43 protein-coding genes, 1 rRNA gene and 1 pseudogene (1 of these 45 running past the window's edge) are annotated in these 57,671 nt (G+C 55.5%); 36 read left to right on the forward strand and 9 right to left on the reverse strand.

Annotated features, from left to right (window positions below; all coding sequences use genetic code 11):
* From rrf to FHS18_RS24265, 9 genes are all read left to right on the forward strand, one after another.
* Positions 1-95, forward strand: a 5S ribosomal RNA gene (gene rrf / locus FHS18_RS24225); the annotation flags it as partial.
* A 426-nt stretch (positions 96-521) separates the two neighbouring features.
* On the forward strand, positions 522-5,051 hold the full coding sequence (locus FHS18_RS24230) for a LamG-like jellyroll fold domain-containing protein (RefSeq protein ID WP_183602970.1): 4,530 nt from the start codon (positions 522-524) through the stop codon (positions 5,049-5,051).
* Between the two features lie 112 nt (positions 5,052-5,163).
* Positions 5,164-5,829 carry a hypothetical protein gene (locus FHS18_RS24235; protein WP_183602971.1) on the forward strand — a complete coding sequence of 222 codons (666 nt, stop codon included), beginning with the start codon at positions 5,164-5,166 and terminating at the stop codon, positions 5,827-5,829.
* 373 nt (positions 5,830-6,202) lie between these two features.
* Entirely contained in the window at positions 6,203-10,756 is a 4,554-nt protein-coding gene (locus FHS18_RS24240; protein ID WP_183602972.1) for a beta-L-arabinofuranosidase domain-containing protein, read from the forward strand.
* A 119-nt stretch (positions 10,757-10,875) separates the two neighbouring features.
* Positions 10,876-11,664, forward strand: a complete 789-nt coding sequence (locus FHS18_RS24245; RefSeq protein WP_183602973.1) for a GNAT family N-acetyltransferase — start codon at positions 10,876-10,878, stop codon at positions 11,662-11,664.
* 159 nt (positions 11,665-11,823) lie between these two features.
* Positions 11,824-12,399, forward strand: a complete 576-nt coding sequence (locus FHS18_RS24250) for a LysE family translocator (protein ID WP_183602974.1) — start codon at positions 11,824-11,826, stop codon at positions 12,397-12,399.
* Positions 12,400-12,424: 25 nt separating this feature from the next.
* A complete protein-coding gene (locus FHS18_RS24255; protein ID WP_183602975.1) occupies positions 12,425-13,201 on the forward strand; it encodes an AraC family transcriptional regulator in 777 nt (258 codons plus the stop codon).
* A 65-nt stretch (positions 13,202-13,266) separates the two neighbouring features.
* Positions 13,267-14,187 carry a S41 family peptidase gene (locus tag FHS18_RS24260; RefSeq protein ID WP_183602976.1) on the forward strand — a complete coding sequence of 307 codons (921 nt, stop codon included), beginning with the start codon at positions 13,267-13,269 and terminating at the stop codon, positions 14,185-14,187.
* A 325-nt stretch (positions 14,188-14,512) separates the two neighbouring features.
* Complete coding sequence (locus FHS18_RS24265; protein WP_183602977.1) at positions 14,513-15,049, forward strand: hypothetical protein; 537 nt, start codon at positions 14,513-14,515, stop codon at positions 15,047-15,049.
* Positions 15,050-15,115: 66 nt separating this feature from the next.
* On the opposite strand, the gene FHS18_RS24270 is transcribed toward FHS18_RS24265, so the two are convergent.
* On the reverse strand, positions 15,116-16,174 hold the full coding sequence (locus tag FHS18_RS24270; protein WP_183602978.1) for a threonine aldolase family protein: 1,059 nt from the start codon (positions 16,172-16,174) through the stop codon (positions 15,116-15,118).
* A gap of 288 nt (positions 16,175-16,462) precedes the next feature.
* Between FHS18_RS24270 and FHS18_RS24275 the strand changes: the two genes are divergently transcribed.
* A complete protein-coding gene (locus tag FHS18_RS24275; RefSeq protein ID WP_183602979.1) occupies positions 16,463-16,873 on the forward strand; it encodes an NUDIX hydrolase in 411 nt (136 codons plus the stop codon).
* Between the two features lie 52 nt (positions 16,874-16,925).
* Here the strand turns inward: FHS18_RS24275 and FHS18_RS24280 are convergent, their stop codons facing one another.
* Entirely contained in the window at positions 16,926-18,143 is a 1,218-nt protein-coding gene (locus tag FHS18_RS24280; protein ID WP_183602980.1) for a copper amine oxidase N-terminal domain-containing protein, read from the reverse strand.
* A gap of 167 nt (positions 18,144-18,310) precedes the next feature.
* On the opposite strand from FHS18_RS24280, the gene FHS18_RS24285 reads away from it, so the two are divergent.
* The 4 genes and pseudogenes from FHS18_RS24285 (at position 18,311) to FHS18_RS24295 (ending at position 22,045) form a co-directional block, all read left to right on the forward strand.
* Positions 18,311-19,099 (forward strand): class I SAM-dependent methyltransferase, encoded by a 789-nt coding sequence (locus FHS18_RS24285; protein WP_183602981.1) that lies wholly within the window; start codon positions 18,311-18,313, stop codon positions 19,097-19,099.
* Between the two features lie 807 nt (positions 19,100-19,906).
* Positions 19,907-20,185, forward strand: a pseudogene (locus tag FHS18_RS35530) (winged helix-turn-helix domain-containing protein); the annotation flags it as partial.
* 36 nt (positions 20,186-20,221) lie between these two features.
* Positions 20,222-21,325, forward strand: coding sequence for a response regulator transcription factor (locus FHS18_RS35535; RefSeq protein WP_484549401.1), 1,104 nt, complete (start codon positions 20,222-20,224; stop codon positions 21,323-21,325).
* An 84-nt stretch (positions 21,326-21,409) separates the two neighbouring features.
* Positions 21,410-22,045 (forward strand): DUF4386 domain-containing protein, encoded by a 636-nt coding sequence (locus tag FHS18_RS24295; RefSeq protein WP_246427887.1) that lies wholly within the window; start codon positions 21,410-21,412, stop codon positions 22,043-22,045.
* 13 nt (positions 22,046-22,058) lie between these two features.
* On the opposite strand, the gene FHS18_RS24300 is transcribed toward FHS18_RS24295, so the two are convergent.
* A complete protein-coding gene (locus FHS18_RS24300; protein ID WP_183602984.1) occupies positions 22,059-22,481 on the reverse strand; it encodes a DUF4275 family protein in 423 nt (140 codons plus the stop codon).
* 538 nt (positions 22,482-23,019) lie between these two features.
* On the opposite strand from FHS18_RS24300, the gene FHS18_RS24305 reads away from it, so the two are divergent.
* The 4 genes from FHS18_RS24305 to FHS18_RS24320 all read left to right on the forward strand — a co-directional run bounded on the left by FHS18_RS24305 (position 23,020) and on the right by FHS18_RS24320 (position 25,831).
* A complete protein-coding gene (locus tag FHS18_RS24305; protein ID WP_183602985.1) occupies positions 23,020-23,448 on the forward strand; it encodes a GNAT family N-acetyltransferase in 429 nt (142 codons plus the stop codon).
* A gap of 27 nt (positions 23,449-23,475) precedes the next feature.
* Complete coding sequence (locus tag FHS18_RS24310) at positions 23,476-24,459, forward strand: sigma-70 family RNA polymerase sigma factor (protein ID WP_183602986.1); 984 nt, start codon at positions 23,476-23,478, stop codon at positions 24,457-24,459.
* Positions 24,460-24,534: 75 nt separating this feature from the next.
* Entirely contained in the window at positions 24,535-24,963 is a 429-nt protein-coding gene (locus FHS18_RS24315) for a VOC family protein (protein ID WP_246427881.1), read from the forward strand.
* A 175-nt stretch (positions 24,964-25,138) separates the two neighbouring features.
* Positions 25,139-25,831, forward strand: coding sequence for a GDSL-type esterase/lipase family protein (locus FHS18_RS24320; RefSeq protein WP_343060661.1), 693 nt, complete (start codon positions 25,139-25,141; stop codon positions 25,829-25,831).
* A gap of 78 nt (positions 25,832-25,909) precedes the next feature.
* Here FHS18_RS24320 and FHS18_RS24325 read toward each other — a convergent pair whose 3' ends face one another.
* A complete protein-coding gene (locus FHS18_RS24325) occupies positions 25,910-27,298 on the reverse strand; it encodes an MFS transporter (protein WP_183602988.1) in 1,389 nt (462 codons plus the stop codon).
* A 119-nt stretch (positions 27,299-27,417) separates the two neighbouring features.
* Here FHS18_RS24325 and FHS18_RS24330 point away from each other — a divergent pair, with 119 nt between their 5' ends.
* Both FHS18_RS24330 and FHS18_RS24335 read left to right on the forward strand, forming a co-directional pair.
* Positions 27,418-28,317, forward strand: coding sequence for a LysR family transcriptional regulator (locus FHS18_RS24330; protein WP_183602989.1), 900 nt, complete (start codon positions 27,418-27,420; stop codon positions 28,315-28,317).
* 100 nt (positions 28,318-28,417) lie between these two features.
* The gene (locus FHS18_RS24335) at positions 28,418-28,858 is read left to right on the forward strand and encodes a MarR family winged helix-turn-helix transcriptional regulator (RefSeq protein WP_183602990.1); all 441 of its coding nucleotides are present in this window, start codon (positions 28,418-28,420) and stop codon (positions 28,856-28,858) included.
* Positions 28,859-29,315: 457 nt separating this feature from the next.
* Here the strand turns inward: FHS18_RS24335 and FHS18_RS24340 are convergent, their stop codons facing one another.
* Positions 29,316-30,146: a sugar phosphate isomerase/epimerase family protein gene (locus FHS18_RS24340; RefSeq protein ID WP_183602991.1), complete on the reverse strand. Its 831-nt coding sequence runs from the start codon at positions 30,144-30,146 to the stop codon at positions 29,316-29,318.
* A gap of 230 nt (positions 30,147-30,376) precedes the next feature.
* Between FHS18_RS24340 and FHS18_RS24345 the strand changes: the two genes are divergently transcribed.
* Entirely contained in the window at positions 30,377-31,132 is a 756-nt protein-coding gene (locus FHS18_RS24345) for an SDR family NAD(P)-dependent oxidoreductase (RefSeq protein ID WP_183602992.1), read from the forward strand.
* 104 nt (positions 31,133-31,236) lie between these two features.
* Here FHS18_RS24345 and FHS18_RS24350 read toward each other — a convergent pair whose 3' ends face one another.
* The 3 genes from FHS18_RS24350 to FHS18_RS24360 are packed head-to-tail and all read right to left on the reverse strand — an operon-like array spanning position 31,237 to position 35,700.
* Positions 31,237-32,268 carry a substrate-binding domain-containing protein gene (locus FHS18_RS24350; RefSeq protein ID WP_183602993.1) on the reverse strand — a complete coding sequence of 344 codons (1,032 nt, stop codon included), beginning with the start codon at positions 32,266-32,268 and terminating at the stop codon, positions 31,237-31,239.
* The gene (locus tag FHS18_RS24355; protein WP_183602994.1) at positions 32,265-33,884 is read right to left on the reverse strand and encodes a response regulator; all 1,620 of its coding nucleotides are present in this window, start codon (positions 33,882-33,884) and stop codon (positions 32,265-32,267) included. The genes FHS18_RS24350 and FHS18_RS24355 overlap by 4 nt, the downstream gene beginning before the upstream one ends.
* A gap of 16 nt (positions 33,885-33,900) precedes the next feature.
* A complete protein-coding gene (locus tag FHS18_RS24360) occupies positions 33,901-35,700 on the reverse strand; it encodes a cache domain-containing sensor histidine kinase (protein ID WP_183602995.1) in 1,800 nt (599 codons plus the stop codon).
* A 254-nt stretch (positions 35,701-35,954) separates the two neighbouring features.
* Here FHS18_RS24360 and FHS18_RS24365 point away from each other — a divergent pair, with 254 nt between their 5' ends.
* The 7 genes from FHS18_RS24365 to FHS18_RS24395 all read left to right on the forward strand — a co-directional run bounded on the left by FHS18_RS24365 (position 35,955) and on the right by FHS18_RS24395 (position 43,547).
* A complete protein-coding gene (locus FHS18_RS24365; protein WP_221401443.1) occupies positions 35,955-37,010 on the forward strand; it encodes an ABC transporter substrate-binding protein in 1,056 nt (351 codons plus the stop codon).
* Positions 37,011-37,121: 111 nt separating this feature from the next.
* On the forward strand, positions 37,122-38,633 hold the full coding sequence (locus tag FHS18_RS24370; RefSeq protein ID WP_183602996.1) for a sugar ABC transporter ATP-binding protein: 1,512 nt from the start codon (positions 37,122-37,124) through the stop codon (positions 38,631-38,633).
* Between the two features lie 4 nt (positions 38,634-38,637).
* Entirely contained in the window at positions 38,638-39,681 is a 1,044-nt protein-coding gene (locus FHS18_RS24375) for an ABC transporter permease (RefSeq protein WP_183602997.1), read from the forward strand.
* Positions 39,671-40,642: a galactofuranose ABC transporter, permease protein YjfF gene (gene yjfF / locus FHS18_RS24380; RefSeq protein WP_183602998.1), complete on the forward strand. Its 972-nt coding sequence runs from the start codon at positions 39,671-39,673 to the stop codon at positions 40,640-40,642. Before FHS18_RS24375 ends, yjfF begins: the two co-directional genes overlap by 11 nt.
* A 127-nt stretch (positions 40,643-40,769) precedes the next feature.
* On the forward strand, positions 40,770-41,813 hold the full coding sequence (locus FHS18_RS24385; protein ID WP_183602999.1) for an ABC transporter substrate-binding protein: 1,044 nt from the start codon (positions 40,770-40,772) through the stop codon (positions 41,811-41,813).
* A 102-nt stretch (positions 41,814-41,915) separates the two neighbouring features.
* Complete coding sequence (locus FHS18_RS24390; RefSeq protein ID WP_343060662.1) at positions 41,916-42,962, forward strand: ABC transporter substrate-binding protein; 1,047 nt, start codon at positions 41,916-41,918, stop codon at positions 42,960-42,962.
* Between the two features lie 24 nt (positions 42,963-42,986).
* A complete protein-coding gene (locus FHS18_RS24395; RefSeq protein ID WP_183603000.1) occupies positions 42,987-43,547 on the forward strand; it encodes a hypothetical protein in 561 nt (186 codons plus the stop codon).
* Between the two features lie 112 nt (positions 43,548-43,659).
* On the opposite strand, the gene FHS18_RS24400 is transcribed toward FHS18_RS24395, so the two are convergent.
* Positions 43,660-44,580, reverse strand: coding sequence for a MerR family transcriptional regulator (locus FHS18_RS24400; RefSeq protein WP_183603001.1), 921 nt, complete (start codon positions 44,578-44,580; stop codon positions 43,660-43,662).
* A 277-nt stretch (positions 44,581-44,857) separates the two neighbouring features.
* On the opposite strand from FHS18_RS24400, the gene FHS18_RS24405 reads away from it, so the two are divergent.
* The 8 genes from FHS18_RS24405 to FHS18_RS24440 all read left to right on the forward strand — a co-directional run.
* Positions 44,858-46,396, forward strand: coding sequence for a phytoene desaturase family protein (locus tag FHS18_RS24405; RefSeq protein WP_183603002.1), 1,539 nt, complete (start codon positions 44,858-44,860; stop codon positions 46,394-46,396).
* Between the two features lies 1 nt (position 46,397).
* The gene (locus FHS18_RS24410) at positions 46,398-47,849 is read left to right on the forward strand and encodes a phytoene desaturase family protein (RefSeq protein ID WP_183603003.1); all 1,452 of its coding nucleotides are present in this window, start codon (positions 46,398-46,400) and stop codon (positions 47,847-47,849) included.
* Positions 47,846-48,718 (forward strand): phytoene/squalene synthase family protein, encoded by an 873-nt coding sequence (locus FHS18_RS24415; protein ID WP_183603004.1) that lies wholly within the window; start codon positions 47,846-47,848, stop codon positions 48,716-48,718. The genes FHS18_RS24410 and FHS18_RS24415 overlap by 4 nt, the downstream gene beginning before the upstream one ends.
* A complete protein-coding gene (locus FHS18_RS24420; protein ID WP_183603005.1) occupies positions 48,718-49,449 on the forward strand; it encodes a carotenoid biosynthesis protein in 732 nt (243 codons plus the stop codon). The genes FHS18_RS24415 and FHS18_RS24420 overlap by 1 nt, the downstream gene beginning before the upstream one ends.
* The gene (locus tag FHS18_RS24425; RefSeq protein ID WP_183603006.1) at positions 49,418-50,173 is read left to right on the forward strand and encodes a lysophospholipid acyltransferase family protein; all 756 of its coding nucleotides are present in this window, start codon (positions 49,418-49,420) and stop codon (positions 50,171-50,173) included. Before FHS18_RS24420 ends, FHS18_RS24425 begins: the two co-directional genes overlap by 32 nt.
* Positions 50,149-51,357, forward strand: coding sequence for a glycosyltransferase family 2 protein (locus FHS18_RS24430; protein ID WP_183603007.1), 1,209 nt, complete (start codon positions 50,149-50,151; stop codon positions 51,355-51,357). The genes FHS18_RS24425 and FHS18_RS24430 overlap by 25 nt, the downstream gene beginning before the upstream one ends.
* Complete coding sequence (locus tag FHS18_RS24435; RefSeq protein ID WP_183603008.1) at positions 51,354-52,832, forward strand: phytoene desaturase family protein; 1,479 nt, start codon at positions 51,354-51,356, stop codon at positions 52,830-52,832. Before FHS18_RS24430 ends, FHS18_RS24435 begins: the two co-directional genes overlap by 4 nt.
* 457 nt (positions 52,833-53,289) lie before the next feature.
* A protein-coding gene (locus tag FHS18_RS24440) for an immunoglobulin-like domain-containing protein (RefSeq protein ID WP_183603009.1) crosses the window boundary here: on the forward strand, positions 53,290-57,671 show its 5' portion. It continues 2,104 nt past the right edge of the window; the window shows 4,382 of its 6,486 coding nt (coding positions 1-4,382); its start codon is at positions 53,290-53,292; the stop codon falls past the right edge of the window.

Here is a 57,671-nt window from a genome sequence, read left to right on the forward strand (position 1 = left end):
AACCACGCGTACCCATCCCGAACACGACCGTTAAGCCTTCCAGCGCCGATGGTACTTGGACCGCAGGGTCCTGGGAGAGTAGGACGTCGCCAAGCACGAATGACCGACCACGGTATGTGGTCGGTTTTTTGTTGTTTACGTCATTTGTTAGGTTCCACCTCAGTGGCGTAGTGTCCGAAGAGGTAGTATTATCATCTATGTTGTATCTCAAGTGCATGTTAGACGACTCAGAAGGAATTCAGTAAGAGCGTGAGATGAAGCCGAAGTCCTGCGTATTACTATTGCCATCCGGCTATGTCGTCTACGACTAACAGGACGGAAGCCCTTGTCGCCTCTTCGACACGGTCATTCAGTCCTTTTTTATTTCCATCACTAGCATCCTCACTAAACAAAAAATCACACCAAACGAAAAAACGAGTTTATTCCAATGTAATTGGAAGCGCTTTAGTATGAGGATACACGACGGGGAGCGCAGATGAGCATGGGGAGAACGTTGGCGACTATGAAGGAGGGCAATTGGGTTGAAGAGATGGTGGAAGAAGAAATCGGTGCGGGGAGCGGCCGTAGCAGGCATGATCGCGGCAATGTGCGTGACTAGCTTAACGCCGATTTATGCGGAGGTAGAGCAAGGAGATGCATCGGCCGCTCATCTGGCGGCTGCGGACGACAGTTTGTTGCTGCATTACACATTCGATCAAGGATCGGGAACGACGGCGTCAGATGCATCAGGCCATGAGTTACATGCGTCGTTGCAGGGTGGCGCCGCTTGGAGCACGGCGGGCAAGACGGGTGGCGCGATCGATCTGAACGGCACGAACGGGTATTTGAAGCTGCCGAATGGGCTGATGGTGTCGCAGCATGACGTGACGATTTCATCCTGGGTGTATGCGGATACGCTGTCGACCTGGGCACGCGTATTCGATTTTGGCTCAAGCGCAACGAACTATATGTTCTTGACGTTGAAGAATGGCGACGGGAATGTCCGGTTCGGCCTCCGGCCGGAAGGCAGCGGCGAGACAGGGCTAGCGGGACCTCCATTCCCGACATCGAAGGCGTGGCAGCATATCGCCTTTGTCATCTCGGGCAATACGTATACGCTCTACATTAACGGTATTCAGGTCGGTAGCGTGAGCAATATGCAGCTGGATCCATCCGATCTGGGAAGTACGGCGAACAATTATATCGGCCGATCGCAGTTCAGCGCAGATCCCTATTTCGATGGCAAATTGGATGACTTCCGCATCTACAGCAGAGCGCTGTCAGGTCAGGAACTCGTCAATCTGATGACTGACGATATGAGCGATTCGGAGATGCTTGCGTACGACAAGAACGCACTCGATCTGGGCGATACCTCGCAACAAACGGCTGACCTCACTTTTCCAGTGCTGGGCAAAGCTGGTTCTACGATTGCGTGGAGTTCGTCCGACCCTGCGGTCGTAAGCGCTGATGGGAAGGTTACGCGTCCAGCAGCCGGACAAGGCGACAAGAAGGTGACGTTAACGGCCAAGATCACGAACGGGACTGCACAGGATACGAAAACATTCACGGTGATCGTATGGGAAGAAGGCTCAACGGCGTTCACGATGAACATTGACGGCAAAGACGCTGTCCATGAAGTCAGCCCGACGCTCTACGGCATTTTCTATGAGGACATCAACTATGCGGCAGACGGCGGCTTGTACGGCGATCTGATCCAGAATCGCTCGTTCGAATTCGGAACTCCGCTCTACAGTTGGACGAAGAAGGCGGACGGAGGCGGTACAGGTACGCTCACGACCGAGACGGCCAATGCGCTTAATACCAAGAATCCTCGTTATGCGCGGATCGCCGTGACGACTCCTGGGGATGGCGTCGGTATCTCCAATGCGGGTTACAGCGGCGGCATTGCCGTGCAGGCTGGTGAAAAATACAACTTCACCGCTTACGCACGCAGCGGCTCGGCGCTGACACAGCCGCTTGCGGCAATGCTTCGCGCAGCTGATGGCACCGTGATCGGCGCATGTGAAGCAAGCGGCGTCACGGCCGAGTGGAGCCAGCTTGGCTGCTCGCTGCAGGCCAGCCAGACGGTAACGAATGCAAGCTTCGCCGTGACGCTGGCGGAAGCGGCCACGATTGATCTCGATATGGTATCGCTGTTCCCGGAGAAAACTTGGAACAACCGCGCGAACGGGCTGCGATATGATCTGGCGGAGATGCTGGATGATTTGAACCCGGGCTTCCTTCGCTTCCCCGGCGGCTGCATCGTCGAGGGCGGTTCGATCGAGAACCGGTACCAGTGGAAGAATACGATCGGCGATGTTGCCGAACGCAAAGTACAGCCTAACCAATGGGCGTCGAACTATTATCAATCGTTCGGCCTCGGTTTCCAGGAATATTTCCAGCTGGCCGAAGATATCGGGGCTGAGCCGCTGCCGATCATCTTCGTCGGCCAGGTATCCTGCAACTCGAATCCGCCGAAAATCCCGATGGATCAGCTGCAGCCTTACATCCAGGATGCGCTTGATCTGATCGAGTACGCGAACGGTGACGTGACGACGGAATGGGGGGCTAAGCGGGCGACGAACGGTCATCCAGAGCCGTTCAACATGAAGTATCTCGGCGTCGGCAACGAGCTGTGGGGCGCGGATTACCTCGCACGCTACAATGCTTTCTATGAGGCAATCAAGGCGAAGTACCCCGACATCAAGTTGGTCTTAAGCGCTGGCTATGCGCCGAATGATACGTATTTCCACCAAACTTACGACTGGCTGGAGAGCAACGGGAATAAGGCCGATCTGGTCGACGAGCATATGTACCAATCGCCGGACTGGTTCTATAACAATGTGGCACGCTACGATAATTACGACCGCAGCGGTCCGCAAGTATTCGTCGGCGAATACGCGGCCCACGGCACAGGCAAACGCAACAATATGGAGAGCGCGCTCGCCGAAGCGGCATTCATGACGGGCCTTGAACGCAACTCGGATGTTGTCGGCATGGCGTCCTTCGCGCCATTGTTCGCCCGCCAAGATAACACGCAGTGGACGACGGACCTGATCTGGTTCAATAACAATCAGTCCTACGCGACGCCGAACTACCATGTCCAGAGCATGTTCAGCAATCATGTCGGCCAGCAGCTGATGAACACGGAGCTTAAGAAGAACAAGCCATCCTTGAACGACATCGCCGGCTCGATCGCACTGGGATCATGGAATACGGCGGTGGAGTATGACGATGTGAAAGTGACGAAGCACGACGGTTCGGTCTTGCTCAACGAGAGTTTCAGCAATGCGGACGCACTAACGGGTTGGACGAATTTCAAAGGCACATGGACGGTCCAGAACGAGACGTTGAAGCAGACGTCGGCGACGACGACGGACGCGAGACTGCTGCTCAATACAGGCGCGGACTGGTCGAATTACACCGTCACGCTGAAGGCGCGGAAGACGAGCGGATCCGAAGGCTTCTTGATCGGTTTCGGCAGCAAAGACACGAACAACTACTATTGGTATAATCTCGGCGGCTGGAATAACACGCAGACGGTCGTAGAGAAAGCGGTGGGCGGTACCAAATCGACGATCAGCAACATCGTCACCAAAGGCGTCGAGACCAACCGTTGGTACGATATTAAGGTGGAAGTGAACGGCTCAGGCATTCGTACCTATCTCGATGGCCAGCTGGTCAATGAAGTGGCACCGACGCTCGGACCGCTCTACAGCGTGACGACGAAGGACGAGGCAACGGGCGATCTGATCGTCAAAGTGGTCAACTCCTCCGGCAATACGCAGCTGACGGACGTGAATGTCGATGCGGAATACATCGATGCGAAAGCAACCGTCATCGAGTTGAAATCAGCTACAGCCGCAGCGGAGAACTCTTTCAGCGAGCCGGATCATGTCGCGCCGGTCACGTCGCAGAAGTCAGGATTCGGCCCATCGTTCACGTATGAGTTCCCGGCCTACTCGGTCACGGTGCTGAGGCTCAGAACAACGAACGATCCTGTCGTAACGGCGATCGATCCGGTCAGCGCTACAACCTCCATCGGCCAAATGCCGCAGCTTCCGTCATCCGTGCACGTGACTCTGAGCGATGGCAGTAAGGCTAGCAAATCCGTTGCGTGGAGCAAGCTCGACAACGAGCAAATCGCCAAGACGGGCATGTTCAGCGTGAAGGGAACAGTCGCCGGCACCTACGTGCCTGCGGAAGCGAGCGTCCGGGTGCAGGAGACGCAGGACGGCGCGCAATTAAGCGGTCCGGTTTCGGCAAAAGCCGGTGAGACAGTCGAGGTGACGTACAGCCTTTCCGGCCTTGACTCAGACATCTACGCCAACGACGTTACGGTAAATTATGATCCTGAGCAGCTCGAATTCGTGTCCGCCGAAGCAGCCATTGACGGCTTCGCTGTCGTGGGGCAATCCGAACCGGATGAGTCGGGCGCTATACGGTTCTTGCTGGCTGCAGACCAGGCCGGTTCAGGCGTAAGCCGCACGCAAGGCTTGCTGAAGCTGACATTCATCGTGCGGTCCTTAAGCGAATCCACGACAACCGAGTTAACGCTGAATGATGTCATCACAGCGGATGCCCAAGGGGTGGAGACCAATCAACCTGTTGGCCAGCCGCTGCAGATCGAGTTGTCGAAGGCCGACACATCGGTGGATAAAGCCGAGCTGAGCGCATTGATTACGCAGGCGGATACGCTGCATGACCAGTCGATCGAAGGCACGAAGCCGGGCGAATATAAGGCCGGTTCCAAAACAGCCTTGAAGTCGGCAATCACGGCTGCGCAAGCCGTCCTCGACGACAACGCAGCTACGCAGCAGCAAGTGAATGCGGCGGTAACCGAACTGAATGCGGCCATCCAGACCTTCCAGGCAGCGATCAACGTGCCGAAACAGGGAGATTTCAACAACGATGGCAGATACAGCATCGGCGACCTGGGCATCATCGCATCTCATTATGGCGCGACAAGCGAAGATGCGGATTGGAATACGATTAAGCAAGCGGATATCAACAACGACGGCAAGATCGATATCGTCGACATTTCTGCTGTCGCCAAATTGATCTTGCAATAGAACGTCAGGAAGCGAGCATAGCTTGAGCTGTGCTGGCAACGGCTGGCGAGGAACATTCCCGCACGAATAGAGGGCCGCTCCTTGTTGATGAGGGGGCGGCTCTTTTTCGACTATGGAGTTAGCCTTGACGGATGGCACGAACGGCCGTTTTTTTACAAAAGGAAGCGGGTACCGGTATAATGACAAAAAAGCGCTTAGCCGTGCCCGCTATCTGTACGGTCTCAGGGCAAAGGCGATAACGACGGAGGTAAGGATGACGCGAGCTCAGCAATTGTTCAACACCTATCTAGGCCACAAGCTTCAGATGCACCGAGAAGGCCTGCTGAAAGAATATCAGTCCTATGCAGTATCCCCGGAGCAGGAGGAGGCGTGGAAACGGGAATTGGCAGCAGCCAAGATCAGTTCGCTGTCCATCCGCGATTGGGAGGCCGTAGCGGCTTTACGGCAACTGGCGGTCGTCCATCCCGATCCGGCGATTCTGTCTGAGATTACGGCATTTGCGGCTCGGCACGTGAAGAGCAGCGATAGCCTGGTCAAGTTGAGTTATGCCGAGAACATGATCGATATCCTCAAAACATTGAGGAAAGGCGGTGCGCTCGATAAGTCGACGATGCTCGAGGCGGCCCGGACGGCCGCGGGACTGCTAGAGGCGGTCATCGCGCAGCCGCTCATTGCGGATCCCGGACATGAGTTGGAGGCATTCGGTCTGAAGGATAAGCGCTCGCTCAACCTGCGGGCGAAGCAAGGGCGGGATGAATTGGACGAGCTGATCCAGTAGGCGAGGTGACGTACCGTCAAGCGGTCGTGATAGAGAGGGAGACGAGCTTGGGAGATGATCCGCACGATGCGGGTTATTGCCCGGGCTTTTTTTGACGTAAGACGAAAGTAATAGCCAGAAGACAGCTGATAGGCATTCATTATAGCGGCTTCTCTTGCAAAAGCATTGCTCATTTATTACCAGATTCCATTCTATGTGCATTTTCAAGTTGCCTCGGACTTGCAGTTAGCCGCAACCAAGCCAATCATGCTGGTGATGCGTCTGTGCCAAAATTTTTACACCTTATGCATATCAGATTCCATTTCCATCGATAGAGCCGCATTGTACATTATGAATACGGTTACATAGTGACGATGTAGGGGGACGAACGTGTATGAAGAACCAGCGCAAAATCGCATTAGTGGCTTTATCCGTCGCGATGCTGTCGGGCGATCTGCTGTCCGGGCAAGCGGTATTCGCAGCCGAGAACGATACCCACTCACTCACAGACGCTTCGAAGGTACTGTCGCTTGAATTCGAGGACAATGTGCAGGACAGCTCCGGCAAAGGCAACAATGGCACGGTGCAAGGGGTCAACTATTCGTATGTGCCGGGCGTGAACGGCGGCAAGGCGCTGAAGCTCAACGGCAATACGTACGTCAACTTAGGTAAGAGCGGCACGCTGCAGCCCTCCGACCTGACGGTCTCCTTCTGGTTCAAACCGAACGAACGAATGACCGGCGAACAGATGCTCATGTGGAACAAAACGGTCTGGTATAGCGACGGTTGGTACTTGAGCTCGGAGAACGACAGCAAGCCGCTGGCGATCTCGCTAGGCTCCTCGGATGCGAATAAGCAGCCGTACAAAGTAAGCGTGAACGGCTCGAGGGCGGACTTCTTCCCGGTCGATCAATGGACGCATGTAGCGATCACCTATGACAGCAAGACGAAGTCGGTGAACATTTATCGCAACGGCATCAAGCAGGCGACGACGATCGATTTTGGCATCGGAACGGATGGCGCGGACGGCGTGATTACGGCGGATGAAACGACGCAGAAGTCGCTCGGCTTCAACGGTCCGCAATATAACGGCGCTTATGGCAAATATGCGCTCGACGACTACGAGATCTACAATACGGCGGCGAACTATACCGATATTATCGCGCTCTATGAAGAACAGTCCGGAACCGCCTTCGATTATGGCAAAATCGCGCAGGCCGATGCGGATGCCCTCACGCTTCCGGCGCAGACGCTGGGCAATCTGACGCTCCCGTCTGTTGGTCCGTCGGAATCGTCGATCACGTGGACCTCGAGCAACGAAGCCGTCATCGATTCGCGGGGCAAGGTCACCCGTCCATCCGAGGGAGATACTACCGTTACGCTCACCGCAGCGGTTACTTTCGGAACGAAGAGCGTCACGCGGACATTCCAGGTCGTGGTCCCTGCGAAGAAGGTATCGGAATCGCTGCAAAATGTTCCGATGGAGAACGTGACGCTGACCGACAGCTATTACGTCAATGCGTTCAACAAAGACGTCGAGTATCTGTTATCGCTCGAAGCCGACCGTCTGCTTAGCGCCTTCCGCACGACGAGCGGTCTGACGCCCAAAGCTGCCGTCTACGAGGGGTGGGAGAATACCGAAATTCGCGGCCATACGCTCGGCCACTATCTGAACGCGATCTCGATGGCGTACGTGAACGCGAAAGGCGAGACCAAGGCGAAGCTGAAGGAGCGGATCGATTATATCATCGACGAGCTGGCGGCGTGCCAAGAGGCGAACGGCAACGGTTACGTCTCCGCGTTCCCGACTTCGTTCCTCGACCGGGTGGAGAACGGCCAGGCGGTGTGGGTGCCTTGGTACACGATGCACAAGATTCTCGGCGGTCTCGTCAGCGCGGCCGAATACACCGACAACGAGAAAGCGCTCGAAGTGGCGGAGAAGCTCGGCGAATACGTCTACAATCGCACGTCCAAGTGGACGGAAGCGACGAAGTCCCGGGTGCTCAGCGTGGAATACGGCGGCATGAACGATGCGCTCTATGACCTGTATGCCCTTACGGGGAATGACCATTTCGTTGCAGCGGCCGAGAAATTCGACGAGATGACGCTGTTCGATCAGCTGTACAACAACGTGGACGTGCTGAACGGCAAGCATGCGAACACGACGATCCCGAAGGTGATCGGCGCGCTGAAGCGGTACCAGGTGCTGGAAGAGTCGGAGGACAACGAGTATTACCTGCAAGTGGCCAAAAACTTTTTCGATATGGTGGTCGAGCACCATTCGTACATCACCGGCGGCAACAGCGAGAACGAACATTTCGGCCCGGCGGATTCCCTCGATGCCGAACGCACGAACGTCAATAACGAGACGTGCAACGTCTATAACATGCTGAAGCTCTCCCGTGAGCTGTTCAAGATTACGAAGGATCGCAAATACGCCGACTATTACGAGAATGCCTTCACCAATGCGATTATGGCCTCACAGAACCCGGAGACGGGCATGACGATGTACTTCCAGCCGATGGACACCGGGTACTTCAAGGTGTTCAGCAGCGAGTTCTTCCACTTCTGGTGCTGTACCGGTACGGGAATGGAGAATTTCGCCAAGCTGAACGACAGCGTCTACTTCACGGGCAATCACAGCGTCTATGTCAATACGTACCTGTCCTCGGTCCTCGACTTGGCTGATCAGAATATCAAATTGACGCAGGAATCTCATCTGCCAAATGTTGGAGCGGGCGATGACGCATCAGGACTGGTCACCTTCACGGTGAACACGACAGGCGAGACCGATACGGCACTTAAGTTCCGGATCCCGGACTGGGCGAAGACTAATCCTTCCGTGAAGGTCAACGGTTCCCTGGTGACCGATTATGCCGTTGAAGACGGGTATCTCGTGTTGGCGCAGCAATGGACGGATGGCACGACGATTGAACTGGACTTCCCGATGGAGGTCGTCGCTTATGGGCTGCCGGACAATCCGGACGTAATCGCGTTCAAATATGGTCCTGTCGTGCTTAGCGCGGGACTCGGTACGAACAATATGACGACCAGCCCGCATGGGATCAACGTGCTGAAGCCGAATCCGGACAATGCGGCCCGCGATTTCATTACCGTGACCGAGGGCAGTTTGGACGAATGGCGGACTAACATTGCGCAGCATCTGGTAAAGACGGAGGGCAAGCTCGAATTTACGCTGAAGGGAACCGACGCGGATGGAGGCGTACTGACGTTCACGCCGCATTTTGAACGCTATGAGGATCGTTACGGCATTTATTTCGAACTGATCACGACGGATTCGGCGGGTTATCAGCAATCGATTCTCGAGGCCAAAGAGGCCGGTCGGACCGAGGATGCCACCGTCAGCTTCGTCATCGTGGCCAACGATCAATATGAGCTGGCGGCCAATCGCCAGACGGCCAATTCCACGGTCGGCGTCTACAATGGCAAGTCGTACCGGGATGCGACGGCGAACGGCTGGTTCAGCTACGATATGGAAGTCACGCCTGGCGTGGCGAACTATCTGCTCAGCACGTATTACAGCGGCGACGCGGGACGAAGCTTCGATCTCTATGTCGATAATACAAAGCTTGCGACCGAGACGATCGAGAACCGGAACCCGGGCAACTTCTACAATCAGCGGCGTCTTATCACGCAGTCGCTGGTCGACAACAGCCGGACCAAAGTGGTGACCGAGACGGACAGCGGCGGCAATCAGGTCGAGCGTACCGTTCACTATGTCACCGTCAAGTTCCAGAGCACGGGCGGATTCGTCGGCGGGCTGTTCGATATCTTCCGCGTCATCACCGATTACAAGGCAAATGCGAATCTGAAGCAGCTTGCTTTTGATAACGGCGCGCTGTCCGAAGCCTTCGATCCGGAAGTGAGCGAGTATACGCTGAAGGTGCCGGCCTCCGCTACATCGGTCAACATGACGGTTGCCCCAACGGACGAATACGGGCTCGTGTACGACGGCGACATCCTCATTAATGACGCCATCAGCCGCAAGATCGCGCTGACCGGCGACACGACAGAGCTGGTCTTAACGTCCAAGGCGGAGGATCATACGACGTCGAAGCAGTATAAAGTCCATATCGTGAAGAGCGACGAGGTTGAGGTTAGCCCGATTCTTCTGACAGGGCCCGCGAGCGTGGCAGCCAATCAGATCTTCGATGTGAAGCTGAGCTCGACGGATGAATCCGCTTCTTCGCTCGCCCAAGACTTCACCGTCCATTACGATCCGGACAAAGTCGAGTTCGTGGCCGCCGAGTCGCTGCGTGACGGATTCAAGATCGTGGAGTCGGCGCAGACGCCTGGCGCGATCCGGTTCTTGACGGTTAATCTGGGGCAAGGCGACGCCGGCGCTGGCCCGCTAGATCTGAAGCTTCAATTCAAGGCCAAAGATACAGGAGCGAACGAGACGGGCAGCATCTCGGTATCGGATATCCTGTTCGCTGACAGTACCGGCGCAGAGACCGTCATCGCTAGTCCGCTACCGTATAGCTTTGCGATTACGGCCGCCGTGACGCGCGATGCATTGAGCGAAGCGATCGCCGATGCACAGTCGCTGCATGAGGCAGCGGTAGAAGGGACGAAAGCGGGTCAATACCCTGCAGGTTCGAAGGCCGCGCTGCAATCCGCGATCCAGGCAGCGAATGCGGTGCTCGGCAACGCCTCCGCTACGCAGACGCAGATCAATGAGGCGCTGGAGCAGTTGACCGCCGCCGTTCAGACGTTCCGCGCGCTCGTCATCAAGCAATCGGCCGGCGACATCAACGGCGACAGCCGGATTCGCGTCAGCGACCTGGCGATCGCGGCCGCCCACTACGGCATGACGAACGAGGATCCGAACTGGAATACGTACCGATCCGCCGACCTGAACAACGACGGCGTCATCGACATCATCGACCTTGCCGCGTTGGCGAGACTGATTCTGGCGGAAGGCTAAAGGCTTATCGAACGGTTCTAAGAGCTGTCCCATGCTTCGGCGTGGGGCGGTTTTTTTTTCGCAACCTTCGGCATGCAAGACTGTGCTACGATAGAGTCAAAAAAAGGAAGGTGAGCGGCATGATCGTTAAAGCGTGCACGATCGATGAGATTGGCCCTTTGATGACGGAGTATCTGGAAGGGCTGTCTTCCCCATTCGACTCTTTCTTGGAGGCGCATATTCTGGAGTCCGAATTCTACCTGTTCCGCAACGATTCGAACGATATCGGCTACATGGCGGTTCATCAGCGGGAACGGCTGACGCAGTTCTATGTCCGCCGCGCCTATCTGAAGCATGCGCAGCCGTTGTTCCGGCAGGTGATCGATCAGTATGCGATCCAATCGCTGTTCGTTCCGACCTGTGACGAGTTGCTGCTCAGTTTGGCGATTGATCAAGATTATGCGATCCGCAAGCAAGCCTACTTTTTCCAAGACAGCCAGGTCGACGTTCCGGAAGTTAGGGATAACGAAGGTGACCGCTTCCGCCTTGCAACGCCAGACGATCTGCCTGCGATTCAGCACGTATGCGGCGATTTTCTCGATAATTATGCACGGTGGATCGAGACGGGAGAGCTCCTCGTCTATTACAGGAATGAAGAGTTGCTGGGGATTGGGTTGGCGGAAAGTTCCCGGTTGTTCACGGGCTTGGCCAGCATCGGGATGTTCACGAACGAAGCCTATCGGAATCAAGGCGTTGGGAAAGCGATGATCGTGCGATTGCGGGACTGGTGCAGGAAGCGGGACATTCGGCCGATTGGCGGCTGCTGGTACTATAACGAAGCTTCCAAGCGAACGCTGGAGAGCGGGGGCATGGTGACGAGGACGAGGCTGCTGCATGTGGAGGTGAAGAAGACAGGCGCGGAGGCGTGAGTCATGAATACCATTCCACGAATGAGACGTGGGTGGAGTTCCCATCTGCAATTGACAATCGCCTCCATGGCGGGAGAAACTGAATCTCTGCAATAATATACTATAGGGCATTTCGGGTTCAGATGTAGGATAGGAGAAGCGCTTGAAAGGAGCCTTCTCATGGATCTTACATCTTTTTTGATTTACTGTATCATTGCAACCTTTACGCCGGGGCCGACTAATCTCATCCTATTGTCCACCGTGAATCATAGCGGGGCCAAACAGGCCATGAACTATGCCTATGGGGCGACGATCGGTTTTGGCTTATTGCTTGCGACTTCTGCTGCGTTGAACACGATGCTTGTCGCGATCATACCGAAGATCGTCATCGGCATGCAGATCATCGGGAGTTTGTATATGAGTTATCTCATCTATCAAATTTATATACCAAAACCGTCAAAACCGATTACCGATCGAACGGCTACCTTTATAGCCGGTTTCCTGATGCAATTCTTGAATCCCAAGGTCGTGCTATTCGCGCTGACCGTCGTTCCGACTTACATTATGCCGTACTCTAGCGCGATTTTTGCGGTGTCGATAGGGATCGTGGCCGTAACGGTCATCGGGTTTTTAGCTTTTACGACGTGGGTGCTCTTCGGTACGATCTTCAAAACGTTCTTGCAGGAGCACACGCAGACCGTCAATGTTATTATGGCTTTATTGCTAGCTTCTGCTGCCATCATGATCTGGATCTAGGCAAGCTTATGTAGAGGTGTGGGGAATGGACAAATTCGTCTACAAAAAATCGGCAGGCATCACTGCGCTGTCAGCGAGTATGACCGAATTCAAATATAAAAAGCACGCGCATGAGGAGTATGCGGTCGGTGTCACGTTGCGGGGCATCCAGCACTATAACTTGGATGGAAGTTTACACTTGTCCTACGAGAACGGCGTGATGTTGTTCAATCCGGAGCAGGCGCATGACGGGATGGCGCATGACCGGAATGGGCTTGATTATGTCATGCTGTATATTAAGCCGCACATGCTATTGGAGGCTATCGAGAAAAAGGATATCGTGCGTTTCTCCTCGCCTATCGTCTACGATCGGAGACTTGAGCAACGAATCTTACGATTATCTCAAGCCATACTGAGCGATCAAGATGAGGCGTTATGCAGTGAGCTGCTGTTATCGCTCACGGATTGCCTTATGCCTACCCATCTTTTGAGCGGCGAGAAGAAAGATAATGCGCGGATTCGCAAAGCGAAGGATATGATCCAAGCCAACTTCGAGCATGTGCTGAAGCTGGATGAGATCTGTAACGAGCTTCATTTGTCGAAATTTCAATTGATCCGGTTGTTCAAGGCTCATACCGGCATTTCTCCTTACCAATACTTCCTGAATTGCAAGATTGAACATGCCAAACAGCTAATCGAGCAAAGCGGAGATATTTATGCGGCCGTAGCGGCATGCGGTTTTGTGGATCTGACCCATTTGAACAAACACTTTAAGAGCGTGTATGGGACGACCGCTTTTGAATATCGATCAACGATGAAATGAGTGGATGGGTTTATAATGGAGGGGATGAGCAAGCCATATCGCCATGTGCGTAAAAGGAGGCTTACATGAACATATTCATTCGGAACGGAGAAGGAATAACGGATACGGTTCAGTCCATTACTGCTCTGCTGCGAGACCACTATGTTTGTCCGGACACTGCGGCAACGCTTAGTGCGACCCTGACAGAGAAACTGAGGGAAGGCGAGTTTGATCAGGCGGATAGCGGGGCGGATCTTGCCAAGAAGATGAATGGAGTTCTGAAGGAAATAAGTCGCGATTCCCATCTGGGTTTGGTCTACAGTGAACAGCCTTTGCCTATGCAATTGCCCGATCCTGTCCGGGATGAAGAGATCAATCTGCGCGACCAAGCCAACAACTACGGCTTCGCTAAGGTCGAACGATTGCCGGGCAATATCGGTTATCTCGTTATTAACGAATTCGTATATCCCGAGTTTGCAGGAGACACGGCCGCATCTGCGATGAATTTTATCGGACCTACGGACGGATTAATGATCGATCTGCGTAACAACTCGGGCGGATCATCCTTTATGGTCGCGTTAGTCGCCAGTTACTTGTTGGAGGCGATTCCGCCGACGCATCTGAACGATATTTATTGGCGTTCTCATGATGTAACCCAGTCCTTCTGGACGTTGCCTTACTTGCCTGGAAAACGGTACGGTTCCGGTAAACCCGTGTATCTCTTGACGAGTCGGAGAACGTGGTCAGGCGCCGAGGAGTTCGCCTACAGCCTACAAGCGATCGGGAGAGTCACGATTGTGGGCGAAACGACAGGCGGCGGAGCCAATCCGGGCGGCAGCCACCGGATTAACGATCATTTTCAGATTTTCATCCCGAATGGCCGTGTCATCAACCCGACCACCAAAGGAAACTGGGAAGGCAAGGGAGTCGTGCCAGATATCGAAGCAGACAGCGAGCAGGCTTTTGAGATGGCGTATGAGTTGCTGCTTAAAGATGTGAAGGTTTAAGGATATTAAAGGCTAACCGGATCGAGATTCGTTGTCAGACTTTCAAGGCGCATTTGCGACTATCAAGGCACTGAATAACCCATAGATAAGGGGAAGCGTAATGGAACAAGTTGACGTATGCCAAAAGTGTGGCGGGACCTCATTCGGTACGGGAGAAACCTCGGGGCAAGGATGTGCATTCCCGACAAGTAAATCTCTGTTTGCCACAGGATCGCCGATCATTCTAACCATTTGTACAAGCTGCGGAGAAATACATTCCATGCGCGTACAGCATCCGGAGAAATTTAAGTAGAACGATAAGACAAATTATCGAGAGGGGTCAGGCATGAGCGGATTTAGCGAGAGCTTTCATCTTAAGACTTGGGATCCAAACAAAGCAGCGACTCTATTAATGGATGTCGAAATGTCGGGCTATGTTTGCAGTGAGCGGAATGGGTGGGTAACATTCGTCGTTGATTATAGAGGGAGGGATGTTGACAAGATACTTAGTGAATTCAATCCCGGATTGCTTGTCTATTATGTCTATCTCGAAGATCATATGTGGATATTCAAAATCTACAACAAAGATGAACTTGTGTTCGATTATGAAGCTAACTGGGCAGGAGAAAGTCTGCTTATCGAGAAGAGGCTGTTTGATCTTGATTTATTGCAAGAAATGATTAGGCTGCAAGGTAACCTCACCGACGATCTTGAGCAAGTCTTCGACTTTACGGACAATAAGATAAGCAACGAGAATCCGCCAGCCTATCTAATTGCTCAGAAACTAGGTTTAGATCATTACGAATGGATTTCTTTGGATCGAGTAAGCGATTTAAACCAGAATCAACTGAAAGAATTAGGAATCATCGAAGTTGAGTCTTAAAAAGTGCAGGGAGCAGATACCGCATCCGGCGGTTCCTGCTCCCTGTTTCACTTTCATCGAAACATGCTAGACCTGACCTACTAGTGCGCATTCCCGAATGTCTGCTGCCAGTACATCGACTCGCTCCAAGCTGGCGTCCCATGAAAACATAAAGCGGGCGCCGCCGCCGATGAAGGTGTAGAAGTTCCAGCCTTTCTCGCGAAGATGGCTTAAGACAGCTTCAGGCGCTTCGAGGAAAACGGCGTTGGCGTTGACCGGAAACATCAGCGCGACGTTCGGCAAGTCTTCGATTTGGCTCGCCAGACGGCGTGCGGCGCTATTGGCGTGATTGGCGTTCTTCAGCCAGGTGCCGCTCTCCAGCATGCCGATCCATGGAGCGGAGAGGAAGCGCATTTTGGAAGCCAACTGGCCAGCCTGTTTGCACCGATAGTCGAAATCCTCCGCTAGCTCGCGGTTGAAGAAAATAATGGCCTCGCCAACTGCCATGCCGTTCTTCGTGCCGCCGAAGCATAACACGTCTACGCCTGCCTTCCATGTCATATCGGCCGGTTCGCAGCCCAGGGACGCGCAAGCATTCGCGAAACGCGCTCCGTCCATATGCAAGCGCAGATTCAGCTCCCGGCATGCCTCGGAGATGGCTTTGATTTCATCGACGGTATAGACGAGTCCGGTTTCGGTCGGCTGGGTTATCGTCACCACGCGGGGTTTCGGGAAGTGAATGTCCTTCCGTTTGTTCGCGATTTCCCGAATCGCGGCAGGCGTGAGCTTGCCGTCTCGCGTATTGGCGACTAGTAGTTTCGAGCCATTCGAGAAAAATTCCGGAGCGCCGCATTCGTCCGTCTCGATATGAGCAAAATCCGAACAGATGACGCTATGATAGGATTGGCACAGCGATGCCAGCGCAAGCGAGTTGGCCGCCGTACCGTTGAATACGAAGAATACTTCACAATCCTCTTTGTTGAACAACGTCCGGAAACAATCCGACGAACGCTGCGTCCAATAATCATTCCCGTAAGCTGCCGCATGGCCGCTGTTGGCCATCTCCATGGCGCTCCACGCCTCCGGACAGATTCCCGCATAATTGTCGCTAGCGAATTGCTGATCGCTGACGGAGACTAATTTCATAACTAAGTACCTCCCAAACATGTTCCGTCCGCGATTCTTAAGCTATGACAGGTCAGTAACAATCGAATCTCGTACAAGACGATTCACCTTCCCATCTCGCGGACATTCCATATCATACTACCGAGACTTGATAGGGTCTAGGTCCTCATTGAATCAATTGTGTGTCTAGTTGATCGGTAAATATTGCCGGTTTGGTATCGAAGATGATGTTGGGAGGAATTCCGGAGTTAAAAGAGAACGCTTATGGTAAAATCAAGGAAATCCGGAATTGTTGCAGGAGGGAGTTCCTTGAACGAGTGGATCGGTGCCGCAGGGGTATGCATGAATGCCGAAGGTCAGCTATTGATGATCTTGCAAGGTAAGCCGGATGAGGAGAAGCGATGGTCGGTTCCTTCCGGTGGACAAGAACAAGGTGAAACGTTAGCGGATTGTTGCATCCGAGAGGTTTTTGAAGAGACAGGTTATCGGTGCAAAGTCATTCAAGAATTACAGGGGAAAGCGGGGGCGTTCGGCCCCATCGCGTACTATGTCACGTATTTCGAGGTTGAGATTGTAGGCGGGGAGCCAACCCTTCAAGACCCGGATGGACTTATCCATGAAATCGCTTGGAAAACCGCTACGCAGTTAGAAGAGCTTCCGCTTGCCTTTCCGGAGGACAGAGCGTTCTTGCTGCGGTACATCGCTCAGAAGGAATCGTGAAGGCAAGTCAGCCGCGGACATAGATTCCGCCTGCAGCTGACTTCCCAACTGCTTATTGAGTTGCGAAGATCCCGCTGTCGTCATAATCATCATCGAGGCTGATGTCCTCATAGTAAGTCCAATGGCCATTCGAGTAATCTAGCGTAATGAGTACGTCAAATACGTAATCGCCTTCGGCTATGCCTTCCGTCGTATCGCTCCAATCCATCGTCGCATGAATAACCGCTTCCTTCTCACCGAGGAAGAGGACCCGCTCGCCAGACAGCTTGTAACGCGTCTCGGTGAGGTCGAAAAGCCCTTCGTGCATCTCTTCCCACGTCATGTCGCCGACTACCTCATCGTTCCATTCTTGGATCAACTTCGGCGAGGTATATTCCAACACCCGCTCATAATCTTCCGTGTTCAACGCTTCGTAATAAGCGTGAAGGTCATCTAGCACCGCCTGCTGCTTATCCTTCTGATTTGTTAGGATCGTTGCTGCCAATTGATCAGCATTGGCCGGCAGCTCGGTTTGATAGAAGTACCAGTTGGTTCGGGCGATCTTCCACTGCCCGTTTTCTTTGCGAATGTGAAGCGTGCATTTGCTCTCCACTTCCAGAACGTCCGTAATATTCGTGTACGTCACCCATATGACGGCTTCATCGAATGACATCCATTTCCTTTTGGTGATGTCTGCCTTGAACTGCCGGGTCGGGACCTCGCTTACCCGCTGGTTCGCCTCATAATCGTAAGAGAGATTGTAGTAGGCTAGCTCCATATTATCGGACGTCAAATATTTGGGGCTAAACGAACCGTAATAGTTCGTCATAAGCGCCTGAATCGCCCCCTCTTGACCGAGACCATAGTATGTCATACGCAAGGTTGAAGATGGCTTATCGTAATAGACCGAATAACCGGCAAGCTCTCCGACGGTTCGGACCGGCAGATAAGTCTGACCGTTAATGACGGGAATCGGACCATCTAGATAATGAAGCTTACCGTCGAATTCCAACAGGTAGCTGCCGGCGGAGAAAGAGAGCTTGGATTCTCCTAGCGTTCCCGACATCACCTTGGTTTGCGCGTCGTACCCGACTTTGAAGCCTACTGCTTCGAACAGGAGGCGATAAGGTGCATACATGACGCCAGACCGCAGAATCGGGTTTGCCCCTTCGATTCGCTTTCCGTTGACAATCAGCTGAATCGGCTTCTCCGCGGCTGCCGCAGCCGTGATATCAGTCAGCGTAAATACCAAACAGAGACTAAGCAGAAGACTTGTAAGTTTTGCCCTCATATGACACTTCCTTTTCGTTACTTGAATCCGATATACGGCGCTCTATGATTGCTTAATATTATCATAACTTCCTTATATAGGGCTCTTGTTTGTTGGTTACTAGATATTTACAATTAAAATCCGGGCTAATTAACGCCGCAATCAACCATCCAAGTAGGAGGTAGAGGATGCAAGAGGAATTGGCAAGGGTGAACAAGGCTGCATGGGAAACGAAGGCTTATGATGCGTGGGTACAAGCGTACGGGGAACCAAGCGAACTGGCTGCAACATTAAAGCTCACCCACAAGCATCATTTGCGTTATTGGCTGAAATATATAGGCGATCCGAAGGGAATTAAAGTCCTTAATCTTCTTGGCTCGCATGGACGTAAGGCGATTTCCTTGGCAATGCTGGGCGCGGATGTCACCGTGGTCGACATCTCCGAGGACAACCGGTTATATGCGACGCAGGTAGCTCAAGCGGCATGTATCGAGCTCCGCTATATTTGCTCTGATGTTCTGGCAATACCGAACGAGGAGTCGCTAGGCGAATTCGATATCGTGCTCATGGAGTTCGGCGTCCTGCATTATTTTACGGACTTGAATGCGATCTTCTCGGTGGTTCGCCGCAGATTGGCCCCTCGCGGCCGGTTTATTCTGACGGACTTTCATCCTTTCGCCCGCGCTTGGCTCCGGACCGATCATCTGAAGCAGCCGACAGGCGATTATTTCGATACTGACCTGCGGGAAGGCGAAGTCGCTTTTGCGAAGTTATTGCCGGAAGATGAGCGTTCCCAGACAGGCAAGGTATTGGTGCGAAGCTGGACGGTTGGCGACATTATAGGCGCAATCGCGTCAGCAGCCCTTGTGATACGGACATTCGAAGAAATCCCCAGCTCCGCGAACCCGATGCTTCCGGAATTCTATACGCTTGTCGCCGATCGAATCGATACAGACCTAAATCCGCTCCTTCGATGAGTTGAAGGGGGGATTGGGGCAAGAGGCCGTTAACCACAGCGCCTTCCCGTTGATGATGGAAACTTCTGGTGGTAAGATGAGATTATGTCTACGCCCATCTTAGCAACCAAAATCAATGTACCGCCGCGTCGGCCCAACACCGTTCTCCGACAACGGTTAATCGATAAGCTTCGAAATGGTTTGTATCGTAAATTAACCCTTATCTCTGCCCCCGCCGGTTATGGCAAAACAACTCTGGTTGGCGAATGGATTGCCAACTGCGGACGGCCTGCTGCATGGCTATCACTCGAGGAAGGAGACACCGAACTTACGCGCTTCCTGTCCTGTCTCATATCTTCCCTGCAGACACTTGACGAGAAGATCGGAGAGGGCGTTCTCACGGTCCTTCAATCGCCCGGGCCGCCGAATACGGAGTCGATGCTAGCGGCGCTTCTTCAGGAGGCCGCCGATTTGGCACCTTTCATACTCGTCCTGGACGATTATCACACCGCACATTCGAAGCCCATCGAAGAGGCTGTTACCTTCCTGCTCGACCATCTTCCCGCATCCATTCACCTGGCGATGATTACCCGTGAGGATCCGCTTATTCCCTTGGCCCGGTTAAGGGCTCGTGACCAGTTAACCGAGTTGCGCGCAGCCGACTTAAGATTTAGCTCTTCCGAGATCGTAGGATTCCTAAACGGGGTCATGGGACTTGATCTCCCCACGGACCAAATAGTCGCGCTCGCTTCTCGTACGGAAGGCTGGATTGCCGGCTTGCAATTGGCCGCGCTCTCGATACAGGGCGATCATGGGACGGATCGGTTCATGCAGTCCATCGCTGGCAGTCACCATTTCGTCCTGGATTATTTGGTGGAAGAGGTCCTGCTTCGGCAACCGGAATCCGTTCAATCGTTCTTGATGCAGACTTCGATTCTCGACCGCCTGAGCGATTCCCTTGTCGATGCTGTCGTTCCCGATCCCGCGACGTCGGGCAAGCAACGGCTGCTTGATCTGGAACGTCAGAACTTGTTCGTCATTCCCTTGGATCATGAACGGCGGTGGTATCGCTACCATCACTTGTTTGCCGAATCCTTGCAGAGGCGGTTGCAGGATCATCTCGATAGAGGCGGTATCGCGGAATTGCATGGAAGGGCAAGTACGTGGTACGAAAGCCACGGCTTCGAGATCGAAGCTTTTCGTCATGCGACAGAATCGGTTGATCTGGCACGTGCCGCGCGTCTGCTTGAAGGCGATGGGATGCCGCTGCATCTTCGAGGGGCAGCGGAGCTTTCGCTGAAATGGCTGGAATCGCTGCCTGTCGCGGAACTGGATGCCAGACCCTCGTTGTGGGTGATGTACGGCTCCGTATTGCTGATAACGGGTAAGCCAACGCACGTCGAACAGAAGCTGCGAGCGGCCGAGGCAGCGCTGGGAGGCGTCGATCAGGACGTCCGGATTCGAGATCTGTTCGGTCTGATTGCCGCAACCCGTGCAGCGGTTGCCTCGTTAATGTTGGCCGTTAAACCTTATGGCGCTCAGCTGAAATTACAGGCAGCCGAAGCGTCGATGCAAATGACGGTACATGACGATAAGACCGATGACCTGATCGGCCTGATTGCCCCTGCGAAGGAGGCTTGGGTGGACGAAAGCCAAGAGATTGCCCAAGTGATTACACAAGCCAGCCGCGCATTAGAATACCTTCGCCCGGATAATTACCATGTGCGGACATCGGCCGCATGGATGCTCGGCGTCGCGTGCCAGCGGCGGGGAGACCATGACGGAGCTCGCAAGGCTTATAACGAAGTTATTGCATACAGTCACATGTTGGGCCACCAACTGATGGCTGTCCTGTCTCTTATCGGGCTCGGCCAAATAGAAGAAGCGGACAATAGCCCTCGCGTGGCGGAGGACTGTTACGAAGAAGCTCTTCGGTTAGCCGGCGATCTGCCGCTTCCGGCACTTCGCGAAGCGCGGGCTAGTCTGGAGCGCGTACGTAAGAACCTTAGGCCTGAATTGAAAGGCGGCCTGGTCGAGCCGCTATCCAGGCGCGAACTCGAGGTGCTGGCGCTCATCGCCAAGGGACTGTCCAACCGGGACATCGGCGAGCGACTCTTCTTGGCCGTGGACACGGTCAAAGGGCACAACCGCAGAATTTTCGAGAAACTCGGGGTGCAAAGACGCACGGAAGCGATTGCCCGTGCCCAGGAGTTGAATCTGCTCCCAGACCCGCACAAACCACACTAAAGTGTCTACGGTCCCTCATTTCCCTTCGCTATAATTTTGGTAACATGAGCGAAGGGGAGATTAGGTGTGGATAACATGGCAAGGATGGCAGGGGTACTTTTTCTAGTGTCGACGGTGGTTTTCTTAATCGGGAGCGGGTTACTGAATCCCGTTCTCCAACGGCCCGAATTTCTCGCTGATCTATATTCGGATCGAACAAAGGTAGTCGGCGGATTGATGTTGGAGCTGATTAACGCTATAGCGGTTGCGGGGATTGCGATGCTGCTGTACCCGGCGTTAAAAAAGCATAACGAGGCGTTCGCGCTCGGATACTTCGGTTCCCGGATGCTTGAGTCCGCCATTCTAATCATCAGCCTAGTTGGTCCGATCGTACTCATCGCGTTCAGCGAAGATTATATGGCGGCGGAAGCTTCCGGGCGTCCTTTGTTCCAAACAATAGCCAATATTGCGGTAGATGCGCATTTTATGCTCTTCGAACTGGCTATGGTCGTGCTAAGCCTCGGCAGCTTATTATTCTGCCATGTGCTGTACCGCGCCAAGCTGGTTCCGCGATTTTTGCCCATTATCGGTTTCATCGGGTACATCGGATTGTTAACCAGCAGTTGTCTGGCAATCGCCGGTCATGATATCGGCAGCGTTCTGTATATCCCGGGGGCGATATTTGAGATTCTTCTCCCGCTCTGGCTCATCGTGAAGGGATTTAATCCGCGGGCGGTGTAACTTGTTCGGGCTGCTAAAGGGGGATGCGGCTGAAATAAGGTCCAAGCCAGTCCTTCTCGTGCGTAATCACCAAAGTCCAGCTAAAGTCGGCCGAAACGATATAGATATCCGATTGGTTGTTCACATCGTCGATGGTCAGATTGGCTGCATGCTCAAGCCGTAATGCATAATCCGAATGTTGATAAAAAAGAAAACAGGGCCCTTTAGATTCGTGCATGAATGCTTGCACGGCCTCTTCCTTCTCCAGACAGTCTGTTCGACGATAGCTGAACAGATGCCACAGATAGCCGCCGTCACCATTGAGGAATATGTTCTCCTTGTCTTGCTCGCTCAGATGAGCTGCAAAATGAGCTTCCCATTGCGAACGCAGATAACCACCCCAGATCGGAATCTCAAGCACTCGCATTTTCTTCTTCAGCCGTTCAGTAATCACCATGATGAGGATCCTCCGTAAACACAATCTATGGAACTATCATATTAAATATTAACAGCGAGGTTTCGTTAATAGTAGAAGTCAGTCTTTAACAAGTTCAAATGAAGTAGGTGCGGTGCAACATGCTATCCAGAATTCACCCTTATTACTATTTAGGCGGATTTTTCGGCGGGGTGCTCGGGTATATCATATCGAAAATTTATCAAATTTGGGCGATTGTTTACCGCGAGAGTCAATTCGATGTCAATATGACTAGCTCTTGGCCTTCAGGTTCACCGCCACTATGGATTACCGCGACAGAACATCCCATGCGGTTTTCTTTTTGGATGGTACTTATTTATATCATTATTGGCGTTGTCTCCACGATCATCTTATTAAATCGTTCCAACGCTAACAAGGTGAATGAATGATAATTACACCGGTGCTCACCATACCAAACGAAACATGCATGCCCTTAAAGTTGTATGCTGCAAACGTTTAACCCTCTTAATGGCTCACTAAGAGGATCTATGAATCTAAGGCGCTGAAAGCGAGGCGGAGTATGGCGAATAAACCCGTTATTGCATTAGGGACCGAAGAGGAAAGTGCCTATATTCGGAACCGATTGATAGCTTTTAATGCGGAACATGTTCCCGAAGCATTAAGCTCACGTTACGAAGAAATCAATTTAAGCCTCAAAGATGACAACGGCCAGGTGGTTGGCGGCATGCTGTCTACGCTGTGCTGGAATTGGATTGAGGTCGATATTCTGTGGGTCGACGAGTCTCGCAGAGGATTGGGATACGGGACATATTTATTGCAGGAGATTGAACGGATCGCAAGAGAAAAAGGATGCACGATGATCAAACTCAACACGTTCAGCTTCCAGGCCCCGGAATTTTACCGGAAGCAGGGATACGAGCAAATTGCAGTGATCCATGATGCACCGACCGGGAGCAGCCATTATTATTTCAAGAAAGCGATTCGCTGAGAAATGACTGCCGATTGGAGGGGGACTATGACGGAGATTCACCTGAATAACAGTTCTGCTTCCAGCATCTCTGAGACGAATCTTGTCGTGGCTGCGACCGGCGGCGATATGGAAGCTTTCGCGGAGCTGGTTCGCATCTATACCAATGCGGTATGCGCAATCGCTTATGACCTGCTGCGGGACTACCATCTTGCTCAGGATATCGCGCAAGAAACGTTCGTGAAAGCTCACCGTAATCTGACGAGCCTCCGGCATCCCGAGAAATTCGGCAGTTGGCTGTATGCCATCGCGCTCCGCCAATCCATTGACCACAAGCGATCCATAGCCCGCAAAATCCAGATGCAAGAGGAGCTCGGGCAGCTTGCGCTCCGAGAAGAGAGACGGTACGCGGAGGATGGGATGATTCGGCATGAAATGAGTCTGGATGTTAAGCAAGCGTTGGAGCAGCTCGATCAGACGAGCCGCACCATCCTGCTGTCTTACTACGTGAGCGAAATCAAGATGCCCGAAATCGCGCGGATGCTCAATCTGTCGGTGGCGGCTGTCGAAAGCCGAATGAGGCGGAGCCGCAACCTATTGAAGGAGAGGCATTTGTCGGATTGGGCCGCGTATTTTCGAAGGCACGAAGCTACCGACAAGCTGGTGGGCCCAGTCATGGAAAGACTGGTCAAACAAGCCGGTCAATTCTATCTTCCGGTTTCGAACAGAGCCCGCTCGAAGGAATGGTTCGTCCGCGTCCTCGGCCTATCGCTCGACCACAATGGGCATGTTATGCTGCCGTCGGGACATTGCCTCTTCTTGATCGAAGTGAGCGAAGCGGTCCTTCAGGAACGTTCTTCGTCCAAGAATACGGGTCTCGTCTTTATGATCGACGACGCGGATCATTTTCGGCAGGCGATGGAAGAACAAGGTGTTCCGACGTTCCGGGAGACCATACAAGGAACCGGTCAGGTGCAGATCCTTTTCTATGACCCCGACGGCAATCGTTACGGTGCATGCTCGCTAACCTAATTTTTTTCTGTGGGCATGACGGACTTTGAACTCGTGCTTCGTCTATATGATGAATTCACATTAGGAGGGATTAAGTTGGAACAACAACCCGTTACGGAATCGAGGCAATCGCCTCAAACGGAGAAGTCGCCGCTTGTCAAAGGCGTCTTATGCAACTATTTGCCGGTGTCGGATCTCCCCCGGGCGAGAGCATGGTATATGCAGGCGCTAGGCTTGAAGCCGTTCGAGCGGAATGACAGCATCTTGATCATGGGCAGCGGGCAATGGATCTTTTTCCTTGAATCGAAAGACAGGCCGAATGCCAATTTTACGACGGACAACTGGGAGGGCGACGATTTCGAGATGTTCTCCCTCACTTTCGAGACCGATGATATCGTTACGCTCCATAGCTCGCTGAGAGAGCATGGCGCGGCGGTCGAAGCGATTACGGACAATGGCTCGTGCGGCCTGCAGTTCCGGTTTAAGGATGTGGATGGCAATCGATTTAACGTCTGGCAGAATTAACTTGCCGGATGCAGGTGCTATTCCGTACGAACCAAACAGGGGGCAGCCGATGAGGCTTGCTCCCTGTTTCATGGAGAGTGGAAGGATATCCTGTGCCTCATCTTGAATTCTTCTTAGGTCAAGGATTGCGATCCATGGAGACGAGAAGCGTCTACGAACGGGAGGATGAAGGACAGTGGTACAAGCGAAGGAGACCAATACGGCAATCATTCCGGTGCCTAAGCTGGAAGAGGATTGCTACGATTGGTGGGAACGGCACGAGCAGGTGCTGCAGGAGCAGGCTGCGATTAACCCTGAGGTGGTGCTGATCGGCGATTCCATCACGCATTTCTGGGGCGGACAACCACGGACGCCAGGAATGGAGGGGGCTCCGAATTCGTGGAATTCCGTCTTCGCCCCATACAGAGTTCTCAATCTGGGCTTCGGCTGGGACCGCACGCAGAATGTGTTGTGGCGGCTTGATCATGGCCAGCTGAAAGGACTGTCGCCGCGTACGGTCGTCATCCTGATCGGCACGAACAATACGAGCGAAACGGAGAATGCGCGGGCGAACGAGCCGGAGGAAATCGGCGAAGGCTTGAAGGCTATATGTGACCGGGTAGAGACGCTGGTCCCGGGGGCGCGGATCGTCATTATGGCTGTTTTCCCGCGGGAACAACATCCGGATCATCCACGCCGCGAACAGATTGCCCGGATCAATTCCTTCTACGCGAAGCTGGCCGGTGAACGGAATTATACGTTTATTGATATCGGCCCGCAATTGCTTGAGCAAGACGGTACGCTGTCTTCGGAGACGGCTCCGGACTTCTGCCATCTGACGGATCGGGGTTATCAGCATTGGGCGGACGCGCTGCGTCAAGTTCTATAGTCCACCATCGAACGTCAAGCCCAACAGCCTCTAATCCAGGAGCCGTTGGGCTTTTCTTATGTCCGCACGGGTTTCGTTTCAAGAAGACTTCTGTAATTGCGCCGCGCTCCGTCCACGCCAGCTGAGGGCAACCAATGAAACTGCGATAATAGCTAGAATGGCTCCCAATATTCGGAATCCCCCGAAACTGAACGTACCGCCCATCACGAGGCTAATCAGCAAGGAAGATAGAATGGTTCCCATGTAGCGGGATGTGCTGAACAATCCGGAGGCGACCCCTATCATTTCTTTCGGCGAGCTTGCGAACAGGGCGGCCTGCATGCCGACATTATTAAGTCCGTTGCCAATGCCGAAAGCCGCTAAAGCTATACAGACGCTGATCACCGGCGACGCTTGATCAAGCAGCACGATCCACAATGACCCTGCCGTCATGAGCACGGAAGACAGCAGCAAGGCCGGCCGCGGTCCGGATCTATCAATCCAACGCCCAGCCAAGGGAGAAGCAAGGAGCGAGCATAAGCCCAAACTTAACATCAGGAGTCCGGTATGGTATTCGCTGACATGGCGTACCAGCTGCAGATAAGAAGGAAGACCGAAGAATATCGAGTAGTACAGCACGTTCACGAGCATGAATTCGATATTGACCCGCGTCATTGCAGGGTATTGCGCGAACGTACGCAGCGGAATAAAAGGCGACGCCACCGTGAACTCCCGCCGTACGAACGCGGCAAGCAACAGGAGGCCGGCGAATCCGGTGGCGACGTTGAAGAAGGAAGCTTGCCCGGTAGAAGTCAGCCGGAGCAATCCGACGAGCAGGGCGATGAGACCGCTCGCGAACAGCAAGATGCCTGCAGCGTCCATCTGTTGCATCCACTGTCGCAGGGACCTACCGCTTAGAGCGGATGCCGGCGTATCGTCCTTCGGAATCGTCTTCCATGCTAGCGCGAAGCTTGCCGCCACGAACGGCAGATTAATCCAGAAGATTCCTTGCCAATCCCACAAGTGGAGCAGCACCCCGCCGACAAATGGCCCGATCGCAGCAGCGCCGGACAGGAAGATCGACAGCACCGACAGCGCGGTGCCTTGCTTCTTCGTCATATGGACGCGCACGATCGCCATGCCGACGGCCACCATCATGCTGGTGCCGACCGATTGCACGATTCGGAAGACGACTAGCCAGCCGAAGTTCGTTGACAGCGGAGCGAAGATGGAGGCAAGGAAGGCGACCGCCAGCCCGGCAAGAAAGATCCTTCTGCGGCCGAAGACGTCACTGGCTTTGCCCATGACGGGCTGCGCGATGGCGCTCGCGATATAGAACGAGAAGATAATCCAGGATACGACCGTAAAGTCAAGCCGGAATTCGTCCTGCAATCGGGGAAGCGCAACCGATACCATCGAAGAATTTAACGGGTTTAACAGAATTCCAAACCCTACGGCTATGATCAGCCACCAACTGCGGGCATTCATGGATAAGTTCCTCCTTAATCGTATTAACGATATCGTACAGAAAGTCGATCATTTACTCCAACGCATTTTATGTTATGATCGCATTGATTTGAAGGAATGATTAAGGTGGTTAACCATTCATGGAGCTTCTTCAATTGCACTATTTCATAACGGTCGCCCGGCTGGAACATGTGACCGAAGCAGCGCGCAGCCTGCACGTGACGCAATCGTCGCTGAGCAAAACGATTCAACGGCTCGAGGAGGACTTAGGCGTCTTACTGTTCGACCGAACGGGAGGCAAGCTGCGGTTGAACGCATCCGGCCGCATCTTCCTTCGCCGCGCGGAGAGGGCGCTGCTCGAATTGGACCAGGGAAGGCAGGAGGTAAGAGAGCGGTCCGGCCTGGAGCAAAGCACGCTCAAATTGGCGGTGACCGCTGCAAGCGCGCTGCCCGCAATCTTGCGAAGATACCGGGAGAAAATGCCGGACGTTCAATTCCATGTCCAAATGCTGGCTACGCAGGACATGATTATGCAGCTGCAGAGGGGGGAGGTCGACCTGTGCCTGTCATCGCCTCCGATACAAGACGAAGATATGGAATGCCAGATCGTGTATAGCGATCCGATCCTCGTCGCCGTTCCCGAAGGGCACCGTCTCGCAGACCGCAAGTCGATCGCTTTAAGCGAGCTTAGCGAGGAATGGTTCGTTGGGGTGAAGCGGGGGTTCGGTACGCGCGATCTCGTCGATGCGGTATGCCAATCCGTCGGTTTCGCGCCTCAATACGTCTATGAGGGAGATGAGCCTGCCAGATTGAGCGCGCTGGTCGAGGCGGGAATCGGCATCGCTTTTATCCCCGGCACAGCCCGTAATCCGCGGGAGAAGATCCATTATCTTACGGTGGAAGATTGCGAGTTGGCCAGGGAGATCGCGCTGCTGTCGCACAAGAACCGATATATCTCGAAGGCCGCGATGGCGTTCCGTGAGGTCGTGCTGCAATATTTTCAGGAGGCTCAGCAGCAAGAAGATGCGTCACAGACGTAAAGCTATGGCGGTCATGGCAGGTTCCCTGATGCAACTTCGTTGTCCTTCCACCCGAAATGATCTACACTAAGGGGAGTTAGCTGCTTGAGAGGAGAACATCATGGAGAAGAACCGGTTGCCGAAAAGTGTATATGAACAGTTGGCTTCATTCCGATATCGGATTCGCAAATTCATTCGGTTCAGCGAGGAAGCGGCGCGCCAGAAGGGATTGACGCCGCAGTACCACCAGCTGATGCTTGCGATCATGGGCTTCCCGGAACGCGATTACGCTACGCCGAAGGAGCTGGCCGAGCGGCTGCAGATTACGCCGCACGCTTGTCTGGAGCTCATCCAGCGATGCGAGGAGCTGGAACTGGTGAAGCGTTCGCCGAATGAGAAGGATCGCCGCAGCATCTTTATCCATCTGACCGAGCAAGGGATGGCGCTGCTCGAGGAATTGTCCGAGATCCACCGCGACGAGCTGAAGCGGGCGGGACTGCTCGATATTGTGCAGAGCGAGCAATTTGCGGAGTTCGGAACGAATGGCCATGAGCGGAACTGATGAAGGCAGTATGAGGGGCGGACATTGGAAGGGACAAGCTAACTCAAATTGTGTTCGGTTATCTCACATAAAAGGGTTGAAAAAGATCGTAGAACGATATATATTGAGTATAGAACTAGCAACTTCTTCAGACGTAAGCGAGGAATGAAGTGAGGGCAGCGACAATGGCGTCTTCTGCTCGCAATGCCAATGCAGGCATGCTTCGTCATATTCCGAAGGCTTGCCTCTTACCTTGTAATGATCGATTGAACATATTATAGCTTGCAGACGATTGCTGAGACCCGCGTGAGCGGGAGGCTCAGGGATTGGAGCGGCAACGAAGCCGCGTCTCCTTCGTCTATGGACAATCTTAAGCGTGAAGATATTCTTCCCGCCGATGAAGCGCACCCCTTATTTTGGACTTGTACGAACACGTAAGTGTTTGCGCAATGTCCGACTATAAGGGGTGTTTGTCGTTCTATAAAGCAATATGCAGCTCCGCCGCGGTCTGACGGATATAATCGGCCGCTTGCCGATAAGCTTCGTTCGTAGACAAATGCTCGATCATAAGCGGAGTATCCGGATCCAGCTTGCTCAGCTCCGTTAGGAACGTCCGATAATCCAGGTTGCCTTGCCCCGGGATCACTTCGTCCAGATGAACGGAGAGGTGGCCGCGCAGCAAAGTGTCCTTGGCATGGCAGTTCCGGATATAAGGGCCGAGCTTGGCGATGAAGTCGCGAATGATCTCGCCGTTGCGATAATAAGAGCGCGGGCTGCTAATGATGTTGACCGGGTCAAAATGGACGCCGAATCCTTTGCGGTCGATCGCCTTTAATAACGCGAGGTACGTGTCGGCGGAGTCCGGGTATACCCACGGCATCATCTCAAGCGCGAATACGGTTCGCTCCGGTTGCACCGCATCGATAATATGCCGGGTTGTCTCGACGATCATCTCGAAGGTCTCGTCGCTGAAATTATCCGGGTCCGGCCCATCCCATTGCTGGCCGCGGGAGCCGGCAATGTTCACGCAGCATCTCGCGCCGATCGTCTCCGCCAACGTCAGGCGGCGGATGCAATAATCGATCGCTTGCCGGCGAGTGTCGTCGTCTCGGCTGATCGGATTGCTCCAAGCGCCCACCTCGGAGATGATAATATCGTGCCGAGCAGCCATACGAACATAATCGGCTAAATCCGCATCGTTCTCGTCCTGAACCGGACAAGTCGCGGCGCGAAAGCCGGCTTGCCGGAGGGCTTGCGCCCAGCTCTCGGGTGTAGGTTGATCGAGGAATACTTGACCGCCCAATCGCATGCTGCCATCATCCTTCCCATCCAACATTATTGGTCGCAGAGTTAAGCTGAATCTCTTTGTAGTATACGTATAAACGCGTGTTTATACAAGAAGGCGATATACGCTAGAGTGTAAGGGCAATCGTTCTGCCACTTGCGTAAACGCGCGTTCACACTTATACTGAGCGGGGAAAGCACTTATGATAAAACCAATCTACTACCATAACGAACGAGAGAAAGGTGACCTAACCTATGACGACGATCGCTGCAGGCAAATGGGCATTGATTACAGGGGCAAGCCGGGGTGTCGGCGCGCAGACTGCCATATTCATGGCCAAGCAGGGCTGCAATCTCATCTTGCACAGTCGGAACCTTGCCCATACGAAAGCACTGGAGGAGGAAGTACGCGCATGCGGCGTGCAGGTTTACAGCGTTCAAGCGGAATTAGAACGGCTGGATGAGGTCGAGGCCATGCTGGATGAGATTGAAGCGCGCGGCACGCAGGTCGATATTCTGTTCAACAACGCTGCCGTCCAGATTGCCTACCGTACCGACTACTTTCACACGCCTATCGAGGATTACGAGCGAAGCTTCCGGATTAACTTCATCGCTCCCGCCGTCATTTGCAACCGGCTCATTCCGAAAATGCTGGAGCGCGGCTTCGGGCGGGTCATCAACACGACCAGCGGGATTCGCAATGAACCGGAACAATCCGGCTATGCCGCGAGCAAAGCGGCACTGGACAAATTCACGAAGGATCTGGCCTCCCGTCTGGAAGGCACGGACGTTACGCTTAATTTGACCGATCCGGGCTGGTGCCGGACAGACCTTGGCGGTCCGCATGCGCCGAACGCGGTAGAAAGCGTCATTCCCGGTATCGCGGTCGGCGCTTTTATCGACGACCGCAAGAGCGGACGTTTCTTCCACGCGCAGCATTTTACCGGCATGACGCTCGAGGAGGCCATCGCTGAAGCTGAGACTATGGAAGCTTCGCCGTACACGATTTAACCGTAGACAAAAAACAAGAGAGCTTAGCTTCGCCATAATGGCACTGCTAAGCTCTTCGTGTGTCAATACCTTCCTTAAGAGGGCTGCTGAATCTTGGATTAAGCTCATTCCTCGGCAGGCATAAGCTCCACAATCCCCGTATCGATGAACGGTTCGATCGCTTCGCCTTCGCTTGCTTTCACCAGTGTCTGTACGATCGTCTCTCCCCAATTGCTCTCGTTCTGGGAGATGGCCGCGGTCACTTGGCCGTTCCGCAATCCTTCTTCCACGTCCGGATTCAACCCCAGCGTAATCAGATTCCGCTTAAGTCCCTTCGCCTTCCAGATCAAGACCGACGAAGCGCCGGAAATAAAATCTAGGCCGAGAAAAGCGTTGAAGTGAGGGTGGCCGTCGATCATCGTCTCCAGCTCCGTCATGGCGCGGGTCTCGCTGCCTTCGTTGTAGCGGACTTCGAGCACGTCGATCTTCGTATGCTCGTTCAGGTAATGGAGCAGCCCCTCGAGCCGCTGGGTCAAGCTGTGCATCTGGGACATGCCCGTCTCGACGAGCACCATGCCTTCGCCATCGAGCAGTTGATCGGTCAGTATGCCCATCCTCCGGCCGGTCTCATAGTTATCCGCCCCCACATAGGCGAGCCGATTGCTGCGGGGCGAGTCGGATTCGAAGCAGATGACCGGGATGCCGCTGGCCACCGCCTTGTTAATAACGGGGGTGAGCGCATCGGCATCCACCGGATCGATCGCGATGCCATCGAGCTTCTGCTTGATCATCGTCTCCATAATCCGGATCTGCTGCTCGAGATTCGCTTCATCCGGCGCTTGCACGAGCAGCTTGGCATTATATTTAGCCGCCGTTTCCTCGGCATGCTGGGTGATGCTCTCATAGGTGGAGTTAGCCATCGGGTAGATGATGCCGAGCGTCCGCGACTCGTAGGTTTTGGCGGGATCGGCAGGGGTAAGCTGCGAATCGGCCGTATTCTCACCCGGTTTGCCGGCTGCATGGTCAGAAGAATTGCCGATCTGATCTCCGCTTGCCTTGCTTGCGTTATCCCCGCCGGCAGCGCCCTCACAGCCGGCCAAGATGAGCAGCATGACCATCAGCGCGCTCAGCAAGCGGAGATGGCCTCGTCTCTTCACGCCCATAGATCCCTCCGGGCATTCTGAATGTCCCGATCGGCAGAGGGGCGCTTCTCTTCCGGCGTCCCCTGGCGCCTGTATTCCATCGGCGTCATGCCCGTTACCTTTTTGAACAAGTTGGAGAAATAGTGCTGGTCGTTGTAGCCGACCGCGAATGCGATCTCGAACGTTTTGTCCCGCGTCGTCTTCAGCAGCTCCATCGCCTTGCGGATCCGGGTCTGCGTGAGGTATTCCGTCAACGTCTGACCGGTCTCCTGGCTGAACACTTTGCTTAAGTGGCTCTGGCTGACGAGCACTTGCTTGGCAACGTCCTGCAGCGACAGCTTCTCGTTGTTGTAATTGGCCTGGATGTACGCCTTGACCTTCGCGATCATGTCGCCGTATTTGTCCGAGCCTTCGGACCGCCAGCTCCACAACTTCTCGAGCAGCGTCTTCAAGTAGTTTAAGCTGTCGTCCCAGTTCTTGATCCGCTTAATCGCATGCTGCAGCTCTTCGATCGTCTCCGCCACATTATCGCCTGCCTTGAACGCTTGCTTGGCCGCCTTGAATGCTTCGAGCGTCAGATCGTTGAGCAGATAATAGCCGTACATCGATGCCTTCCAATTCATCTGCTTCAGCTCATCGGCGAATTGGGGGAGGAACGTACCCAGCTGCGAAGGCGAGCCGATCTTCACGAACTCCATGAAGGAGCTGCGGTTGAGCAGCACATTGCCGATCGACGAATCGCCGGCCAGCTCCCACAGCTGCGACTTGTTCTGCATATACAGCCGCTGCAAGTTCTTATCCTCGTCCGCCTCCAGGAAAGAGGTGTGGATACCTTGCAGCCGATCCTGCACGCTGCCGATCCCGACGGAGATGTCGCAGCGATAGAGGTTTTCAAGCTCGGTACGGATCTGTTCGGCTGCTCCGAAAACCGTCTCCGCCAGCAGCGCGTCCGAGGCGTTCTTCAGAATCCAGACGGTCTCCGTCCGGCTGCGCTTGAAGAACAGGCCATCCGGCATGCCGTCGAGCCGTTGGCTGAGCGCTTGGTCGATCTGCTGGGCAGCTGCGTGACGGTCTGGATAGGAGGCTAGCTCATGGCTGCGAATATCGAAGATGACGACGGCATAGTAGCGCGCCGTCAGATGCAGATTCATGCTGGCCGCCGCTTCGATCGCTTCGGACGTCGTGATCAATCCCCCGCATAGATCCGATAGCAGCTTCTCGGCGGAATAGGCATTCTTCTTCTTCTCCAGCCGTTCCTGATCGATCCGGGCGCTCAGCTTGTGCAGGAGAGCGACGAGATCGGAAGCGCTGACCGGCTTCAAGCAATAATCTTCCACGCCGAGCCGAATCGCGGCTTGGGCATATTGGAACTCGTCATGGCCGCTCATAATGACGATCTTCATCTCCGGCATGCGTTGACGAACGATGGCGCACAACTCCAGCCCGTTCATGAACGGCATCCGGATATCGGTAATGAGGATATCGGGCTTCCATTGCTCGATGAGCGGCAGGGCGATCTCCCCGTCCGGCGCGTCGCCGCAATAGACGAAGCCTTCCTGCTCCCAATTGACGCAATCCCGGATATTCTCCCGGATCAAGATTTCATCGTCGACCAGCATCACTTTTTTCATTGGTCATACCCCCCTTTTATTTTTTGGGTATCCGAATGGACACGCGAGAGCCGACGCCCTCTGTGCTTTCCAGTTCAACGCCGTATGGGCTGCCAAAATAGAGCCGAAGCCGCTGATGCACGTTCTGCAGGCCGAACCCGCCCTCGGAGCCGTCCTGCGATTCGTCTGCCGCGGCAATGGGCGAATCGAGTTTCTCTCTAAGGTAAGCGAGCCGCTCCGGCTTCATGCCGGCCCCGTTATCCTCGACGATCAGCACGATATTGCGGTCATTCTCGATATAACCGTCGATCGTGACTAATCCTTTACCTCGTTTATTCTTAATGCCGTGATAGATGGCGTTCTCGATCAGCGGCTGGAGCGTCATCTTCAAGATGGCGTAGGGCTTCAGCTCATCCGGCACGCGAATGTCGTAATCCAGAATATCGCGGTATCGCATCTGTTGAATGACCAGGTAACTTTGACCGTGCTCGAGCTCGGTCTTGATCGAGATCCAGTCGCGGCCTTTATTGAGGCTGAGCCGGAAAAATTGCGATAGCGCCTTTACGAGCTTGACAACGCTCTCATTCTTGCCGGCTTCGGCCATCCAGACGATCGAGTCGAGCGTGTTGTACAAGAAATGCGGATGGATCTGCGCCTGCAGCGTCCGCAGCTCCGCCTTCTGCAGCTGCTCCTGCTCCTTGATGCTGTTCTCGAGCAGCACCTTGATCTTCTCGAGCATGATGTTGAAGCTGTTGCCGAGGTCGCCGATCTCGTCCTTGCCCGTCGATTTGACTTTTGCCTCCAGATAGCCGCTCGCCGCTTGGCGCATCTTGCTCTGCAGCAGCCGAACGGGACGAACGAGCCGTTGGGTCAGGAAGAAGTACAGCGTGATGGCAAAGATCGCGGTCAGGATCACGGTGACGATAATGAGCTGCCGGATGCTCTGGGCTTCGGCCACGATTTCCTGGAGCGGGGCCAAGCCGACGATGTTCCAGCCGGTCGACTCGCTCGCCGTATGGACGACGAAGAACGGCTTGCCATCGGTAGGGAGGACGAAGCTGTCCCGGTCCGGATTGCCCCAGGTGGCCGGCGGCGTGGACGCAAGAATCTTGGCGGCGGCCTCATCGACAGGCGGCACGTAGATCGGCTGCCCGTCCGGATCTTGAATGAAGAAGAAGCCGGTCTTGCCGATGATGGTGCTATTGCAGAATTGCTCAATGACGGAATCGTCCAGATCAATGACGATAAACCCGATCACTTCATGCGTAATCTGCTGCTTGATGGCAGCCATAATGGAGATGACGTTCTTATCCGGGTAGGTGAAGCCGTCGAGACGGTCATACTCCGAATGGGAGGAAGGCGGTATTTTCAAAATCGTATCCGGCGATTGCATGAGGGTCTGAAAGTGCGGGTTGCGCAGCGGATTGAGGTCGAATTGGAATACGCCCTTACGCTCGCTGATTCCTTTGCCATAGAGGTTGATCATCGAGATATTCAGGACATTCTCGTATTTGTACGTCTCCCGATAGAGCGCGAAAGTCTGGAGAATATCTTTCGCTTCATCATAGGTTTCCGACTGGGAGAATAGGAAGTGGAGCACCTGCGGGTTCTTCCCGAATTCGAGCAGCCGCTGCGTATCTTCGAATAAGACGTCGATATTGCGGGCGAGCTGATCCGCGGCAAGGAGCGTGGACGCCTTGCTGTGCTCGGAGATCGATTGATAGGACTTCTGATAAGAGACGAGTCCGACGAACACGAGCGGAACGGCCGTTAGGATGACGAACATCGTCAGCAGTTTGGCGCGAAGACTGGAAGAGATCCATTGAAATACGGTCATGGACGTGACGGTTCCTTTCCGGCCGGATATAGGCATTGCTAGGCTTTATTATAGCAGAGAAAGCCGCTTAGAATGAAAGCGCCAACAAAATTACAACTATGAAATAAAAAATTACACCAAGCGATCGCATCCAGGCTATTCCGCACAAAAAATCGAAAAGAACGCATATGAGCATCCATATATCGGGCCAATGTAAGCGATTTATAATGAGGGCACGCCAAACGAAATGGTGAACTAAGGGGAGGAAATAACAAATGAACAAGTTCGGCAAATGGAGCGCGGCAATTGCATTCACGACATTAATGGTAGTCACGACGGCTTGCGGCGGCGGCAGCAATACGAATAACAACGCGGAACCGGCTTCCACGAATACGACAACGAATACGGCGCAAACAACGAACTCCGGCGGGAATTCCGGCGGCGGCGAATCCAAGACGATCTCGCTCGGTTTCTCCCAGGTCGGCGCGGAGAGCGGCTGGCGTACGGCGAACACCAAATCGATCCAAGATACGGCGAAGGAAGTCGGCTTCGATCTGAAGTTCTCCGACGCGCAGCAGAAGCAAGAGAACCAGATCAAAGCGCTCCGTTCATTCATTCAGCAAAAGGTTGACGTTATCGCCTTCTCGCCGGTCGTCGAATCTGGTTGGGATACGGTATTGAAAGAAGCGAAGGATGCGGGCATCCCGGTCATTCTGACGGACCGTGCCGTGGACTCCGCCGACAAATCGCTGTACGTGACGTTCATCGGTTCCGACTTCGTCGAAGAAGGACGCAAAGCCGGCCAATGGCTCGTCGACCAATACAAGGACAGCGCGGAAGACATCAACATCGTCGAGCTGCAAGGCACGACGGGTTCCGCACCGGCGAACGACCGTAAAGCCGGCTTCGAAGAACTCATTAAATCCAATTCCAAGCTCAAAGTGATCGCTTCCCAGACGGGCGATTTCACGCGTGCCAAAGGCAAGGAAGTTATGCAGGCGTTCCTGAAAGCGCACAAAGATATCGACGTGCTCTATGCGCATAACGACGATATGGCGCTTGGCGCGATCCAAGCGATCGAAGCAGCCGGCCTCAAGCCGGGCGTAGACATCAAGATCATCTCCGTCGATGCGGTCAAAGACGGCATGCAAGCGGCAAGCGAAGGCAAGATCAACTTCATCGTCGAGTGTAACCCGCTGCTCGGGCCTCAGCTGATGGAAGCGGTACAGAATGTCGTCGACGGCAAGCCGGTTGAACCGCGCATCGTGACGATCGAGTCGACTTTCACTTCCGAGCAGGCCAAAGAAGCGCTGCCTAGCCGCCAATACTAAACTTAAGCGATTGATAGAAGTAGAAGAGCAACGGGGAAGCCGCTTTCCGACACTTGAGCAGCTTATGTTCAAGGGGTGGCGGCTTCCACCCGCTATAGAGGAGTGGAGACCATGAGTGAGCCTCAGGCGCTGCTGCAGATGAGGGGGATTCATAAAGTTTTTCCCGGCGTAAAAGCGTTAACGAACGTAGATTTCCGATTGTTCCCCGGCGAGGTGCATGCCTTAATGGGCGAGAATGGTGCCGGCAAATCGACCTTGATCAAGGTGATGACCGGCGTATATTCCATTGATGAAGGGTCGGTTGCGATGGAAGGCCATCCGATCTCGATCCACAGTCCGCTAGAGTCGCAATCCGCGGGCATCAGCACGGTGTATCAGGAGGTTAACCTCTGCACGAATTTAACGGTGGCGGAAAATATATTCATCGGCCGCGAGCCTCGGAAGTTCGGCCGCATTCGTTGGAAGGAAATGAACCAAAGAGCGGAAGCGCTGCTAAAGGAGCGCCTCAATCTGCATATCGACGTGACGCAGCCGCTGCACTTCTATTCGGTAGCAATCCAGCAGCTTATCGCCATCGCGCGGGCACTCAACATCTCGGCCAAAGTGCTCATACTCGATGAGCCTACGTCCAGCCTCGACCGCAATGAGGTCGGGCAGTTGTTCCGCATTATTCGCAAGCTGAAGAGCGAAGGGCTCGCGATCTTGTTCGTTACGCACTTCCTCGATCAGGTGTATGAAATTTCGGATCGAATAACCATTCTTCGCAATGGCGAGCTGATCGGCGAGTACATGGCGAAGGATTTATCCCGCATAGATCTGGTATCGAAGATGATCGGCAAAGAGCTGAATCTGCTCGAAGAGCTGCCAAAGTCGGCGGAAAGCAAGAAGTTCGCGAACCAAGAAGTGATGGTGGAAGCATCCGGACTTGGCCGCAAAGGCTCAATCGAGCCGTTCAATCTGAAGATTCACAAAGGCGAGGTCGTCGGTCTTGCCGGGCTGCTCGGCTCGGGACGCACGGAGACGGCGCGCTTGTTCTTCGGCGCGGATAAGGCCGATCAAGGCGGACTGACCGTCCATGGCGCAGGCCAAGGCGTCCATTCCCCGCGCGAAGCGATCGACCGCGGCATCGCGTTCTGCTCGGAGAATCGCAAGACGGAGGGAATCATCGACGATCTGACGATTCGGGAGAACATTATTCTCGCGCTGCAAGCGACGCGGGGCTGGTTCAACCGCATTCCGCGCAAGAAGCAGGATGAGATCGCGGACGAGTATATTAAGGCGTTAAATATTAACCCGAAGAATCCCGAGCATCTCATTAAGAACTTAAGCGGCGGCAATCAGCAGAAAGTGCTGCTGGCGCGCTGGCTGCTGACGAATCCGAAGCTGCTCATTCTCGACGAGCCGACGCGGGGCATCGATGTCGGCGCGAAGGCCGAGATCCAGAAGCTGGTGCTTAACTTGTCGCAGCAGGGGATGTCATTCCTGTTCATCTCCTCGGAACTCGAGGAAGTTGCGCGGGTGAGCGACCGGATCGCCGTGCTGCGCGACCGTCGCAAGGTGAAGGAGATTCAGGAAGAAGAGATCAGCCAGCAAGAAATTATGCAGGCCATCGCAGGAGGATAACACGATGAAGAATCAGCTGTTCAAACACCATTTGTTCTGGCCCGTCACGATGCTTGCGGCCTTGCTCTTGTTCAACTTAATCTATTCGCCGGACTTCTTCAAGATCGTGCTGAGGGAGGGGCATCTGTACGGCAGCCTTATCGACATTCTGAACTTCGGCGCGCCGCTCATTCTGGTCGCGATCGGCATGACGCTCGTAATCGCGACCAAAGGCATCGACCTGTCCGTCGGTTCGATCGTGGCGATCTCGGGCGCTGTCGCGTGCATGATGATCAGCAAAGGCGCCGACCAAAGCTCGCTCAGCCTGGTGCTGACGGCCATTGCCGCTGCGCTCGGTCTGTCGCTCGTGCTTGGCCTGTGGAACGGCTTCCTCGTCACCGGGGCAGGCATTCAGCCGATTATCGCAACGCTCATCCTGATGGTTGCCGGACGGGGTATCGCGCAGCTGGTCACCAGCGGCCAGATCATTACCGTATCCAGCGACACGTATGAATACATCGGCACGGGCTCGCTCGCCACGCTGCCTTTCTCCATCTTCGTCGTGGCCTTCATGCTCATTATTGCCTCGCTCTTAACCCGCCGGACGGCGCTTGGCCTGTTCATCGAGTCCGTCGGCAGCAATCCGAAGGCGAGCTTACTGTCAGGTGTCCGCTCCAGTGTCGTCATTCTGGCCGTCTACATCTTCTGCGGCTTGTGCGCAGGCATTGCCGGCCTCTTGCTGAGCTCGAACGTATCGAGCGCCGACGGCAATAATGCCGGACTGTGGTATGAGCTCGATGCGATTCTGGCTGTCGTCATCGGCGGCACGTCGCTGAACGGCGGCCGATTCTACCTCATGGGCACCGTCATCGGCGCGCTCATCATCCAGACGCTTACAACGACGATCTACATGATCGGCGTACCGCCGGAAATTACGCTGGTGGTCAAGGCGTTCGTCGTGCTTGCCGTCTGCCTCGTGCAATCGGAGGCATTCCGCCAGTCGCTCGTCCGCAGATGGAAGACGCGGCATTATCCCGGAGAGAAGGAGGTCGTTCGCCGTGCTTCTTAATCGCAAATACGTTCCCGTACTCGTCACTTTCGCACTATTCGCACTCATGTTCATCGCCGGCTCCTTCCGTTATACCGGATTCTTCTCCCTACAGGTACTCATGAATCTGCTGGTCGACAATTCGTTCCTGATAATTACGGCGGTCGGCATGACCTTCGTAATTCTGTCAGGAGGCATCGACTTATCCGTCGGGTCGGTCATCGCGCTGACCACGATGGTCTCGGCGAGCCTCGTGCAGAACCTGGGCTGGCCGCCGGTCGTCGTCATCCCGCTCGTACTCGTGATGGGTTCCGTGTTCGGTTACATCATGGGCGCGATTATCCACTACTTCAAGATTCAGCCGTTCATCGTCACGCTTGCGGGGATGTTCCTGGCTAGAGGCTTGTGCTACGTCATCAGCATCAACACGATTACGATCGACAATGCCTTCTACACGAAGGTCGCTCAGACTAAGATCCCGCTGCCGGGCAACAGCTTCATCTCGATCAGCGTCCTCATCGCCCTAATCGTCGTCGCAGCTGCGATCTATATCGCACACTACACCCGCTTCGGCCGTACGGTGTACGCGCTGGGCGGCAGCGAGCAATCCGCGCTCCTCATGGGGCTTCCGGTTGCGCAGACGAAAATCATGGTCTACACGCTGAGCGGCTTCTGCTCCGCGCTCGCCGGCGTCGTGTTCACGTTCTATATGCTGTCTGGTTACGGCCTCCATGCGGTCGGGCTGGAGCTGGATACGATTGCGGCCGTCGTCATTGGCGGAACGCTGCTCACGGGCGGCGTCGGCTTCATCGCAGGAACGTTCTTCGGCGTCCTGATCCAAGGCGTCATCCAGACGATCATCAGCTTCGAAGGAACGTTAAGCTCGTGGTGGACGAAAATCGTCATTGGCCTGCTGCTGTTCGTCTTCATCCTACTGCAACGCGTCCTCAGCGCAAGGAAGGCTACGACGATTAAGGCCTGACGCGCCTGCTTGTGAGGAACCGTTCAGGAGTTCAAGCTGCAAATGAAACGTTATGCTGCGCCGTCATTGACGGCGCTAGCTGTTTCTACAGTTGTTCCAATCTAGTCCTAATTCCATCGGAGGTCCAATGTTGAAGCCGGTACACCTATTTCTGACGCTGCTGACTATGCTGCTGCTCCAGAGCTGCAGCTTCGGCGCAGGCGGGGAGCGATTGCCAGCCCCTCAAGCCGCCGATCCCATCCGCGGCATCACGAGCGAAATGTACAGGACGATCGGACCGCCGCCAACGCGGATTGTGCTGGGGTTCTCCCAGCTCGGCACAGAGAGCAGCTGGCGCATGGCGAATACCGCCTCCATCCAATCTGCCGCCGAGGAAGCGGGCATTACGCTCCTCATGGAGAACGCGGAACAGTCGCAGGAGAAACAGTTCGAGGCGATCCGTTCATTCATCCGCCAGAAAGTCGATATCATCGCCATCGCGCCTGTCGTACAATCCGGCTGGGAGCCGATCTTGCAAGAGGTGAAGCAAGCCGGCATTCCCGTCGTGATTATCGACCGCGCCGTCGATGTAAAGGATAATGCGCTGTATGTCACCTTCATCGGGTCGGACTTCTTCGAAGAGGGCGTTAAGGCAGGCAAGTATTTGCTCGATAAGCTGCGCAACCAGCCGGGACCGGTTCGCATTGCGGAGCTGCAAGGGACGAAGGGGTCCACCCCGTCCATCGATCGGGGAGAGGGTTTCCGATCCGTCATTAAGGAGCGGCCGGATCTGAAGATTACGCAGAGCGATCCGGCGGATTTCACCGAGCATCAGGGCTACGCGGTCATGAAGAAGCTGTTGGAAGTCCCGAAGCAAGAGCAGCCTTCCGTGCTGTTCGCGCACAATGACGATATGGCGATCGGAGCCGTACGCGCGATCGAGGAAGCCGGTCTGCAGCCTGGAGAGGATATGATCATCATCTCCATCGACGGTACCCGCAAGGCGTTCGAGCAGATGGTCGAAGGCAAGATCAACGCGGTCGTGGAGTGCAATCCGCTGCTCGGGCCGCTCTTGATGCAGGCGGCGAAGGAAATTATGGCGGGGCGGACGCTGCCCAAGCGGATGGTGCCGCAGGAGGACATTTTCACGAAGGAGATGGCGGGGGACGAACTTGCGCGTCGAAAATTTTAAGCCGTTTCTCCAAATTTCAACAAACGTAGACATGGGGAAGTGACGCGAAATGATCTATACTTAATTCACGCCAAAATGAAGTTTGTCAGGGGGCTGACATCTGTGGTTGTGAATATGAGATGGTATTGTTTCATGCTGTTGGTCGTGCTGCTGCAGGGCTGTACAGGCGGCGCTTCTCCTACAGCTCCGATTGTAAGCGATTCCACAAAAGCGCCGAGCGAGGTGCATCCGGTACCGCTGCAGTCGGTGGTGCCGGATGCGGGGGATCCGATTGTCGTCGGATTCTCGCAGCTTGGCTCCGAGAGCAAGTGGAGGGAGGCGAATACGGCGTCTATCGTCGAAGCGGCGAAGGAAGCGGGCATCCAATTGCATCTTCAGAATGCGGAGCAATCGCAGAAGCGGCAGTTCGCCGCCATCCGATCGTTCGTTGCCCAGCAGGTCGACGTAATCGTCATCGCGCCGGTCATTCAGACCGGCTGGGATGCCATTCTGCAGGAGGTGAAACAAGCGGGCATACCCGTCATCATGCTTGACCGGGCGGTAGAAGTCACCGACAGCTCGCTGTACGTGACGCTGATCGGTCCGGATTTCTACGAGGAAGGCGTCAAAGCGGCCAAATACGTCATCGACAAGATGCGGAATCACGAAGGGCCGGTCCGAATTGCCGAACTTGCGGGGACCGTCGGATCGACGCCGTCGATTGACCGGGGAAGAGGATTCCGGGATACGATCGCCTCCCAGACCGATCTAGTCATCGCGCAAAGTATGCCGGCCGACTTCACCACGACGCAAGGCGAGGTTGTCATGAGCCAATTCTTGAGCGGACCGAAGGAGCAATGGCCTGATGTGCTCTTCGCGCACAACGACGACATGGCGATCGGTGCGCTCAAGGCGATCGAGCAGGCCGGACTGAAGCCGGGCGAAGATATCATTATCGTCTCGGTCGACGGCACGCGAAAAGCGTTCGAGCAGATGGTCGCAGGCAAGATCAACGCGGTCGTGGAATGCAATCCGCTGCTCGGACCGCAGCTGGTGCAGGCGGTCAGCGAGATTATGGCAGGCCGCATGCTGCCTAAGCGAATGGTGCCGCCTGAGGATATTTTTACCCAGGAGATGGCGGCCAGCGAATTGGAATCGCGCAAATACTAAATGAAGCGGGAAGGAAGATGTGGAGTGGAGCGGATTATGATGGACACGAGCATCGTCGATACGCAATTGTGGGATCAGGCGCAGTGGAAGGCAGTAGTATTCGGCGCGGATGGCACGAATCCGCCGCTCTTGGGGCTCGCCTTCAAGAACCGGGAAGCCGCCGAGCAGATCTTCCGGGAATGGCGCGGCATGTTCGGCCAGGTGGACAGCCGGGAAGAGATTCGCGTCTCGATCATTGAGGGCGAAATTCCGGGTGAGGCGCCAGGCTATACGGTTCATATCAACGGCAAACTCGAGGAGCAGCTGAAGCGTAACGGATTCCATGCGCACGATGCGGCTGGCGCGCAGCTGGTCATGGCCGGCCGCTTCCAGCGGATGCAGGCGGCGAACGGTTCGCGGAATCTGGAGCTGTTCAAGCACGAGTTCGCACGGCTAGGGCGTTATTTTCTCGTACCGGTCATCCTCGATGACCAGGACAAGCTGGAGCTGCTCGTGGAACTTGCGATCGGCAAATGCGAAGTGCTGTTGCGTCAGGCGAATGAGATTCCGGAGAACGATCTCGATTACGGGGTCATTCGCGGATAAGCTGCCGAAAGCGGCAAGCAGATGAATAGAGGGTCTTCCTGGTCATCGGGTGATGGCGGACGGGAAGGCCCTTTTTGTGTACTTCTCCTTGCGTTAGCCGGTTAACTTTGCCTCACAATGAATTAGGCAGCACCCTGCTCTTCTTCAGCAGCGTGGTCTGGCACCACTGCTCCCAATCGGACAAGACTCCGGTCAGATGGAAGATGTTCGGATGCTGGCCGCTTTCTTTCTTCGTGCCTTGTCCGCCAAGGACGAACAGCATATGCGGGAAGGCGCTGCGGCATGAGGCGATCCATTGCTTCACGGCCGTTAGGAGGCGCGAATCGGTCAACGAGATCGCGACGGCTTCGATCTGCTTCTTGCCGATAAGCGGGAGCAGTCCGTCGAGGGGTGTATTCGCGCCCAGATAAATGACCTCCAGCCCTTTTTTGCGCAGGAACAGGCTGAACAGGATGAGGCCCATATGATGCAGCTCGCCCTCCGGGCAGAAAGCCAGCACGCGTGGAAGCTCGGGACGGGTAGGCAGGATCCGTATAATCTGGGTGAACCGCTGCTCGATCAGCTGGGAGGCAAAATGTTCTTGGGCGACCGTGATCTCGCCGTTCTCCCAGGCTTCGCCGATCCGATACAGCACAGGGGCCAGCAGCCGATGGAACACCTCTTCGTAATCATGCATCGCGAAGGCAAGATCGATCAATTCGTGCGAGCGCTGCGCATTGAACTCGGTCAGCTCGCCGTAGAGACTGTCCGCCAGCTCGTGATAGCCGTAAGCCGAAGCCGAGTAATCCGCGGTCTGGACAGTGAGCCGCTCATTCATGCGGTTCTTGAGCAGTTCCACGGCCTCGCCGATTTTCATGTGCTTCTCGGTCGTGGCTTCCTTCAACCACAGCAATGTGGCGATATCGGCCTCCGAATATATGCGATGCCCTCCGGCGCTGCGGACGGGTTCTATAATCTTGTATCGATTCTCCCAGGCACGGATGGTGACCACAGGGAGATCGACCAGCTCCGCCGCCTTCTTGATGCTGTACATGTACGTTCACCTCGAATCTATTATACATAATCCGCACCGCGAAGAGAGCGGGAACAAATACCTTGCCTTAATGATATTGATTTTGTATAATTTTCTAAGAAAAGCTATACATAAATTATACAACAATAATCTTTAACGTTTCAATGCTAGGAAGAATTTGTGCGGGCATTCAACATGAGCCGCATGGCGGAACCCTTTTTTTTGTCTAAAAAATCTACCCTTTAGTAGATATAAGGTTATTGGATATGCAATAACGCATGATGAAAGGGGCAAACAGGTGAGCAACAGGAACATTGCGATTATAGGCGCCGGTCCGGGAGGGCTGGCTGCCGGGATGCTGCTTGCCGGCCAAGGCTATGACGTGACCATCTATGAGAAGCAGACTTACATTGGGGGGCGCACATCCCGTCTACAGCTTGGCGATTATCTTTTTGACCGCGGCCCGACCTTCCTTATGTATCCTTCGCTCCTGGAGGAACTGTTCCAGTCGGTTGGGCGTTCGCTCTATGACTACGTGAAGCTCGTCACGCTCGATCCGTTGTATCGGCTGCAATTCGGCGAGCTGCAGTTCTCGCCTTCGGCCAATCCGGAGCATACGGAAGCGTTGATCGAGCAGCACTTCCCGGGCAATGGCGCAGGGTTCCAACGTTTCATGGCGGAGGAAGGGAAGAAATTCGACCGGGTGTCCCCGCTGCTGCAGCGACCGTTCGGCAAACTGAGCGACTATATGTCGAGGGAACTGTTCGCGGCTCTTCCGAGGCTTAACGCGATCGATAGCGTATACGACCGGTTGTCCCGGTATTTTGACGACGAGCGGTTGAAGTTCGCCTTTACGTTCCAGGCCAAGTACCTCGGCATGTCGCCGTGGGAATGTCCGGGCACGTTCACGATTCTCTCTTATCTCGAGCATAAGTTCGGCCTGCACCATCCGATCGGCGGCGTGAACCGCATCTGCGAAGCGATGCATCAGGTCATTCGGGAATATGGCGGGCGGGTGATGCTGTCCACGGGCGTCAAGCAGGTTCTCGTGCGCGGGGGAAGAGCGGTAGGCGTGCTGCTCGAGAACGGCGAGAAAGTAGCGGCCGATCATGTCATCGTCAATGCCGACTATGGGACGGCGATGCACGGTCTGTTCGACGAACGGGACTTGAGCAGGCACAAGCCGGTTAAGGTCGCGAGGAAGAAATACTCCTGCTCGACCTACATGCTGTATCTCGGCGTGAACCGCGCAGTGGATTTGCCGCATCATAACGTGTTGTTCGCCGAAGATTACCGCGCCAATGTGCGCGACATTATGCAGACGAAGGTGCTGTCCAAGGACGCTTCGATCTATATTCACAACCCGGGCATCTCCGATCCGACGCTCGCGCCAGCGGGCAAGTCGGCGCTGTATGCGCTAATGCCGGTCCCGAATCTGACGGGTTCGGTCGATTGGCAGGAACAAGCGGAGGCGGTTCGCGAGCAGATGATTTCGCGGATGGAGCAGCTGCCGGAACTTGCGGGCATTCGGCAAGATATCGAGGTGGAGCGCACGATCACGCCGTTGGATTGGCAGGTGGATCACGATGTCTACCGCGGCGCGACCTTCAATCTTGCCCATACGCTGGACCAAATGATGCTGCTGCGCCCGCATAACCGGTTCGAGGATGTCGGCAACTGCTGGCTGGTCGGGGGCGGCACGCATCCGGGCAGCGGGTTGCCAACGATTTTCGAATCGGCCCGCATCTCGACGCGCCTCTTGATGGAGCAGGACCGCAGCCGCCGAATGAGCCGGCTGATCACGACGCGAAGCCTATTGCGAGGAGAGAAGATTTGATATGGACGTAGGGATTGTAGGCGGAGGCGTCGGCGGCTTGACCGCTGCGCTGCTCTTGAGGCGGCAAGGTGCCGATGTGACCATTTATGAGCGATCGACTCGGCTAGGCGGTCGGCTGGCGTTCGAGGAAGGCGGCGGTTATCGGATCGACCAAGGACCGACGATCGTGCTCTTGCCCGAGCTGCTGCTTAGCATTCTGGAGGAAGCGGGCATCCCGCGCGATTGCATTCCGCTGAGGGCTTGCGATCCGCTCTACCGCATTCATTACGCGGACGGCGCCGTGCTGCACAAATACAGCGATACCGCCAAGCAGCTGGAGGAGCTGGGGCGCATTTTTCCGGATGAAAGGGAAGGATTCGAGCGCTATCTGCGCGACATGAAGGTGCAATATGCCGCTTCCAAGGAAGCCTTCCTGGATCGGCCGTTCCTGCGCAAACGGGACTTCTACAAGCTTCGCAATATCCGGCTGCTGGCCAGAATGAAGGCGTATCAGAGCGTACGCGAGCTTGCCGTGCGTTACTTCAAGGATAGCCGGCTCGTCGACGCGTTCTCGCTGCAGACGCTCTATGTGGGCGGCGCTCCCTTCCAGACGCCAAGCTTATACTCGCTTATTCCCTATGCGGAGCATGCCTTCGGCATTTGGTATGTGGAGGGCGGCTATGCGAGCTTGATTCCGATTCTGGAGGAGGCGCTGGCGCGAAGCGGGGTGACGATCAAGCGGGGCTGCGAAGTGGAGAAGCTCGTTATCGAGCAGGGGAGTTGTAAAGGCGTGCAGGTGGAGGGCAAGACCGTGAAGCACCGGCATGTGATCTATAACGGGGACTTCCCGCACATATCCGGTTTGCTGCCGGACCGGAAGATCGCCGGGAGGAAGACCTATCGGCCGTCATCCGGCTGTCTGCTCATCTATCTGGGCTTGGACCGGCAATGGGAGGAAGCCGCGGTCCATCAATTTTTCCTGCCTGATTCGCTTGGCGAATCGCTTGAGGCGATCTTCCTGAAAGATCGCATACCGGAGAAGCCTTCCTTCTATTGCTTCTATCCTTCCGCAATCGATCCGAGCGCCGCTCCTGCCGGACACAGCGTCATGTATATGCTCGTGCCGGTTCCGACTTCGCCTGGCCGCAGTTGGGAGGAAGCAGGGCCTAAGCTTGCCGAGCATGTATTGGCCGAAGCGGAGAAGCGAGGCTTCCCGGGACTTCGGGCAGCCGTACGGTGGATGAAAGTCCGTACGCCTGACGATGCCAGGCAGGACGGCCTGTATGAAGGAGGCAGCTTCGGAATTGCGCCGAGCTTGACGCAATCGGCGATTTTTCGACCTCAAATCGTGCCTTACCCGATCGATAACTTGTATGCGGCAGGCGCGTCCGTGCATCCGGGCGGCGGCGTTCCGATCGTCATGCAAGGCGCCAAGCTGCTGGCCGAACATCTGACAAAGGAGATGCAACGATGAAATTAACGGAATGCTTCTTGGAATGCGAAGCGGCGATGAAGCGCGGTTCGGCGAGTTTCTATCATGCGTTCCGCTATCTGCCCAGCCCGAAGCGCGAAGCGGTGCACGTCATCTATGCGTTCTGCCGGATGATCGACGATTCCGTCGATGAGCCGGAGCAGTCGCCTTATACGCTGGCGGAGCTGGAAGCGCACTTGAACGCGCTCGATCAGGTGGAGGGGCATTATATCTGGCCTGCGCTGCGCTGGTTGTTCGCGAACTTCCCGGTGACGAAGGAACCGTTCTATCTGCAGATGCAGGGGCAGCGACGGGATTTGGTCATGACCCAGTATTCGACGTTAGAGGAATTGGAGTCCTATTGCTATCTCGTTGCGGGAACGGTCGGCGAGATGCTGCTGCCGGTGCTCCATGACGCGTCGGACGAGGATGTGGTACGCGCAGGCATTCAGCTGGGCAAAGCGATGCAGATCGTGAATATCGTGCGCGATATCGGCGAGGACTTGGGCCGTGGCCGCCGTTATGTGCCGCTCGAGCTGTTGGAGAAGCACGGCTACGCCATCGAAGCTTACGAGGCGATGAAGCTCGATGCGCCGTTCCGTGCGGTTATCGATGAGCTGGGAAGATTGGCTTCCCTATGGTTCGGAGAAGGACTGAAGGAGCTGCATACGTATCCGGAATCGAGCGCCTTCGCGATTGAGCTGGCCGCAAGCTATTACGGCGCGATCCTGGGCGAAGTGAAGCGCAACCGGTACCAGGTGTTCACCAAGCGCGCCGTGGTCAGCCCTTATACGAAGCTGAAGCTGTTGACGGAGCTTCGCGGCAAGCATCGGATTGCGGCGGAACTGCGGGAATCGGGAGCGGTGTCGTAATGCTTCGCCGGTTGTTCGTCTTCTGGTATGCGTGCGGGCTTGCGCTCATGTTGACGTTCGGCGTACCGGAGTGGTTGTCGTTCTCCAATGGCTTGTTCCTGGTCTTATTCACCTGTTATGCGTTATCGATCGAACGGAAGCTCGGAGAGCCTGCTAAGGTAAGCGGGGTTCGGGCGGGCCTTGTCGCCTTAGTGACCTTCGGCTTGGAAAGCATTGGCGTCGCAACCGGTTATCCGTTCGGCGCCTATCAATACTCGACTATTCTCGGATTATCGGTGGCCGGCGTTCCGGTTGCCATTGCGCTGGCTTGGGTCGGCATTATTGCTTGCGCAGTCATGGTGGTGGCTGTCGGCAGCAAATGGCTGCGAGCCGGGCTTGTCGGCGGCATCGCGCTCATCCTGGATCTGGTGCTGGACCCGGTCGCTTATGCGCGAGGCTTCTGGTTATGGGAGGGCGATCCGTCGCTTGGCTATTATGGCGTGCCGGCCCAGAATTTCATCAGTTGGTTCGTAATCGCGGCGCTGGCTTCCTTCCTCTATCCGATCAGGCCGGTACCTGCTCCGGTGCGCAAGGAGGCAGGCCGGCTGCTGCAAGCATTGGTGCTCATGTTCGGCTTGCTTGGATTACGGGAGGGTTACGTGATGCCGCTCGCCATTGCCGCCTGCGGCGCCCTCCTCATGGAAGGAGCGTTCATCCGCTATGCTGCCGGCCCGCAGAAACGTCTGGTTTAGCCGACTATTCGCTCGCTACAACGAGCGTTTCTTGCTCAGGCGGCATTTTCATTCGTACAGCATGAAAGGAACGCCCGACCCTTTATTCGAAGGCAAGCCCGTTCTCTACTTGATGAATCACAGCTCTTGGTGGGATGGACTGCTGGCGTTCCATGTCCTCAGCGCATATGCGGCGGGCGAGCATTACATGATGATGGATGAAGCGCAGTTGAAGGATTTTGCCTTCTTCCGGAGGCTCGGCGCGTTCTCCGTCAATCGGTACAGCCCGAAGGACATCGCAAGGACGCTGTCCTATGCGCAGCGCCTGCTCCGGGCGGGCGGTCGGGTATGGGTATTCCCGCAAGGCGAGATTCAGCATGCGGAGCTTCGGCCGCTGCGATTCCAGCGCGGCGTGTGCCATCTGCTGGAGCGATTGCCGGATACGGTGGTCATTCCGGTCACGGCTTACTACTCGAACTGCCTGCATCAACGGGCGGATGCGTCCATCTGGTTCGGCGAACCGGTGACGGTTGATTGGCGCAAGTACGGCAGGGATGAAGCGATCGCCTTCTTGCAAGCCGGCCTGCAGAGCCAGCTGGACCGGCATCGCGAGCTTGCCATTGCGGCCCCGGACGGCAAACTGAACGGCTTCGTTCCCGTATTGCGGCAAGGGAGCTCCATCAGCGAATGGTACCGTTCATGGAAAAGGAGGGTTACGGCATGGAGCAGATTCTCTGGCTCCTGACCGCGGGATTGGCGCTGCAGCTGATGTTCACGGTCTTCAATCTGAGCAGTCTGCCCAAGCTGGGCGGAACCGGGCATGGCAGCCGCTGGCTGGCGCCTGCAGGGAATGACGGCGGCATGGCGCCGGAGGCTTATTCGGCTGGTGCGCGGCTATCGGTACTTATCCCCGCGCGAGATGAAGCCTATCATATCGGCGATTGCCTGGCCTCCGTCCTCCAGGAGACGTCTCCCTGGCTGGAGGTCATTGTGCTCGACGACCGATCGACGGATGGAACGGGCCGGATCGCGCGCGGCCTGTACGGGCATGACCCTAGACTGCGCGTGCTGACAGGCAAGACCCCGCCTGACGGCTGGATCGGCAAGGCGTTCGCGTGCCATCAGCTGTCCGAGGCGGCGCGCGGCAAATGGTGGCTGTTCCTGGATGCCGACGCCAGGCTTGCGCCCGGCGCGCTGGCCCGTGCGATGGATACGGCGCTCCAACAAGGCAGCGGGCTCGTCACCGGTTTTCCGCACCAGGTAACAAGAACATGGCTGGAGCGGCTGATCGTTCCGCTCATGCAGGTGACGATCGCGCTTCATCTGCCGATCCGGCTCGTGCGGCATTCGCGCAATCCCGATTTCGTCGCGGCCCACGGCGCCTTTATGCTGGTTCATCGGGACAGTTACCTCGCGTGCGGCGGGCATGCCGCCCATCCGGACCATCTCGTGGACGACATGGCGCTGGCCAGGGAGATGAAGCGCAGCGGTTATCCGGTTACGCTCGCCGATCTGGAGCGCCATGTCTCCATGCGGATGTATCGCGATGCAGCCGGCGTATGGAACGGATTCAAGAAGAACATCTACGCGGGCGTCGGGCGCAAATGGTGGCTGCTGCTTGCGGTCTGCCTGCTATATACTGTGCTATTCGTATTGCCGCCGGCTTTGACGCTGCTTCTTCCGCTGCTGAAGGTGTGGCCCGGAGCTGGGAAGGGCATGGTGCTTGAGGCTGCTTGGATACCGGCCGCGGCGAGCTGGCTGCTCGGCATCGCGATTAAGCTTGCGGTCGACCGCAAGCACGGACAACCGTTCTGGTATGCGGCGCTGCTGGCGCCCGGCGTCGTGCTGCTGTCCGCGATTGCATGGGCATCCTGGCGGGGGGCGGCCAGCAAACGAGGATATGTATGGAAAGGGAGGAAGGTTCATTGAAGCAGGCAGTCGTTATAGGCGGAGGATTGGGCGGCTTGGCCACGGCCATCCGATTGGCCCATGGCGGTTATGCGGTGACGCTGCTCGAGCAGCAGCCGGCCGTGGGCGGGAAGCTGCAGCGCGTAAAGCTGGGCGCTTATACTTTCGACCGCGGGCCGAGCACGATTACGATGAAGCATGCGTTCGAAGGGCTGTTCAGGTCGGTCGGCCGGCGGTTTGAGGATTATGCGAGATTTTATCCGGTCGAATCGGGAACGCGCAATTATTTTGCCGATGGCAGCCGCGTGGACGTAAGCTTGGATATCGCCCGCATGGAGCAGCAGATCGCTAGCTATAGCGCAGCCGATGCAAGGAACTTGCGCCCGTTCTTGAAGGAAGCGAAGCTTCTCTACGAACTGGCGGATGCGCATTTTATGAACCGGCTGCTTATTTCCGCGCGGGATATGTTCAATGTCGGCCTTGTGACCTCGTTGTTCCGCATCCGTCCGTTGACGACGCTTCAGCAGCGGCTAATGAAATATTTTCAGCATCCGAATACGCATGCCCTGTTCGGCCGGTATGCCACTTACGTCGGCTCGGATCCTGCCCAAGCGCCTGCGATCTTCACTATGCTTGCCCATGTGGAGACGATGTTAGGTGTCTATGGCGTCCAAGGCGGGACGTATGCGATTGTCCAGGCGTACGAGCGGCTTGCGCGCGAGCTTGGCGTGAACATCGTGACGAATACGAAGGCTGAGCGGATTGTCGTGCGGGGGAATCAGGTACATGGCGTGGAGAGCAGCCAGGCGTATTATCCGGCGGATCTCGTGGTGGCCAACGGAGACGTCCTGACCGTTCATCAGACGCTCCTTGCCCCATCGCACCGGAGAGGCATGACCCAGGAACGGATCGATCGCTATGAGCCGTCGCTGTCCGGATTCGTCCTGCTCGCTGGCGTTAAGCAGCGTTATGACATGCTCGGCCATCACACCGTCTTCTTCCCGAAACATTACGGTCGGGAATTCTATGATATTTTTCAGCGCAAACAAGCTCCGCAGGATCCGGCCATCTATCTGTGCCATACCGGTTACGCTGAAGCAGGCATGGCGCCGCAAGGGCATAGCAACCTGTTCATCCTCGTGAACGCGCCTTATCTCTCCTCGACGTGGGACTGGGAGGAACGGGGGGCGAATTATCAGCGGCATGTGCTGCAGCTGCTCGAGCAGCGCGGGTTGGCCGGCTTGACGGAGCAGGTCGAGCAGCTTGCCGTCTATACGCCAGACCAGCTGCAACGCGACACTTCGGCTCATCGCGGCGCGATCTACGGGATCTCCTCCAACGGCGTGCATCAGACCTTCGCCAGACCCTCCAACAAGAGCGATATCAATGGGCTGTGGTTCGTCGGCGGCACGACGCATCCCGGCGGAGGGACGCCGATGGTGAGCTTGTCCGGCCAGTTGGTCGCGGAGGCCATTCTTGCGGAGGCGGATCGTTGACTTGGGGCCGCAGGCTGAACGGACGGGGCTCCGAATGATGCAGATAAGGCTTATGCTTTGACTGAAAAGTCAAGGCTAAGCCTATTTGTCATTGGTCAATGATGATTGGTGATTTGATCATTGGCGATTGATGCTATTGGTCCTCTACTAGCAGGCTTTAGCACCTCGCAATTGACCTGCCGGATTGCCGCTGGTGTCGAATGAACACGAATGATGGAGCTTCCGGAACTGCGAACAAAAAATTATAGCATTGGGATAAAAAATTCTATTGAGGACAAAGCGACATTTCGGTACGTTTAAGTAGGGTAAATTGTAAGGGCTTTCATGAAATGGGTTACAGTCTATTCCCATGAGGAAAGGAGGAGGCGAGAAGAGGCAGCAAGAGCTTCATTCATCCGCAGATATGGCGGAATAACAGGCGGTACAGACGACAGGTGTTTCAGGGAGGAGTCAGACCATGAAAGGACGCAAATACGTATCACTTGCGATGTCATTGCTCGTGACCGTTAGCTCCTTCTCCAATGTGAAACCAGCTAGAGCGGCAGCGGGAGAAATAGCGGAAGCAGCGCTTACGGAGGCGGCGGTTCAATCCGACGCCTCGGGCATGATTCTTCACTACAATATGCGCAATGCGCAGACGGCGGCGGGAACGACGACCGTGACGGATTTGTCCGGCAGCGAACGCGGCTGGGACGGCATTCTCCGCAATCCGGAGAACGGCCAGATCGTGCAGGGCGGAGATGTCGGATTCGCGGAATTCAGCGGCGGCAGTTCCAGCTCGAAGAGCGGCTACATCGAGATTCCGAAGGACGACAGCGGGGTAGATGTGCTGGGCGGCCTGAATGCGGTCACGGTCTCGTCCTTGGTGAATTGGGACAATGACGGCGATAACCGTTGGATCTTCGGCTTCGGCGCAGTGAACAGCAATATTGAAACCGGCAACAAATATTTCTTCGTCACCCCTCGCCACTCGACGAATTCGGCGAAGCCGGTCGTTACGGGGATCTCCAAGGCGGGATGGCGCAATGAGACGCTGACGAAAGGGACGGCCACGCTTGCCGCGAACCAGTGGAAGCTCGTTACGACCGTCATGAACGAAGCGGACAATACGATGAAGCTCTACGTGGACGGCGTGCAGGTCGCCTCCGGTACGGCTGGCGGCGTCAAGCTGTCCGAGCTGATCGATCCGGCAGCCGCGTTCTCGGGCTTTATCGGCAAGTCGATCTTCGGCAACGATCCTTTTTACAAAGGGCGCGTCAGCGATTTCCGCGTGTATAACCGGGCGCTTACGGATGCTGAAGTGACGGGGCTGCAGACGGAAGCCAGCGCGTCGATTCCGAAGCTGAACCAGCTGATGGTCGATGATGCTGCGGCGTCGCTCAACGTGAGTGATTATCTCGCGGCGGGAGACAGCACGAACGAGGTAACAGGCAACCTCGCGCTGCCAACGGCAGCCAAACATGGCGTAAGCCTGGCATGGTCGTCTAGCAACACGCAGGTGTTGGCGAACAACGGCACGGTCACGCGTCCTGGCGTTGATGCTGCGGACGTGCCGGTCGTTCTGACGGCGAATCTATCCTACCAAGGCTTGCAGATAGCCAAAACGTTCAACGTTACGGTGCTCAAGCAATTCTCGGATGCGCAGCGTGCGGCAGCGGATGCAAGCAAGCTGTCGATTCCGAACGCATCGAACATCAAGGGCAATATTACGCTGGCGACATCCGGCGCGAACGGCTCTACGATCAGCTGGGCATCCAGCCATCCGGCCATCATTAAAGGGACGGCGGAAGCCGCGGCAGATGCGAATAATCTCGGCCGCGTATCTCGTCCGGACGCCGATACGGCGGTGACGCTGACGGCAACCGTGACCAAAGGCACGGCAGAAGTGAAGCGCACGTTCGAACTGAGCGTGAAGCAGAAGCCGGCTGCCAAGACGTATGATTCGTATTTCTTCGCTTACTTCACGGGCGAATACGAAGGCGGCGAGGAAATCTCGTTCGCGACGGCGCAGGATCCGCTGAAGTGGAAGGCGCTGAACAACGGCCAATCGATCATCCAATCGAAGTTGGGCGAACAGGGGCTGCGCGATCCGTACATCCTCCGTTCGGCGGAAGGCGATAAATTCTATCTGCTGGCGACGGACCTGAAGATGGGCGAGAGCACCAACTTCAATCAGGCGCAAATTACGGGCAGCCATTCGATCATGATCTGGGAGTCCGACGATCTGGTCAACTGGAGCGAGCAGCGGATGGTGGAAGTCGCGCCGAAGGCGGGCGGCAACACATGGGCCCCTGAGGCGTTCTACGACGAGAAGTCCGGCCAGTACGTCGTCTTCTGGGCGTCCTCGATGAAAGTGGCCGATACGTATGGCAAATACGCCAGCGGCAGCCCATCCGGGCAGTACAACGTCATGTACTATGCGACGACGAGAGACTTCTACACGTTCTCGGAGCCGAAGGTCTACTTGGACGAAGCGTTCCCGACGATCGATACGACGATGATCGAGAATGAAGGCACGCTCTACCGGTTTACGAAGTCCGAGGTGAACTACAAGCTGTATTACGAGAAAGCGGCTTCCGTTTTCCAGGACAAAGACGGCATTGCGGCTAACGGTTATCAGTTCGAGCCGATCGCAAGCACGAAGAGCGGCAACCAAGGCTTGATCGGCCATGCGGGCAACAACGAAGGGCCTACGGTGTTCAAGGATCTCAGCGAGGACAAATGGTATATGTTCCTCGATTCCTGGCCGTACCACGTGCGCGTCTCGACGAATCTGGAGGATGGCACGCAGTTCGCGAACAATCTGCTGACGGAATCGTCCTATGCGCTGCCGCCAGGTCCGCGCCACGGCACGGTCATTCCGATCACGAGCAGCGAATACGACGCGCTTCAAGCCGAATATGCGCCAGCGGGCCCAGCGCCTTCCGAGCAACCTGTCGTTCACTATACGTTCAATCCGAGCGATGTAACGGACGGCGGCACGGTGAAGGACGTATCCGGCAACGGTCATGACGCCCAACTTGTCGGCGCTTCCTCGATCGCGACAGACGACAAGATCGGCGAGAATGGCGGCGCGCTCAAGCTGGACGGTTCGACGGGATACTTGAATCTGCCGGCCAACCTGATCCAGAATCTGAATCTGGACAAAATGACGATGGCCACTTGGGTGAAGATGGATGCGAATCTGGCGAATCAGCGCATCTTCGATTTCTCTTCCCCGACGGGCAGAACGGCAAACCGCAATTCCATGTACCTGAGCACGAATGGCGATACCGGTAATCTGGAATTCGCGATCGTAACGCCGTTCACGGAGAAATTCGGCAGCGAAACGGCAACGCTCGGTTCGAGCTACAAGTACGCGCTGCGCAGCACGAGTTTTGCGGCCAAACAGTGGCACCATGTGGCCGTCACGATGGATAATTTCGACGCGGTGCTTTATGTCGACGGCGTGGAAGCGGCACGCAGCTCGGTGTTCAACATGGAACCGAGAATGCTGATGGAGACGACGCTCAATGCGCTTGGCAAGTCGTCGCGCGACGGGCACAGTCTGTTCAAGGGCAGCATGGATGACTTCCGCATCTACAACCGCGCGCTGAACGCGGAAGAGATCGCGGCGCTGCAAGTGGCAGTGGAGAACCCGACGGAAGAACCGACCGCTGCATCGCTTATCCTTCACTACGACATGAATCAGATTGACGGCGCGAAGGTCGTCGACCAGAAGGGCGATTTCGACGGCACTTGGGTGAACCCGGCTAAGGCCCAGTGGATTCATCGGACGGATGCGGGCGCGCTCAGCTTCACGGGCGGAACGACCGATTCGTACGTCGAGCTCCCGAAAGGCGTGCTGGACGGATTGACCGACGTGACCGTATCCTCGCTCGTCAACTGGAAGGGCGAACGCGAAGCGGAATGGATCTTCGCGCTTGGCCAAGACAGCAACAAATATTTGTTCGCCACGCCGAAACGCAATTCCGGCGACCGCTCGGCCCGCGCGGGTCTGGGAATTACGAGTTGGAGCAATGAAGCGGGGGCGAACGCGACGAACGGATCGCTTGCGAGCAGCCAGTGGAAGCTCGTTACCGTTGTCGTATCCGGCGAGAACCAGACGATCAAACTGTACGTCGACGGCGTAGAGGTGGGCAGCGACTCGACGCGCGGATACACTTTGTCGCAAATCAATAATCTGACAGGCAGAAGCGGCTTCATCGGCAAATCGTTCTACTCGGCCGATCCGTACTTCGGCGGCATGATCGCCGACTTCCAAGTCTATGACGGCGCGCTGACGCCGCAAGAAGTCGCGAAGCTGGATGAGCAAGCCGACGCGAAGAAGAGCAAGCTCGAAGGGCTGCAGTTAGGCCTTGCCGCCGATCAGCTCCTGGCCGCTTCGCTGCTTAACGGCAATGCGAGCGAGAATGACGTTCGCACGGGCTTGAAGCTGCCAGCGCAAGGCAGCTACAACACGACGATTAGCTGGACGTCCAGCCAACCGGCTATCATTTCGAACACGGGGCAAGTTACGCGTCCGGAAGCGGAAGCCGGCAACCAAGAAGTTACGCTGACGGCGACGCTGTCCGACGGGACACGTACGATTGACAAATCGTTCGTCTTCACCGTTACGCATAAGCCGACGAACGCGGATGCGGTACGGTTGGATGCCGAGGCGCTTATCGTCCGTAACATCCATGACGTACGCGGCAATCTGACGCTGCCTATCAAAGGAGCCAACGGTTCCGCGATAACATGGACATCCGCAGAGCCGTCCATCGTTACTTCAACGGGTGAAGTTACAAGACCGGCCAATGGCGCCGGTGATCGGACAGTCGCTCTTACAGCTATCAT

This window comes from Paenibacillus phyllosphaerae (genome assembly GCF_014192105.1).
Classification (GTDB): domain Bacteria; phylum Bacillota; class Bacilli; order Paenibacillales; family Paenibacillaceae; genus Paenibacillus_Z; species Paenibacillus_Z phyllosphaerae.

What these genes read in the sequence shown, in the direction of transcription:
- FHS18_RS24235 (WP_183602971.1), top strand. Translation starts at nt 5,164, where the DNA reads ATGGAGTTAGCCTTGACGGATGGCACGAACGGCCGTTTTTTTACAAAA.
- FHS18_RS24240 (WP_183602972.1), top strand. Translation starts at nt 6,203, where the DNA reads ATGAAGAACCAGCGCAAAATCGCATTAGTGGCTTTATCCGTCGCGATG.
- FHS18_RS24245 (WP_183602973.1), top strand. Translation starts at nt 10,876, where the DNA reads ATGATCGTTAAAGCGTGCACGATCGATGAGATTGGCCCTTTGATGACG.
- FHS18_RS24250 (WP_183602974.1), top strand. Translation starts at nt 11,824, where the DNA reads ATGGATCTTACATCTTTTTTGATTTACTGTATCATTGCAACCTTTACG.
- FHS18_RS24255 (WP_183602975.1), top strand. Translation starts at nt 12,425, where the DNA reads ATGGACAAATTCGTCTACAAAAAATCGGCAGGCATCACTGCGCTGTCA.
- FHS18_RS24260 (WP_183602976.1), top strand. Translation starts at nt 13,267, where the DNA reads ATGAACATATTCATTCGGAACGGAGAAGGAATAACGGATACGGTTCAG.
- FHS18_RS24265 (WP_183602977.1), top strand. Translation starts at nt 14,513, where the DNA reads ATGAGCGGATTTAGCGAGAGCTTTCATCTTAAGACTTGGGATCCAAAC.
- FHS18_RS24270 (WP_183602978.1), bottom strand. Translation starts at nt 16,174, where the DNA reads ATGAAATTAGTCTCCGTCAGCGATCAGCAATTCGCTAGCGACAATTAT.
- FHS18_RS24280 (WP_183602980.1), bottom strand. Translation starts at nt 18,143, where the DNA reads ATGAGGGCAAAACTTACAAGTCTTCTGCTTAGTCTCTGTTTGGTATTT.
- FHS18_RS24285 (WP_183602981.1), top strand. Translation starts at nt 18,311, where the DNA reads ATGCAAGAGGAATTGGCAAGGGTGAACAAGGCTGCATGGGAAACGAAG.
- FHS18_RS24295 (WP_246427887.1), top strand. Translation starts at nt 21,410, where the DNA reads ATGGCAGGGGTACTTTTTCTAGTGTCGACGGTGGTTTTCTTAATCGGG.
- FHS18_RS24300 (WP_183602984.1), bottom strand. Translation starts at nt 22,481, where the DNA reads ATGGTGATTACTGAACGGCTGAAGAAGAAAATGCGAGTGCTTGAGATT.
- FHS18_RS24305 (WP_183602985.1), top strand. Translation starts at nt 23,020, where the DNA reads ATGGCGAATAAACCCGTTATTGCATTAGGGACCGAAGAGGAAAGTGCC.
- FHS18_RS24310 (WP_183602986.1), top strand. Translation starts at nt 23,476, where the DNA reads ATGACGGAGATTCACCTGAATAACAGTTCTGCTTCCAGCATCTCTGAG.
- FHS18_RS24325 (WP_183602988.1), bottom strand. Translation starts at nt 27,298, where the DNA reads ATGAATGCCCGCAGTTGGTGGCTGATCATAGCCGTAGGGTTTGGAATT.
- FHS18_RS24330 (WP_183602989.1), top strand. Translation starts at nt 27,418, where the DNA reads ATGGAGCTTCTTCAATTGCACTATTTCATAACGGTCGCCCGGCTGGAA.
- FHS18_RS24335 (WP_183602990.1), top strand. Translation starts at nt 28,418, where the DNA reads ATGGAGAAGAACCGGTTGCCGAAAAGTGTATATGAACAGTTGGCTTCA.
- FHS18_RS24340 (WP_183602991.1), bottom strand. Translation starts at nt 30,146, where the DNA reads ATGCGATTGGGCGGTCAAGTATTCCTCGATCAACCTACACCCGAGAGC.
- FHS18_RS24345 (WP_183602992.1), top strand. Translation starts at nt 30,377, where the DNA reads ATGACGACGATCGCTGCAGGCAAATGGGCATTGATTACAGGGGCAAGC.
- FHS18_RS24355 (WP_183602994.1), bottom strand. Translation starts at nt 33,884, where the DNA reads ATGAAAAAAGTGATGCTGGTCGACGATGAAATCTTGATCCGGGAGAAT.
- FHS18_RS24360 (WP_183602995.1), bottom strand. Translation starts at nt 35,700, where the DNA reads ATGACCGTATTTCAATGGATCTCTTCCAGTCTTCGCGCCAAACTGCTG.
- FHS18_RS24365 (WP_221401443.1), top strand. Translation starts at nt 35,955, where the DNA reads ATGAACAAGTTCGGCAAATGGAGCGCGGCAATTGCATTCACGACATTA.
- FHS18_RS24370 (WP_183602996.1), top strand. Translation starts at nt 37,122, where the DNA reads ATGAGTGAGCCTCAGGCGCTGCTGCAGATGAGGGGGATTCATAAAGTT.
- FHS18_RS24375 (WP_183602997.1), top strand. Translation starts at nt 38,638, where the DNA reads ATGAAGAATCAGCTGTTCAAACACCATTTGTTCTGGCCCGTCACGATG.
- FHS18_RS24385 (WP_183602999.1), top strand. Translation starts at nt 40,770, where the DNA reads ATGTTGAAGCCGGTACACCTATTTCTGACGCTGCTGACTATGCTGCTG.
- FHS18_RS24400 (WP_183603001.1), bottom strand. Translation starts at nt 44,580, where the DNA reads ATGTACAGCATCAAGAAGGCGGCGGAGCTGGTCGATCTCCCTGTGGTC.
- FHS18_RS24410 (WP_183603003.1), top strand. Translation starts at nt 46,398, where the DNA reads ATGGACGTAGGGATTGTAGGCGGAGGCGTCGGCGGCTTGACCGCTGCG.
- FHS18_RS24415 (WP_183603004.1), top strand. Translation starts at nt 47,846, where the DNA reads ATGAAATTAACGGAATGCTTCTTGGAATGCGAAGCGGCGATGAAGCGC.
- FHS18_RS24420 (WP_183603005.1), top strand. Translation starts at nt 48,718, where the DNA reads ATGCTTCGCCGGTTGTTCGTCTTCTGGTATGCGTGCGGGCTTGCGCTC.
- FHS18_RS24425 (WP_183603006.1), top strand. Translation starts at nt 49,418, where the DNA reads ATGCTGCCGGCCCGCAGAAACGTCTGGTTTAGCCGACTATTCGCTCGC.
- FHS18_RS24430 (WP_183603007.1), top strand. Translation starts at nt 50,149, where the DNA reads ATGGAGCAGATTCTCTGGCTCCTGACCGCGGGATTGGCGCTGCAGCTG.